This is a genomic window from Amycolatopsis sp. TNS106, assembly GCF_019330265.1.
In the GTDB taxonomy this organism is placed as follows: Bacteria; Actinomycetota; Actinomycetes; order Mycobacteriales; family Pseudonocardiaceae; genus Amycolatopsis; species Amycolatopsis lurida.
In genome coordinates this window covers 6677566-6732368 of the sequence record NZ_CP024972.1, presented here as the reverse complement: position 1 = coordinate 6732368, position 54803 = coordinate 6677566, and the positions used below count along the sequence as shown (strand labels likewise).

The 54803-nt window shown below is 68.8% G+C and carries 61 protein-coding genes (2 of these 61 only partly in view); 28 read left to right on the top strand and 33 right to left on the bottom strand.

Annotation, left to right across the window (positions count from 1 at the left end; all coding sequences use genetic code 11):
- The 3 genes from CVV72_RS30920 to CVV72_RS30910 form a co-directional block, all read left to right on the top strand.
- On the top strand, window positions 1-272 hold the final stretch of the coding sequence (locus tag CVV72_RS30920) for a biotin-dependent carboxyltransferase family protein (protein WP_219147296.1). Its footprint begins 601 nt before the window's first position; the window shows 272 of its 873 coding nt (coding positions 602-873); the start codon falls outside the window, past its left edge; its stop codon occupies window positions 270-272.
- Window positions 260-673 carry a hypothetical protein gene (locus tag CVV72_RS30915; RefSeq protein ID WP_219147294.1) on the top strand — a complete coding sequence of 138 codons (414 nt, stop codon included), beginning with the start codon at window positions 260-262 and terminating at the stop codon, window positions 671-673. The genes CVV72_RS30920 and CVV72_RS30915 overlap by 13 nt, the downstream gene beginning before the upstream one ends.
- Before the next feature lie 137 nt (window positions 674-810).
- Window positions 811-1104, top strand: coding sequence for a hypothetical protein (locus CVV72_RS30910; protein WP_255632312.1), 294 nt, complete (start codon window positions 811-813; stop codon window positions 1102-1104).
- On the opposite strand, the gene CVV72_RS30905 is transcribed toward CVV72_RS30910, so the two are convergent.
- Entirely contained in the window at window positions 1097-1951 is an 855-nt protein-coding gene (locus CVV72_RS30905) for an aminodeoxychorismate lyase (RefSeq protein ID WP_219147292.1), read from the bottom strand. The genes CVV72_RS30910 and CVV72_RS30905 overlap by 8 nt on opposite strands.
- A 30-nt stretch (window positions 1952-1981) precedes the next feature.
- On the opposite strand from CVV72_RS30905, the gene CVV72_RS30900 reads away from it, so the two are divergent.
- The 3 genes from CVV72_RS30900 to CVV72_RS30890 all read left to right on the top strand — a co-directional run bounded on the left by CVV72_RS30900 (window position 1982) and on the right by CVV72_RS30890 (window position 5115).
- Window positions 1982-3109 (top strand): folate-binding protein YgfZ, encoded by a 1128-nt coding sequence (locus CVV72_RS30900; protein ID WP_219147290.1) that lies wholly within the window; start codon window positions 1982-1984, stop codon window positions 3107-3109.
- Between the two features lie 498 nt (window positions 3110-3607).
- Window positions 3608-4171 carry an aerial mycelium formation protein gene (locus CVV72_RS30895; RefSeq protein WP_219147288.1) on the top strand — a complete coding sequence of 188 codons (564 nt, stop codon included), beginning with the start codon at window positions 3608-3610 and terminating at the stop codon, window positions 4169-4171.
- Window positions 4168-5115, top strand: coding sequence for an asparaginase (locus tag CVV72_RS30890; protein WP_219147286.1), 948 nt, complete (start codon window positions 4168-4170; stop codon window positions 5113-5115). The genes CVV72_RS30895 and CVV72_RS30890 overlap by 4 nt, the downstream gene beginning before the upstream one ends.
- Here CVV72_RS30890 and CVV72_RS30885 read toward each other — a convergent pair.
- Window positions 5112-6011, bottom strand: coding sequence for a hypothetical protein (locus CVV72_RS30885; RefSeq protein WP_219147284.1), 900 nt, complete (start codon window positions 6009-6011; stop codon window positions 5112-5114). The two genes, CVV72_RS30890 and CVV72_RS30885, sit on opposite strands and share 4 nt — an antisense overlap.
- Before the next feature lie 207 nt (window positions 6012-6218).
- Between CVV72_RS30885 and CVV72_RS30880 the strand changes: the two genes are divergently transcribed.
- Together CVV72_RS30880 and CVV72_RS30875 are read left to right on the top strand one after the other, a co-directional pair.
- A complete protein-coding gene (locus CVV72_RS30880) occupies window positions 6219-6404 on the top strand; it encodes a DUF3073 domain-containing protein (RefSeq protein WP_007032561.1) in 186 nt (61 codons plus the stop codon).
- Window positions 6405-6494: 90 nt separating this feature from the next.
- Window positions 6495-7355, top strand: a complete 861-nt coding sequence (locus CVV72_RS30875; RefSeq protein ID WP_219147282.1) for a 3-hydroxybutyryl-CoA dehydrogenase — start codon at window positions 6495-6497, stop codon at window positions 7353-7355.
- On the opposite strand, the gene CVV72_RS30870 is transcribed toward CVV72_RS30875, so the two are convergent.
- Window positions 7346-7918 (bottom strand): PIN domain-containing protein, encoded by a 573-nt coding sequence (locus tag CVV72_RS30870; RefSeq protein WP_219147280.1) that lies wholly within the window; start codon window positions 7916-7918, stop codon window positions 7346-7348. The genes CVV72_RS30875 and CVV72_RS30870 overlap by 10 nt on opposite strands.
- A 3-nt stretch (window positions 7919-7921) precedes the next feature.
- Entirely contained in the window at window positions 7922-8377 is a 456-nt protein-coding gene (locus CVV72_RS30865) for a helix-turn-helix domain-containing protein (RefSeq protein ID WP_219147278.1), read from the bottom strand.
- 122 nt (window positions 8378-8499) lie between these two features.
- On the opposite strand from CVV72_RS30865, the gene CVV72_RS30860 reads away from it, so the two are divergent.
- From CVV72_RS30860 to CVV72_RS30850, 3 genes are all read left to right on the top strand, one after another.
- Complete coding sequence (locus CVV72_RS30860; RefSeq protein ID WP_219147276.1) at window positions 8500-9399, top strand: Gfo/Idh/MocA family protein; 900 nt, start codon at window positions 8500-8502, stop codon at window positions 9397-9399.
- Between the two features lie 222 nt (window positions 9400-9621).
- On the top strand, window positions 9622-10272 hold the full coding sequence (locus CVV72_RS30855) for a VanZ family protein (protein ID WP_219147274.1): 651 nt from the start codon (window positions 9622-9624) through the stop codon (window positions 10270-10272).
- Window positions 10273-10449: 177 nt separating this feature from the next.
- The gene (locus CVV72_RS30850) at window positions 10450-11208 is read left to right on the top strand and encodes a GNAT family N-acetyltransferase (RefSeq protein ID WP_219147272.1); all 759 of its coding nucleotides are present in this window, start codon (window positions 10450-10452) and stop codon (window positions 11206-11208) included.
- A 5-nt stretch (window positions 11209-11213) separates the two neighbouring features.
- On the opposite strand, the gene arfB is transcribed toward CVV72_RS30850, so the two are convergent.
- The 6 genes from arfB to CVV72_RS30820 form a co-directional block, all read right to left on the bottom strand.
- Window positions 11214-11645 carry an alternative ribosome rescue aminoacyl-tRNA hydrolase ArfB gene (arfB, locus tag CVV72_RS30845; protein ID WP_255632311.1) on the bottom strand — a complete coding sequence of 144 codons (432 nt, stop codon included), beginning with the start codon at window positions 11643-11645 and terminating at the stop codon, window positions 11214-11216.
- A gap of 153 nt (window positions 11646-11798) precedes the next feature.
- Window positions 11799-12869, bottom strand: coding sequence for a phosphoribosylformylglycinamidine cyclo-ligase (gene purM / locus CVV72_RS30840; RefSeq protein WP_219147270.1), 1071 nt, complete (start codon window positions 12867-12869; stop codon window positions 11799-11801).
- A gap of 31 nt (window positions 12870-12900) precedes the next feature.
- On the bottom strand, window positions 12901-14439 hold the full coding sequence (purF, locus tag CVV72_RS30835) for an amidophosphoribosyltransferase (RefSeq protein ID WP_007032554.1): 1539 nt from the start codon (window positions 14437-14439) through the stop codon (window positions 12901-12903).
- Between the two features lie 267 nt (window positions 14440-14706).
- Entirely contained in the window at window positions 14707-15108 is a 402-nt protein-coding gene (locus CVV72_RS30830) for a hypothetical protein (protein WP_219147268.1), read from the bottom strand.
- The gene (locus CVV72_RS30825; RefSeq protein WP_005152616.1) at window positions 15092-15331 is read right to left on the bottom strand and encodes a DUF397 domain-containing protein; all 240 of its coding nucleotides are present in this window, start codon (window positions 15329-15331) and stop codon (window positions 15092-15094) included. The genes CVV72_RS30830 and CVV72_RS30825 overlap by 17 nt, the downstream gene beginning before the upstream one ends.
- Before the next feature lie 325 nt (window positions 15332-15656).
- On the bottom strand, window positions 15657-16535 hold the full coding sequence (locus CVV72_RS30820) for a helix-turn-helix transcriptional regulator (protein ID WP_219147266.1): 879 nt from the start codon (window positions 16533-16535) through the stop codon (window positions 15657-15659).
- 201 nt (window positions 16536-16736) lie between these two features.
- Between CVV72_RS30820 and CVV72_RS30815 the strand changes: the two genes are divergently transcribed.
- Window positions 16737-17534, top strand: a complete 798-nt coding sequence (locus CVV72_RS30815; RefSeq protein ID WP_219154235.1) for an SAM-dependent methyltransferase — start codon at window positions 16737-16739, stop codon at window positions 17532-17534.
- 82 nt (window positions 17535-17616) lie between these two features.
- On the opposite strand, the gene CVV72_RS30810 is transcribed toward CVV72_RS30815, so the two are convergent.
- Window positions 17617-17997, bottom strand: coding sequence for a sterol carrier family protein (locus tag CVV72_RS30810; protein WP_034312575.1), 381 nt, complete (start codon window positions 17995-17997; stop codon window positions 17617-17619).
- Window positions 17998-18050: 53 nt separating this feature from the next.
- Here CVV72_RS30810 and CVV72_RS30805 point away from each other — a divergent pair, with 53 nt between their 5' ends.
- The 6 genes from CVV72_RS30805 to CVV72_RS30780 all read left to right on the top strand — a co-directional run bounded on the left by CVV72_RS30805 (window position 18051) and on the right by CVV72_RS30780 (window position 23577).
- Entirely contained in the window at window positions 18051-18677 is a 627-nt protein-coding gene (locus CVV72_RS30805) for a type VII secretion system-associated protein (protein ID WP_034312573.1), read from the top strand.
- 104 nt (window positions 18678-18781) lie between these two features.
- Window positions 18782-19597: a lysozyme gene (locus CVV72_RS30800; RefSeq protein ID WP_219154233.1), complete on the top strand. Its 816-nt coding sequence runs from the start codon at window positions 18782-18784 to the stop codon at window positions 19595-19597.
- Between the two features lie 191 nt (window positions 19598-19788).
- Window positions 19789-20634: a lysozyme gene (locus tag CVV72_RS30795; protein ID WP_219147265.1), complete on the top strand. Its 846-nt coding sequence runs from the start codon at window positions 19789-19791 to the stop codon at window positions 20632-20634.
- A 186-nt stretch (window positions 20635-20820) separates the two neighbouring features.
- Window positions 20821-21630: a Twin-arginine translocation protein TatA gene (locus tag CVV72_RS30790; RefSeq protein WP_219147264.1), complete on the top strand. Its 810-nt coding sequence runs from the start codon at window positions 20821-20823 to the stop codon at window positions 21628-21630.
- A 4-nt stretch (window positions 21631-21634) separates the two neighbouring features.
- Entirely contained in the window at window positions 21635-22744 is a 1110-nt protein-coding gene (locus tag CVV72_RS30785; protein WP_219147263.1) for a pentapeptide repeat-containing protein, read from the top strand.
- Entirely contained in the window at window positions 22741-23577 is an 837-nt protein-coding gene (locus CVV72_RS30780; protein ID WP_219147262.1) for a hypothetical protein, read from the top strand. Before CVV72_RS30785 ends, CVV72_RS30780 begins: the two co-directional genes overlap by 4 nt.
- A gap of 44 nt (window positions 23578-23621) precedes the next feature.
- On the opposite strand, the gene purL is transcribed toward CVV72_RS30780, so the two are convergent.
- A complete protein-coding gene (purL, locus tag CVV72_RS30775) occupies window positions 23622-25904 on the bottom strand; it encodes a phosphoribosylformylglycinamidine synthase subunit PurL (protein ID WP_091599944.1) in 2283 nt (760 codons plus the stop codon).
- Between the two features lie 119 nt (window positions 25905-26023).
- On the opposite strand from purL, the gene CVV72_RS30770 reads away from it, so the two are divergent.
- Both CVV72_RS30770 and CVV72_RS30765 read left to right on the top strand, forming a co-directional pair.
- Window positions 26024-27649: an ABC transporter ATP-binding protein gene (locus tag CVV72_RS30770; protein ID WP_219147261.1), complete on the top strand. Its 1626-nt coding sequence runs from the start codon at window positions 26024-26026 to the stop codon at window positions 27647-27649.
- A gap of 143 nt (window positions 27650-27792) precedes the next feature.
- The gene (locus CVV72_RS30765) at window positions 27793-29520 is read left to right on the top strand and encodes an ABC transporter ATP-binding protein (RefSeq protein WP_219147260.1); all 1728 of its coding nucleotides are present in this window, start codon (window positions 27793-27795) and stop codon (window positions 29518-29520) included.
- A gap of 53 nt (window positions 29521-29573) precedes the next feature.
- On the opposite strand, the gene purQ is transcribed toward CVV72_RS30765, so the two are convergent.
- Both purQ and purS read right to left on the bottom strand, forming a co-directional pair.
- A complete protein-coding gene (gene purQ, locus CVV72_RS30760) occupies window positions 29574-30251 on the bottom strand; it encodes a phosphoribosylformylglycinamidine synthase subunit PurQ (protein WP_007032539.1) in 678 nt (225 codons plus the stop codon).
- Complete coding sequence (gene purS / locus CVV72_RS30755; protein ID WP_005152565.1) at window positions 30248-30487, bottom strand: phosphoribosylformylglycinamidine synthase subunit PurS; 240 nt, start codon at window positions 30485-30487, stop codon at window positions 30248-30250. The genes purQ and purS overlap by 4 nt, the downstream gene beginning before the upstream one ends.
- A gap of 66 nt (window positions 30488-30553) precedes the next feature.
- On the opposite strand from purS, the gene CVV72_RS30750 reads away from it, so the two are divergent.
- Window positions 30554-31327 carry a hypothetical protein gene (locus CVV72_RS30750; protein WP_219147259.1) on the top strand — a complete coding sequence of 258 codons (774 nt, stop codon included), beginning with the start codon at window positions 30554-30556 and terminating at the stop codon, window positions 31325-31327.
- A 102-nt stretch (window positions 31328-31429) separates the two neighbouring features.
- Window positions 31430-33010: a GMC family oxidoreductase gene (locus tag CVV72_RS30745; RefSeq protein ID WP_219147258.1), complete on the top strand. Its 1581-nt coding sequence runs from the start codon at window positions 31430-31432 to the stop codon at window positions 33008-33010.
- 52 nt (window positions 33011-33062) lie between these two features.
- Here the strand turns inward: CVV72_RS30745 and CVV72_RS30740 are convergent, their stop codons facing one another.
- The gene (locus CVV72_RS30740; protein WP_219147257.1) at window positions 33063-34565 is read right to left on the bottom strand and encodes an aldehyde dehydrogenase family protein; all 1503 of its coding nucleotides are present in this window, start codon (window positions 34563-34565) and stop codon (window positions 33063-33065) included.
- A 33-nt stretch (window positions 34566-34598) separates the two neighbouring features.
- A complete protein-coding gene (locus CVV72_RS30735) occupies window positions 34599-35741 on the bottom strand; it encodes an MFS transporter (protein WP_219147256.1) in 1143 nt (380 codons plus the stop codon).
- Between the two features lie 61 nt (window positions 35742-35802).
- Between CVV72_RS30735 and CVV72_RS30730 the strand changes: the two genes are divergently transcribed.
- Window positions 35803-36747, top strand: coding sequence for a DUF5937 family protein (locus tag CVV72_RS30730; protein WP_219147255.1), 945 nt, complete (start codon window positions 35803-35805; stop codon window positions 36745-36747).
- A 33-nt stretch (window positions 36748-36780) separates the two neighbouring features.
- Window positions 36781-37416, top strand: coding sequence for an MBL fold metallo-hydrolase (locus CVV72_RS30725; RefSeq protein WP_219147254.1), 636 nt, complete (start codon window positions 36781-36783; stop codon window positions 37414-37416).
- On the opposite strand, the gene CVV72_RS30720 is transcribed toward CVV72_RS30725, so the two are convergent.
- The 4 genes from CVV72_RS30720 to CVV72_RS30705 all read right to left on the bottom strand — a co-directional run bounded on the left by CVV72_RS30720 (window position 37413) and on the right by CVV72_RS30705 (window position 40999).
- Complete coding sequence (locus CVV72_RS30720) at window positions 37413-38552, bottom strand: DUF418 domain-containing protein (RefSeq protein WP_219147253.1); 1140 nt, start codon at window positions 38550-38552, stop codon at window positions 37413-37415. The genes CVV72_RS30725 and CVV72_RS30720 overlap by 4 nt on opposite strands.
- Before the next feature lie 71 nt (window positions 38553-38623).
- On the bottom strand, window positions 38624-39355 hold the full coding sequence (locus CVV72_RS30715) for a TetR/AcrR family transcriptional regulator (RefSeq protein WP_219147252.1): 732 nt from the start codon (window positions 39353-39355) through the stop codon (window positions 38624-38626).
- Window positions 39352-40047 (bottom strand): DUF2334 domain-containing protein, encoded by a 696-nt coding sequence (locus tag CVV72_RS30710; RefSeq protein ID WP_219154231.1) that lies wholly within the window; start codon window positions 40045-40047, stop codon window positions 39352-39354. The genes CVV72_RS30715 and CVV72_RS30710 overlap by 4 nt, the downstream gene beginning before the upstream one ends.
- Window positions 40048-40117: 70 nt before the next feature.
- A complete protein-coding gene (locus CVV72_RS30705; RefSeq protein ID WP_219147251.1) occupies window positions 40118-40999 on the bottom strand; it encodes a phosphoribosylaminoimidazolesuccinocarboxamide synthase in 882 nt (293 codons plus the stop codon).
- A 35-nt stretch (window positions 41000-41034) separates the two neighbouring features.
- On the opposite strand from CVV72_RS30705, the gene CVV72_RS30700 reads away from it, so the two are divergent.
- Window positions 41035-41841, top strand: a complete 807-nt coding sequence (locus tag CVV72_RS30700; protein WP_219147250.1) for an S-adenosyl-l-methionine hydroxide adenosyltransferase family protein — start codon at window positions 41035-41037, stop codon at window positions 41839-41841.
- Here CVV72_RS30700 and CVV72_RS30695 read toward each other — a convergent pair.
- The 10 genes from CVV72_RS30695 to CVV72_RS30650 all read right to left on the bottom strand — a co-directional run bounded on the left by CVV72_RS30695 (window position 41724) and on the right by CVV72_RS30650 (window position 50185).
- Window positions 41724-42611, bottom strand: coding sequence for an MOSC domain-containing protein (locus tag CVV72_RS30695; RefSeq protein WP_219147249.1), 888 nt, complete (start codon window positions 42609-42611; stop codon window positions 41724-41726). The two genes, CVV72_RS30700 and CVV72_RS30695, sit on opposite strands and share 118 nt — an antisense overlap.
- Window positions 42612-42721: 110 nt before the next feature.
- The gene (locus CVV72_RS30690; RefSeq protein WP_034312531.1) at window positions 42722-43462 is read right to left on the bottom strand and encodes an amino acid ABC transporter ATP-binding protein; all 741 of its coding nucleotides are present in this window, start codon (window positions 43460-43462) and stop codon (window positions 42722-42724) included.
- Window positions 43459-44217: an amino acid ABC transporter permease gene (locus CVV72_RS30685; protein WP_219147248.1), complete on the bottom strand. Its 759-nt coding sequence runs from the start codon at window positions 44215-44217 to the stop codon at window positions 43459-43461. The genes CVV72_RS30690 and CVV72_RS30685 overlap by 4 nt, the downstream gene beginning before the upstream one ends.
- On the bottom strand, window positions 44218-45000 hold the full coding sequence (locus CVV72_RS30680; RefSeq protein WP_219147247.1) for an ABC transporter substrate-binding protein: 783 nt from the start codon (window positions 44998-45000) through the stop codon (window positions 44218-44220).
- Between the two features lie 8 nt (window positions 45001-45008).
- Window positions 45009-45782: an ABC transporter substrate-binding protein gene (locus tag CVV72_RS30675; RefSeq protein ID WP_219147246.1), complete on the bottom strand. Its 774-nt coding sequence runs from the start codon at window positions 45780-45782 to the stop codon at window positions 45009-45011.
- 4 nt (window positions 45783-45786) lie between these two features.
- Complete coding sequence (locus CVV72_RS30670) at window positions 45787-46614, bottom strand: ABC transporter substrate-binding protein (RefSeq protein WP_219147245.1); 828 nt, start codon at window positions 46612-46614, stop codon at window positions 45787-45789.
- A gap of 219 nt (window positions 46615-46833) precedes the next feature.
- A complete protein-coding gene (purB, locus tag CVV72_RS30665) occupies window positions 46834-48264 on the bottom strand; it encodes an adenylosuccinate lyase (RefSeq protein ID WP_219147244.1) in 1431 nt (476 codons plus the stop codon).
- A gap of 84 nt (window positions 48265-48348) precedes the next feature.
- A complete protein-coding gene (locus CVV72_RS30660) occupies window positions 48349-48951 on the bottom strand; it encodes a TetR/AcrR family transcriptional regulator (protein ID WP_219147243.1) in 603 nt (200 codons plus the stop codon).
- A gap of 24 nt (window positions 48952-48975) precedes the next feature.
- Entirely contained in the window at window positions 48976-49680 is a 705-nt protein-coding gene (locus CVV72_RS30655; RefSeq protein ID WP_219147241.1) for a hypothetical protein, read from the bottom strand.
- Window positions 49667-50185 carry a SigE family RNA polymerase sigma factor gene (locus CVV72_RS30650; RefSeq protein WP_005152531.1) on the bottom strand — a complete coding sequence of 173 codons (519 nt, stop codon included), beginning with the start codon at window positions 50183-50185 and terminating at the stop codon, window positions 49667-49669. The genes CVV72_RS30655 and CVV72_RS30650 overlap by 14 nt, the downstream gene beginning before the upstream one ends.
- Before the next feature lie 135 nt (window positions 50186-50320).
- Between CVV72_RS30650 and CVV72_RS30645 the strand changes: the two genes are divergently transcribed.
- From CVV72_RS30645 to CVV72_RS30635, 3 genes are all read left to right on the top strand, one after another.
- Window positions 50321-51349 (top strand): low specificity L-threonine aldolase, encoded by a 1029-nt coding sequence (locus CVV72_RS30645; RefSeq protein WP_219147239.1) that lies wholly within the window; start codon window positions 50321-50323, stop codon window positions 51347-51349.
- A 2-nt stretch (window positions 51350-51351) separates the two neighbouring features.
- Window positions 51352-51942: an HAD family phosphatase gene (locus tag CVV72_RS30640; RefSeq protein WP_219147237.1), complete on the top strand. Its 591-nt coding sequence runs from the start codon at window positions 51352-51354 to the stop codon at window positions 51940-51942.
- A gap of 89 nt (window positions 51943-52031) precedes the next feature.
- Window positions 52032-52853: an SAM-dependent methyltransferase gene (locus tag CVV72_RS30635; protein WP_219147234.1), complete on the top strand. Its 822-nt coding sequence runs from the start codon at window positions 52032-52034 to the stop codon at window positions 52851-52853.
- Here the strand turns inward: CVV72_RS30635 and CVV72_RS30630 are convergent.
- The 3 genes from CVV72_RS30630 to CVV72_RS30620 form a co-directional block, all read right to left on the bottom strand.
- Entirely contained in the window at window positions 52850-53035 is a 186-nt protein-coding gene (locus CVV72_RS30630) for a hypothetical protein (protein WP_007032516.1), read from the bottom strand. The genes CVV72_RS30635 and CVV72_RS30630 overlap by 4 nt on opposite strands.
- Before the next feature lie 85 nt (window positions 53036-53120).
- Window positions 53121-54311: a pyridoxal phosphate-dependent aminotransferase gene (locus CVV72_RS30625; protein WP_219147232.1), complete on the bottom strand. Its 1191-nt coding sequence runs from the start codon at window positions 54309-54311 to the stop codon at window positions 53121-53123.
- Window positions 54312-54321: 10 nt separating this feature from the next.
- Window positions 54322-54803, bottom strand: the 3' portion of a protein-coding gene (locus CVV72_RS30620; protein WP_219147230.1) for a TetR/AcrR family transcriptional regulator C-terminal domain-containing protein. Its footprint extends 421 nt past the window's final position; the window shows 482 of its 903 coding nt (coding positions 422-903); the start codon falls outside the window, past its right edge — the gene reads right to left on this strand; the stop codon is at window positions 54322-54324.

Genomic DNA, 54803 nt, shown 5'->3' with positions numbered 1-54803 from the left:
AATCGAACCGCGTCGGCCTCCGGCTCGACGGACCCGCCCTGACTCGCGCGGCCGAATACGCGGAGCGGGAACTGCCGAGCGAAGGCCTGCTGACGGGCGCCGTCCAGGTGCCGCCGAACGGGTTGCCGGTGGTGTTCTTGGCGGATCATCCAACTACCGGTGGTTATCCGGTGGCGGCCGTGGTGAGACAGGCGTCACTCCCGGCCCTCGCACAGGCCCGACCCGGAACCCTTCTCCGCTTTCACTCGTCCACGAGGGTGTGGAACAGGTAAAGGTCGACGGTGGCACGGGTGTCATCGACACGAATTCGGTCCCCACCCAACCAGAGCTTCCGCAGTCGCTGCGGATCGCGCTGGCCACCGGGCAGATGCGGCGCCCGCTCGGCGATACGCTCCGCCCGCTTCTCGACCTCTTCGCCGACGGCGAATACCAGGTCGCCGGACCCGAGCGGCTGGCCGAGGACCGCTACCTGACCCCGAGCGCCGACTGGCCGCCCGCCGACGTGTCGCGCGTCGGGTACTACCGGACCGCGATCAAGAGCGGGCACCGGCCGGTCGCCATCGTGCTGGAGACCACCGACGCGGCGGTGATCCTCGACGGGCACCACAAGATCGCGGCCTACCGCGAAGAAGCGATCCTGCCGCATCTGCTGATCATCAGCCCGCTCAACTGAGGGACGTCCCGCGGTTCCGTGATCCGCAGGCCAGGATCGAGGATCTCGCGGACGAGCCGATCCTCGTCGTCTGCCCGCGCTGTGCCGGCCAGGCCTCGGTCACACCCGGACGGCTGACCTGCGCAGGCTGCGCGCTGGTGCGCGTTCCTCCGGCTCCCGACCACCGCGCGTGGAATCGTCCGGTCGACCCGTTCTTCCGCGAACCCCTGTGGCTGCGCGCCGACTGCTGCGGCGGGCACACCCTCTGGGCGTTCCACGCCCGGCACCTCGACCTGATCGAGCGGTCCGTCGGGGCGAAGCTGCGCGAACGCGGGCTCGGGGATCGTCCCGGCATGACCTTGGTCGCGAGGCTGCCCGCATGGATGACGACGGCCCAGCACCGGGACGAGGTCCTTCGGACCATCGCCAAGCTGCGCGCGACGCTCAGCTGATCGCGTACTCGCTCTCGTACGCGGCGGCCAGCTCGGCGTGGATCGCGCTGGAGTCGGTGAGCGCGGCGCCGTCGAGCGTGTGCACCCTGGTCAGCTTGCGGACCGACGACGCGAGGAACAGCCCTTCGCCCTCGGTGAGGTCCGCGACCTTGAGCGGCTCGACCTTGACCGACCAGCCCGCCCGCTCGGCGCCGCGGAACAGCGCCGCCTGCGTCGTTCCCGGCAGGATGCCGATGGTCGCCGGCGGCGTGTAGAGCGTCTTGTCCCGCGCGAGGACGACCGTCGAGGTCGGCCCTTCGAAGACCGTGCCGTCGGCGGCGGTGAAAATCACATCACTGGCGCCCCGGCGGCCCGCCTCACGAAGCGCGGCCATGTTGACGCCGTACGAGATCGACTTCGCACCCAGCAGCAGCCACGGCGCGCGCTCGGCGAGGTCGGGCTCGATACCGCGTTCGAGGGTGATCGCCGCGACGCCTTCGACACGGGCCCGCTGGACCTTCTCGTCGATCTCCACGCCGAGCGCGAACCCGAACGGCTTCGCCTCCGGATCGCCGTCGATTCCCCTGGTGTACACCAGTTTCAGCGCGATCTCGGCCGGGCCGGACCAGTTGTCGATGACGACCTGCGCGGCGCGCTCCCAAGCGGCGAGGTCCGGCTCCGGCAGGTCGAGCATGGCCGCGGAACGGGCCAGCCGCTCGAGGTGCGGGCGGAGCTCGCGGGGCCGTCCGTCGACGACGAGGATCGTCTCGAACACGCCGTCGCCGCGAAGCAACCCGAGGTCGTCTACTCGCAGGTGGGCGGCTTCGGGGTCGGCCAGGGTCCCGTCGAGGAAGGCAAGCACGCGCATGGGGACACGGTACTCACTAGCATGGGTTTCATGCCCTACCGCTCCCCCCTGCTCGACCTTCCCGGACCGATCGCGGCACCCGACGGGCATCCGGAAGAGGGTGTCCCGTGGCATTGGGGTGACCCCTTCGCCGAGCAACGGACGGCCGCGCGCGGCGCGGTCGTGATCGACCGTTCGCACCGCCAAATCCTGGCCGTGACCGGGGAAGAACGGTTGTCCTGGCTGCATTTGGTGATCTCGCAGCATGTCACCGGGCTCGCCGAAGGAACCGGCACCGAGGCGCTCGTGCTGGACAGCCAAGGCCGCGTCGACACGCACATGGTCGTCGCGCACGCGGCCGGCACGGTGTGGCTGGACAGCGACAGGGGCGCGGTGGCCTCCAGCGCACTGCCGTCCGGGGGCAAGCAACCGCTGCGCGAGTACCTCGAAGCGATGAAGTTCTGGTCCAAAGTGGACATCCGCGACGTCTCGGATGAGCTGGCGCTGCTGACCGTTCTCGGCCCCGACGCGGACCGTGTGCTGTCCGCCGTGGATGTCTCCCTGGGCTCGGATCCGTACTCGGTCGTGCCGATTCCCGGCGGTTTCGCGCGGCGGATGCCGTGGCCGGGGCGGCACAGCGTCGACCTGGCCGTCCCCCGCGCCGAACTCGCCGACTGGTGGCGCCGCCTGACCGACGCGGGCGCGCGACCGGCCGGCAGCTGGGCGTTCGACGCGCTGCGGGTCGAGTCGCTGCGGCCGCGGTTGGGTCTCGACACCGACGAGCGCACGATCCCGCACGAGGTGAACTGGGTCGACTCGGCGGCCCACGTCGCGAAGGGCTGCTACCGAGGGCAGGAGACCGTCGCGAAGGTCCACAACGTCGGGCGCCCGCCGCGCTACATGGCACTGTTGCACTTGGACGGTTCGCCGGAGATCACGCCGGAGACCGGCGATCCGGTGATGCTGGGCGAGCGGACGGTCGGCCGCGTCGGCAGCGTGGTGCAGCACCACGAACTCGGACCGATCGCGCTGGCGCTGGTCAAACGCTCGACGCAGCCGGGCGCGGAACTGCTGGTGGGTGCCGAGGATCGCGTCGTGCAGGCGGCCATCGACCCGGACTCGGTGCCCGGTGAGGCTCCGGCTCCTGGCCGGGAGGCGGCTCAGCGGCTGCGAGGTTGAGGCGGTTTCTCTCTGCGGCTGCGCCGTTCCGTGAAGGCCTCCTCGCCTACCTTGAAGGCCCCCTCGCTACCTGACGTCTTTGGCGGCATGGTCCGTGAAGGCCTCCTTGAGGGACTCTGGGTCCCTCAAGGAGGCCTTCACTACCTGCGGGCACGTCACTTTCGCCTCGCTGGTCACAGCGGCTGCGCGTGAAGACCCCTTCCCTCGGCTGAGCGCTGGAAACTCGCCCTTCACACAAGATCCAAGTACATGCGCCCACCACAGTCATCCACAGGTTGTCCACAACGCTGCCCGCCTGTGGACAACTCCGCCGACCAGCACTTTTCCCACCCCACCCCCGGTAGACTGGACCAGGGGCCGCCCCCGGGACGGGTGGGGGGCGGGCTCTGGAAGGAACCGAAAGACCGGCAGTGTGGCGGAGGGTGTCGTCAGGGGCGGAGATCTTTGTGGTATCGCTCCCTGCGGAACATTTTCGCTGGAGCGCGATAAGCTACGCGGGTGATCGAAGTCCGGCCCGGTGGTCGCCGTCGTATCGACCGCGTGCTCGGCCCTGGGTATCTCAGCGACCTCGGCGAGCTGACCCTTTCCGTGCTGCGCGAGCGCCGCGACGAGGCCGCGCAGGAGGAGACCGACCTGTCGTACCTGCGGCGTCTGCTGCACGCGCGGATCGACATCGTGCGGGCCGAGCAGGAGCGCAGGAGTTCGGGCGGCGAGAGCAGTGTCGTCGAGCGGCTGGCCGCGATCCTGGCGGACAACGCGATCGGCCCGGCCACCGGTTCGGGCAGGCACCAGCGGCTGGAGCCGTCGCGCGCGGGTGAGCACCGCCGGTTCGCCGAGGCGCTCATCGGCGACACGGACCTTTCCGATGTCAGCGCGCTATCGGACGAGAAGCTGATCAACGCCCTCAACCGCTACGCCGACGAAGAGGTTTCGGTCTCCTCGTACCGTCGCGAGGTCCAGAGCGTCATGGACACCATCAACGCCGAGATCGCGACCCGCTACCGCAAGGGCACGGCGTCGGTCGACGATCTGCTCGACACCGAACGCGGCGGATCCGAGTGACGAACCCGGTCCTGGTCGAGGTCGTCCGATCCGGTTTCGTGGAGAGCGTGCACCGCGGCGCCCTCGTGATCACCGCCCCGGACGGCTCGGTGCGGTTCTCCGCAGGCGACATCGAGCGGCCGGTCTACCCGCGTTCGTCCAACAAACCCCTGCAAGCGGTCGGGATGCTCCGCGCCGGTCTCACGATCGGCGACGAAGAGCTCGCGCTGGGGTGCGGATCGCACAACGGCGAACCCGGCCACGTCGAGGGCGCCTTGGCCATGCTTTCCCGCGCGGGGCTGACCGAGGACGAACTGGCCTGCCCACCCGCCTTCCCGCTGCACGAGTCCAGCATGCTGGCCGTGGCCTCGGCCGGGAAACGCCGGGCCGCCATGAACTGCTCCGGCAAGCACGCCGCGATGCTGATGACCTGCGCGCAACTCGGCTGGCCGACCAAGGACTACGAGTCAGAGATCCATCCGCTGCAGAAGATCGTCCAGGCCACCGTCGCCGACCTCACCAGCGAGACGATCGAGGCGGTCGGCGTCGACGGCTGCGGCGCGCCACTGTTCGCGTTCTCCCTCACCGGCCTCGCCCGCTCCTTCGGCAGGCTGGTCACGGCCATGGGCGGGCCGGAACGCAGGGTCGCCGACGCGGTCCGCGCGCATCCGTGGCAGGTCGCGGGCACCGGCCGCGAGGACACGGTGCTGATGCTGAACATCGACGGCCTGCTCTCGAAGGGCGGCGCCGAGGGAGTGCACGCGTTCGCCCTCCCGGACGGCACGGCGCTGGCACTGAAGATCGACGACGGCGCGGCCAGGGCCCGCATCCCGCTGCTGCTCGCGACGCTGCGTCACCTCGGCATCGACCCTGGTGACGAAGCCTGCGGCCTAGGGCGTGACGCGGTACTGGGCGGCGGGAAACCGGTCGGCGAACTGCGGGTCGCCGAAGGCCTCTACGGCTAGTTCGCGCGTTCCCGCGCGGCCAGGTCGCCCCAGAAGTCCCGCAGGTCGGCGAACAGTTCCGCCAGCTCGTCGACATTGCCGGTGCGGAGCGCGTCGAGGATGTCGTGCACCTCTTCGGCGGTCGTGTCGGCCTGGAGGATCGAGTCGGCGAAGAGCTGCACGAGACCGCCGTAGTCGAGCTCGACCGCGGAGCCGGGGTGGAAGCTGTCGAGCCAGCGTCGCGTTTCGAGCAGCACCCGGCCCGGCCCCGAGTCGCCGAAGGTCGCTTCGAGCAGGTCGCCGACCTCGCGGGCGCGATGCCGCGCGTCGGCGATGGAGGCCCGCCACGACACCTCGCGTTCGGGGTCGTCGCGGCCCTTGCCGAGTTTGACCCGGCGCATTCCGGGATCGAACAGCACGAACCACGGCAGCGGGACGGTCCACGTCGTCGACAGCGTGTGCGAAGCCGAGGCGGACAGATCGCCGATGGCGGACTTCGCCCGCGAGCGGATCGTGTCGAGTGACGCGCCCCCGGCGTCGAGCACCGCGTTCTTCAGCGCCGGGTGCGCGTCGCCGAGGAAGGTCACCAGTGCCGCGGCGGAACGCGCGCGGATCTCCATCGGGCAGATCAGCGGCCCTGGGCCGGCGTCGCCGTGCTCACCCTCCGGCACGTCTTCGGGATCCAGGACGAGGACGTCGGTGACGAGGCTGGGCGCGGCCCTGCCGTCCGCGAGTTCGGCGGGCAGCAATCGCCCCACATGCTGTGACTTGAGCCACAATGCCTGCTCGCGCAGCCCCGCGGCCGAACGATCGAGCCGGGCCGCTTCGACGGCCTCGAGCAGGCGTTCGTCCGGTGGATCCCCCAGCGCGAGCAGGGGCTCATAGACGCGGAGATAAGCCGCGAACGGACGGGGCACACGAGCATCGTGGCACGCCGACCTGCGACTATCGCCACCGACCGGCCGGTAACCGGCGTTCCGTGAACACTGTCGCCACCGGCACACCGTGCCACGTCGCATCCAACCCCCCGGACACGGTACGGTGTCAGCAGGAAAGAATTGTCGAGACGATGCGGGGCCGCCGATTCCCCCGGCCGCCCCGCCCCTGTGCGAGGGGGTCGAGCCATGGGGCGCGGCCGGGCTAAGGCCAAGCAGACGAAGGTGGCGCGCGAGCTCAAGTACAGCTCGCACGAAACCGACTTCGATGCTTTGCAGCGCGAGCTGTCCAGTAGTTCCTCGGAAGACAGGCACGAGGACGACAAGCGGTATGACGACGACCCGTACGACGGGTACGACGAATACCGCCGCTGAGCAACGCGTGACACGCGAGGGTGGGATCCGGGCTTGTCCCGGTAGACCACCCTCGCGTGTCGCGTGCTGCCCAAAATACGAGGAGGTGCCATGTCTGACGTAGCGCGAGTAGGTGTCGTCGGGGCCGGGCTCATGGGCTCGGGCATCGCCGAGGTGCACGCGCGGGCCGGGCTGGACGTGATCGTCACCGAGGTCAATCAGCCGGCGCTGGACTCCGGGCGGGCGCGGATCGAGAAGTCGCTGCAACGCGGCGTCAAGAACGGGAAGCTCTCGCAGGAAGACGCCGACGCGGCGCTCGGACGGCTCCGCTTCACCACCGAGATCGGCGAGTTCGCCGACCGCGACCTCGTCATCGAGGCCATCCTGGAGCAGGAGCAGGCCAAGGTCGAGGTGTTCCGGTCGCTGGACAAGATCGTCGAGCGTGAGGACGCGCTGTTCGCGTCCAACACCTCCTCGATCCCGATCATGAAGCTCGGGATGGCCACCGGCCGTCCGCAGCAGGTGATCGGCATCCACTTCTTCAACCCGGTCCCGGTGCTGCCGCTCGTCGAGCTGGTGCCTTCGCTGCTGACCAGCGACGACACCGCCCGCCGTGCCGAGGAGCACGCGACGACGGCGTTGAGCAAGACGGTGATCCGGTCGCAGGACCGCGCCGGGTTCATCGTGAACTCGCTGCTCGTGCCGTACCTGCTTTCGGCGATCCGGATGATCGAGTCGGGTTTCGCGTCCGCCGAGGACATCGACCGCGGTATGGAGCTGGGCACCGCGCACCCGATGGGCCCGCTGCGGCTGTCGGACCTGATCGGCCTGGACACCATCAAGGCGATCGCGGACTCGATGTACGCCGAGTTCAAGGAGCCGCTGTACTCCTCGCCGCCGCTGCTGCTGCGCATGGTCGACGCCGGCCTGCTCGGCAAGAAGACCGGCCGCGGGTTCTACAGCTACTCCTGATCTCCTTCTTCACAGCGACGGAGCGCTGCGACCGACTTGCGCAGGCCGCAGCGCTCCAAAGCATCGAGAACCTCGGCGACGCCGGTAGGCGGAGCGCGGCGCGCGTCGACGATGCGCCGCACCGCCTCCACGACCACACGCTCACTGAGCTCGATCCGGTCGAGGACGAAGTCGTCGGCGCTCTGGGCTTCGACGTTCCAGCGGCCGAGCACCTGTTCGGGGAAATCCCGCAAGTTCGCGGTCACGATGACGCGCGCCTGTGCCTTGATGGCCGCGGCGAGCACGTGCCGATCGTCCGGGTCTGGCAGTTCGAGCGTGGTGACGAGCGGTTCATAGCCCTTGACCAGGCAGTCCCGGACAGCGGCGTTCATCAGGCTCCGCGTCCTGTCGAGTTTGAGCGGATCGAGATCGGGCCGGTTCTTCCGGAGATTCCGGAAGACTTCGTCGAGGATCTCGTCCGTCCACTTCGCCTGCACGAACCCGCTCTGCGCGATCCGGAGCAGGAGATCACGCAGAACGTTGGGGTGCAGCACGTTGGCGTCGAAAAGGACGACGAAGGCCACTTGCTACGTCAGCCCCATCTCCTGATCCAGGGCGGAAAGTTCGTCCGCGGCGTCGCGGCGTCGCCGGTCGTCTTCTCGCAGGTAGTCGTGGAGGGAACCGGCCTTCACGCGACGATGCTTGCCGACCGTGCGGTACTCGATCCGGCCCGCTTCCAGCAGCCCGATGAGGAACGGCCGGGAAACGTTGAGCAGGTCGGCCGCCTGCTGTGTGGTCAGTTCCGCGTGTGACGGGACGATGGACACACTCTCGCCTGCCGCCACCAGCGCCAGCACCCGGGCCATCAGATCGACGACTCCCCGCGGCACGACCACGGACTCTTCGTTCTCATCGACGACGACGCGCACGGTGTCCCGTTCATGACGCCTGGCCAGATAGGCCTCGACGTGCGGAAGTGCCTCGAGTGCCACGTCGATGTCGTGGCGTCCCGGGACGATCTGGTCGATGGTCAACGCAGTCATCGCTGCTCCCGTGTTCAACGTGGACCCAGTATCGGCTCTCAACGAATTATTCGCAACAAACGCAATAAACGCAACTCGATGGTGCGTTCAGCTTGCGTGGTGGCACACCTAGACTCGGGGGCGTGGGACAGGGACAGCTGCGCGTAGGTCTGGTCGGTGCCGGTCCGTGGGCGAAGACGGTGCACGCGCCAGGTCTCGCCGATCACCCCGGAATGACGTTGCGCGCGGTCTGGGCCAGGCGTCCCGAGGCCGCGAAGGAGCTGGCCGAGGCCCATGGCGCCCAAGCCGTCGACGATTTCGACGAGTTGCTCGACCAGGTGGACGCGGTCGCGTTCGCGGTGCCGCCCGCCGTCCAGGCGGAGCTGGCGGTCAAGGCGGCCGAAGCGGGCAAGCATCTGATCCTGGAGAAGCCGATCGCCGCCGATCTCGACGGCGCGCTCCGCCTCGCGGACGCCGTGGAGGCCGCCGGCGTCGCGGCTCTCGTGGTCCTCATCCTGCGGTTTTCGCCGATGACCCGCGAGTGGCTCGACGGCATCAAGGAAGCAGGCGGCTGGCGCGGCGGCGGGGCGCGCTGGCTGTCGGGCGCGCTGCTCGGCGGCCAGTACCGGTCCTCGGCGTGGCGGCACGACTCCGGCGCGCTCGCCGACATCGGCCCGCACGCCCTCGATCTGCTGGACGCGGCTCTCGGTGAGATCACCGGCGTACTCGCCGCGAACCGGACCGATGACGATCTGTGGCAGCTGCTGTTAGCCCACGAGGGTGGCGCGACCAGTACGGCGACACTGTCGCTGCGGCTGCCGATCCAGCCGACGGTCGTCGAAGTGGCCGTTTACGGCGAGCACGGCTACCGCACCTTGGGCCGCAAGCCGGGCTCGGCGGGCGAGTCGTACACCGCGCTCCTGGACGATTTCGCCGCCATGGCCGCGAGCGGGACGACCTCGCATCCGTGTGACGTGCGCCGCGGACTGCACCTCCAGAAGCTGCTCGAACACGCGCGGGAGCTCGCCGGACACGGCAAGTAGTACACAGGTCACCCACAAGGCTTTTCCTTACGCGATAAGGCCTTCTTCCGAAGAGTTCGCGGTCATCCACAGGTTTGTCCACAGGTTCCTTTGTGGACGGTCGCCAGCATGGGAAAACCTTTTCCGCCACCGGAAAAGATCACCTCTTAGTGCGCCGACTCCGCCGTGCCGAGTCGATCTTGTGATGCGAAGGTGATCTTGGGCGCTCCGGAAAGGAAGGCCATGGGTGAGCTGCTCCGCGCTTTCGGCGGGATGATCCCGTTGACGATCATCGCGATTCCGTACGCGTTGCTCGGGTGGCCGCTCCTCGCGGCGCATCGGCGGCGAAGACGTGCCGACCCCTTCTCCGCGTCGGCGACGGCCGCTGTCGACATGACGCTCGCATTGGCCTGTTTCCTGGTGTTGTGCCTGGTCACGATGCCGGTGACCGGCGCGCAGGGCAGCAGGCTGAACCTCGAACCCGGTACCGACCTGCGGCTCGCCCTGACCGACAGCGCCAATCTCTGGCAAGCGCTGGGCAACGTCCTCATGCTGAGCCCGCTCGGTGCCCTGCTCCCGGTGCGGTCCCGCCGTCTTCGGTCACTGGGCCGGATCGCGCTGGGCGCGCTGGCCGTCTCGGTGCTGGTGGAAGGTACGCAATATCTGATCCAGGCGGGCAGGGTGACCTCGGCCGACGACATCCTGCTGAACACGGTGGGTGCCGTGGCGGGTGCCGCGCTGAGCAGACGTCTGTGGCACCGGCTGGACGTCCGGCCTCCGGCGCGGATCCCGGTCCAGTTCCGGCGGGTGTGCGACGCCCCCGTCCGGCTGCGGGTCCCGAGGTCGGTGTGGGAGGACCGGTATTCGAGCATCGCGCATCCGCAGCGGAGGTAAATCGGTTGACCGTCGTGCGAAAGTGATCGCGAAAGCCCTGCGAATCAAGAAAGAGGGATGCCTCATGCCTGACGCCTTCGGTGGCGTCGGCACGAGCTAGCCGGCGCACACGCCAGCTCCACACGCATGCGGATCCTCCCGTGCGTCTCTTTCTTCTGCCCGAAAGGCTTTCCACCAGTGCTTTCCGAGACGATTCGTGCTTTGCAGTCCTACCTTCGCCTCACCGCGGCGAAGTTCCGGGAGACCGAGCGGATCGGGCCGTTCCTGGCCACGTACTACCTCGAGGCCGACAGCCCCTTCCTCAACTACGCGATCCCCGATGACGGCGCCGTCCCCACCGAGGGCGACGTCGCCGCACTCACCGAGGCGTTCCGCGAGCGCGGGCTCGTGCCGCGTCTGGAGTTCCTCACCGAAGCGGTTCCGGCCGCCGAGGCCGTGCTCGTCGAATGCGGTTACACGCTGGAGCGGCGGGTTCCGCTGATGATCTGCTACCCAGGGCAGGTCGCCGGGCAACCGGGACCGGCCGGGGTCAGCCTGGTCACCCCGAAGACCGAGGGCGAGCTCCGGCGGATGATCCGGGCCCAGAACGTGGCGTTCGGGGAGGAGGATCCCGATCGGCACCTCGACCCGTCACCGGATCAGCTGAGCGGCGAGACCCTGTCGGTGATGGCCGTGGCCGGGACCGGCGAGGTCGTCGGTGGCGGTGTCGCGACGCCGATCCTCGACGGGGCGACCGAGATCGCCGGGATCGGGGTGATCGACGAGTACCGGAGCCGCGGGATCGCCGCGGCGATGACGGAGTACCTGACGCGGGAAGCCCACGCGCGCGGCGGCCGGTCGGTGTTCCTGACGCCGGGTGCCGGGCAGGCGGAACGCGTCTACGGCCGGGTCGGTTTCAAGACCGCGGCCGAGTGCGTGCACCTGTCAATCGTCTGAGTCTGTCATTCTTCGGAAAAGCGGCCTCGGCGTGACTTCTTGACCTCGCCGCGACGCTTCTTCGATGCCAGGCGGCGTTCCTTCGAACCTCGCGAGGGTTTGGTGGGACGCCGCTTGGCGGCCGGAGGCGCCGACGCGTCCAGCAGCAACATCACCAGCCGCGCCCGCGCGGCTTCCCGGTTCATCAGCTGGGAGCGGTGTTCGGAGGCGGTGATCGTGACGACCCCGTCGACCAGCCGCGACGAAAGCCGGTCCAGCATCCGCGCCCGGAGATGCTCCGGGACGGAGGCCGAACCGGCCACGTCGAAGGAAAGTTCGACCCGCGAGTCGGTGGTGTTCACGCCCTGCCCACCCGGACCCGAAGACCGGGAGAACCGTTCGCTCAATTCGGCACCAGGGATCACGAACCGGGTGCCGACCACCACGTCATCAGCCACGGACCCAGTGTTCCACCAGGGCCAAGAGAATATTCAGTGCCTGCCCCGCCCTCGCTATCGCGGTGGCATTGCACCCTGATCACCCACCGGAACGGGATGTACCAGGTCGCGCCCTGCCGACGTCGATCGCGGCGCGGGTTCACCAACAGACATTCAGAAGCGCGGGTGGTCGCCCGACAGCACGGCGCGCGGACCGTCCGGGTCTTCCGCGGGCTGCACGTCGCCGAGGATCCACGCCGGCACGTGCCGCGCGGTCAGCATCGCCAGCGCCCGGTCGACGTCGTCGGCGCCGACGATCGCGACCATGCCGACGCCCATGTTGAACGTCTTCTCCAGCTCGGCACGTTCGACCTTGCCGCGGTGGCCGATCAGCGCGAACACCGGCGCCGGGGTCCAGGTGCCGCGTTCGAGCCGGGCGACCAGTCCGCGCGGCATGACGCGCGCGAGGTTCTGCTCCAGGCCGCCGCCGGTGATGTGCGCGAACGTGCGGACGTCGGCCTCGGCAGCCAGCGCGAGGCAATCCTTCGCGTAGATCCTGGTCGGCTCCAGCATCTCCTCGCCCAGCGAGCGGCCGAACTCCTCGACGTGCCCGTCGAGCGGCATGCGCGCGATGTCCAGCAGCACGTGCCGGGCGAGCGAATAGCCGTTGGAGTGCAGGCCGGATGAGCCGAGCGCCAGGACGACGTCACCGGGGCGGACCCGCTCCGGGCCGAGCACCTTCGACGCCTCGACGACGCCGATGCCGGTGCCCGAAAGGTCGTAGTCGTGCTCGCCCATCAGGCCGGGGTGCTCCGCGGTCTCGCCGCCGAGCAGCGCGCAACCCGCCCGGACACAGCCCTCGGCGATACCGCCGACCAGCGCCGCGATCTTCTCCGGCACGACCTTGCCGACGGCGATGTAGTCCTGCATGAACAGCGGCTCGGCACCGGTGACGACCAGATCGTCGACGACCATCGCGACCAGGTCGATGCCGACCGTGTCGTGCTTGTCGAGCGCCTGCGCGACGGCGATCTTGGTGCCGACCCCGTCGGTCGACGAGGCCAGCACCGGCTCTTTCCACTTGTCCAGCTTCAGGGAGAACAGCCCGGCGAAACCGCCGACCCCGCCCATCACCTCGGGCCGCGTGGCCCTCTCGGCGTGCGGTTTGAGCAACTCGACGGCTTTGTCACCGGCGTCGATGCTGACGCCGGCGGCGGCGTACGTGGCGCTCGTGGACTCGCTCACGGAAGCGGACTCCAACTCTGGAAGTGAAGGTCTAGGGACGCCGGATGGCGTCCTCAGCACCGTACCCGGCAGGGCTGACGGGCTTCGCCGCGCCATTGACCGAGTCCAGGCTCTCCAGCAGGTGCTTCCCGATCAGCGCGTCTTCGGGCAGCGCGATCGGGTACTCGCCGGAGAAGCACGCGGTGCACAACCGCGACTTCGGCTGTTCCGAAGCCGCGACGAGCCCGTCCAGGGAGATGTAGCCCAGGGTGTCCGCGCCGATGGAGCGGCGGATGCCGTCGAGGTCGACGCCGTTGGCCACCAGTTCGGCGCGCGAGGCGAAGTCGATGCCGTAGAAACACGGCCAGCGGACGGGCGGCGACGCGATCCGGACGTGCACCTCGAGCGCGCCCGCCTCCCGCAGCATGCGGACCAGGGCGCGCTGGGTGTTGCCGCGGACGATGGAGTCGTCGACGACGACGAGCCGTTTGCCGCGGATGACGTCGCGCAGCGGATTCAGCTTGAGCCGGATGCCCAGCTGGCGGATGGTCTGCGACGGCTGGATGAAGGTGCGGCCGACGTAGGCGTTCTTCACCAGGCCGGTGCCGTAGGGAATGCCGGAGCCCTGCGCGTAGCCGATGGCGGCCGGGGTGCCGGATTCGGGCACCGGCATGACCAGGTCGGCGTCGGCCGGGTGCTCGGCGGCGAGTTTGCGGCCGATCTCGACCCTGGTGGCGTGCACGCTGCGGCCGGCGATCGAGGTGTCGGGCCGCGCGAGGTACACGTACTCGAAGACGCAGCCCTTGGGCTCGGGGTTCGCGAACCGCGAGGAGCGCAGGCCCTCGGCGTCGATCGCGATGAGCTCACCGGGCTCGACCTCGCGGACGAACGACGCGCCGCAGATGTCCAGCGCGGCCGTCTCGCTCGCGACGACCCAGCCTCGTTCGAGCCTGCCGAGCACCAGCGGGTGCACACCGTGCGGGTCGCGCGCGGCGTACAGGGTGGACTCGTCGGCGAAGACCAGGCAGAAGGCGCCCTTGAGGGTGGGCAGCAGTTCCAGCGCGGCGGCTTCGATGCCCTTGTCGGCGGCGTTGGCCGCGAGCAGGCCGCACACCAGGTCGGAGTCGCTGGACGAACCGGTCAGGCCCGCGTGCGGTTTGAGCCCGGCTTCGACCGTGCGATCCCGCAGTTCGGCGGTGTTGACGAGGTTCCCGTTGTGCGCGAAGGACAACCCGCTGCCGGTGGCGGTGGTCCGGAAGATCGGCTGCGCGTTCTCCCAGATGGTCGCGCCGGTGGTCGAGTAGCGGCAGTGGCCGACGGCGATATGTCCTTGCAGCGACTGCAGGACCTGCTCGTCGAACACCTGGCTGACCAGACCGAGATCCTTGAAGACGACGATCTGCGAACCGTCGGAGACCGAGATACCGGCCGCTTCCTGGCCGCGGTGCTGAAGTGCGTAGAGCCCGTAGTAGGTCAGCTTCGCGACCTCTTCTCCGGGCGCCCAGACACCGAAGACGCCGCATTCCTCGCGGGGTTCCGGATCGGGCTGGTCGGTCACGGGCTGTCCGGCGAGGGACGGGTCGGAAACCACCGAGGTGCTCCCAGGGAGAAAGAGGGCAGGCCGCCACCAGTGTAAACGGTGAGCAGGAGATCAACGCGCCGCACGAAGTGGCACTGGACACGCTTCGAGCTGTAACTCTGAGTGAAACCGCGAACATCTCGAAGACACAGTGGGTTCCCTGTGACCGTGAGTGACGGGCGGGTGTCAAGGCCCGGCACTCACGACCCCCGACCAGCCGACCGCTCCCCCTCGACAGAGGCGGTCGACTGTGCTTAGGAGGCGATCAGCCTGTCGCTTTCAACCAGCAGCCAGCCATTTGGACGTGCCGCCGCGGCCGGGGACCCAGCAGCCCTTGGCCACGGTCTCCGGGACGTACAGCGAGCCGGGGGTCCGCTCGTCCGGAAGCGCGAGCAGTGCCGTCAGCACCGTCGCCGCGTCGCCGGCGAACCGCCACAGCCAGACCTCGGGCTCGAGGATGTCCTCCTCGGTCCCGGGCATGCGGGTGGCGACGACGTCGTCCTCGGCGTTGAGCCGGACCACGTCGACCACATTGTGGTGGACTCGTACGCCGACCACGGCCAGGACCTCGCCGTTCGCGTCGCACGGGTGCACGAATTGGTACCCGCGGTGGATCAGTTCCTGCAAGCCGCTTTCGATGTCGGTGATCTCCGCGGTGATGGTGTCACCCGAGGACGTCATCGAATTCGCCGTCCTTGGCACCCGCGAGGAACGCGGCCATCTCGGCCTGGGTGTAGATCAGGGCAGGCCCGGTCGGAAAGCGCGAGTTGCGCATCGCGATCTCGCCGGAAGCGAGCGGCGCCACCTCGACACAGTTGCCGATCGCGTTGCTGTAACTGGCTTTGCGCCATTGGGCGCCGGTAAGACGATCGGCCGGGATGCCGTTGTCGAACTGTTCAGCCATGGTCCCCACCTTCCCCGACAGAAGACTTCGGGCGATGCATCTGCATGTGCATTTGCCTGTGATCCCAAAGTTAGCACGTGTGACTGCAGCGGTAAATGCACGTGCAGAAGTTTCTGCAGAATTCGCGTGCAGTGATGACTTAAGTCCTCGACCGTCCCACTAAAGCGTGACGAGCGCAGCCCCCAACGGGTGAACAACTACCTGTCGTGGCCGAATTTTCGGGGACACGCAAGGAAACCTCGGCCGCTCCGGAGACGGCCGGCAGCACCACAACGGTGAGTGGCTCAGATTGGAGACGGCCGGCAGCACCACAACGGTGAGTGGCTCAGATTTCGGCGCGGCGCTTCAGCAGCATCTGACGGCTGCGGTCCGGCGTCTCCGCGTCGACCGCGAGCATGTCCAGCGCCCGGCTGTACCGCTCGATCTCGTCGCGCTTGTCGATGTAGTGCGCGCCGGTCAGGTACTCGGTGTAGGCGATGTTCGGCAATTCCTCTTCCGCGAACCTGAGCAGCGAGAACGCGCTGTCGGCGGAGTAGCCGCTCCGGTCGTACGGGAGGACCTGCACCGAGATGTTCGGCTGCTGGATCATCTCCAGCAGGTGGTCGATCTGGCCCTTCAGCACCTCGCGGTCGCCGATCGGCCGGTAGAGCACCGACTCGTCGAGCACCAGCCACAACCGCGGCGCGTCCGGGCGCGACAGCATCTTCTGCCGCCGCATCCGCAGCGCGACCCGGCGGTCGACCTGCTCGTTGACCATGTCCTTGCGGCCGTGGCTCATGATCGCCCGCGCATAGTCCTCGGTCTGCAGCAGACCCGTGACGTACAGCGGCTCCCACACCCGGATGCGGGCCGCGGCCTCCTCGAGCCCGACGAGGTCGTTGAACCAGCTCGGCATCAGGTCGCCGTAGCGGCGCCACCAGCCCGGCTCGTTCGACTCCTTGACCATGTCGAGGAACTGCTGCCGCTCGCCGGGATCGGTCATCCCGTACATGGTCAGCAGATCGGCGACGTCGCGTTCCTTGAAGCCGACGCGGCCCAGCTCGAGACGGCTGATCTTCGACTCGGAACCCCGGATGCTGTAGCCGGCCTCCTGGCGCGTGATGCCCGCGTCCTCGCGCATCCGGCGGAGCTGAGAGCCGAGGATCATCCGCCGCGCGGTGGGACCCAGGGACTGCTCACCGCCAGGCGGGGTGACCGCGTTCATCGACCGGGACCTTTCGCAAGACGACACTCACAGGAGAACAAGCCGATTACTGAAAGTACACGTTTGGACCTCGACACGACAGGGATGGCTCGGTTTACCGGTCGCGTACGTGGTTCTACTCTACGTAGAGCCCGAGACTTCCGACACAGTTTTGTGAGGTTCAAGATGCCCGACGCCCCGACCCGGACGGAACGAGTGCCCGTGGGTGTCGACCCGACCCGGGCCAGCATCGCCCGGGTGTACGACGCCTTCCTGCTCGGCAAGGACAACTACGAGATCGACCGGGAGGTGCTGCGCAAGGTCCAGCAGGCGGCCCCCGAGGCGCAGGACCTGGCGACCGAGAACCGCGGCTTCCTGATCCGCGCGTGCCGGTTCCTCGCCAGCCAGACGGGCATCACCCAGTTCCTCGACCTCGGATCCGGCCTGCCCACGGCCGAGAACACGCACCAGGTCGTGCAGCGGATCAACCCGGAGATCAAGGTCGTCTACGTTGACAACGACCCGGTCGTGCTCGCCCACGGGCGCGCGCTGCTCGAAGAGAACGAGAACACGCACTTCGTCTCGGACGACATCTTCGAGCCGGAGCGGATCATGGAGAACCCGGACATCCGGCGGCACATCGACTTCTCGCAGCCGATCGCGTTGCTGCAGCTCGGGACCCTGCACCACTACAACGGGCCGCACGACGAGCCCGCCAAGATCATGAAGAAGTACATCGACGCGCTGCCGTCGGGTTCGTACGTGGCGATCTCGCACTTCTCCGACCCGGAGGACGAGCTGTCCGAGGTCGCCCGCAAGATGGAGGAGTTCTTCATCCACAGCCCGATGGGCTCGGGCACCTTCCGTACCAAGGCCGAGATCGAGGAGCTGTTCCACGACCTCGAGATGGTCGAGCCCGGTGTCCGGCTGTGCGCCGACTGGTGGCCGGACGGCCCGCGGATCAAGGAGCTGAACACGGCTCAGCGGACGATCTCGGGTGGCATCGGCCGCAAGGTCTGAGACCGCCTTCCGGCTGCTGTGAACGGGCCGTTCCTTGCGAATTTCGCAAGGAACGGCCCGTTCATAGCACGCCGGGGCGGGTTCAGAGGCGGACCAGCGGCAGCCAGCGGGCCAGATCGGCCCTGCTCCCGGAGGCGGTGACCCGCCCCGACTCGACGGCGTCGGCCCAGCCGAGCAGCCCGGTCGCCAGTTCCAGCCACGTGCGCGGATCCGTTTCGACGACATTCGGCGGCGTCCCGCGGGTATGGCGCAATCCTTCGACACACTGCACAGCCGCGAACGGCGGCACCCGCACTTCGACACTCTTCCCCGGGGCGTCCCCGGCCAGCGTCCGCAGGCTCAGCCGCACCGCCGCGGCCAGCTCCGGACGGGCCGGTTCCGGACCGGATCCGCTCAACCAGGGGGAAATCGCCGCGATCGCGGCTCGTAACTCAGCGGGGTCGACCGAACGCGAAGAGGCCATGGGAGAACAGTAGAGTGAGCGCGAACAAACCTTCAGGCACCCGGAACGTGGGGATGGCGATGGCGCAGCGGGACGAGGCGGATCGATTGGCGTCGAGCCCGGCGGGCAAGCGGAAACAGGCCAAGCCGAAGATCACCGAAGAGATGCGCGCCAACGCCAAGGCCAACCCCAACAGCTGGCTGTACGTCATCGACGAGGCCTTCGACCCCGACGGCCCGGTGCCGTCCTGGGCGGTCGTCGGCGCGTACCCGGTGAACGGCGGAGGCGAGATCGTCGAGGACTTCCACCCCAACGACCGCTACCGTCCCTCGCCCAAGGCGCTCGGTTTCCCCGAGCCGCGCAACGAACTCGAGCAGCTGCTCCAGCTGGTGCGCACGAACCACCGTCCGGCCGCCGACCTGCCGCGGGTCATCCTCGACTCCACGCTGTTCGTCTACGCCCTTTCGCCCGTGCAGCGCACGGTGATCGGCTTCCACAACACCGACGGCAAGGTGCTAGTTCCCGCGTACACGGCGAAATCCCTGGTGCCGCGCGAGTGGCCGCACGCCAGGGCGGTGCTGGGCCGGGACATGGTCCCGCTGCTCGCCGGGCACCCCGTGACGATCAACCCCCACGACCGGCTCACCGCGATCATCCCCTCGGAGCACCTCGACAAAGCCCTTATGGACGAGCGTCGTTAGGGTCCGATTAACCCACTCGGCCCAATTTATTCAGGCCGAAAGCAACTCTTTCGGGTGATGTTCGAGTCGCTGATTCCCTTTCCGCGGGGGATCGTGGCGACGTGATGAGTCGCAGAGTGTGTTCAAAAGGCTGGGGGGCCGTCCTCGCGGCGGGGGTTCTGCTGCTCGCGCAGACCCCCGCCGTCGCACGGGAAAGCGGGCCCCGTTACGACGGGGCCGAGGAGCACTACGCCGGTTCACAGATCGCGCTGCACGAAGGCGTCAATGTGTCGGTAGGGCCGCTGTACGGCGGCGAAGCCCAGACGCTCGGCCACGACGTCAGCGGTCATCAGGGCGAGGTCGACTGGCCCGCCGCGGCCAGGACCGGCGCGAAGTTCGTCTATGTGAAAGCGACCGAGGGCACCGGTTTCGTCAATCCGCGGTTCGCCCAGCAGTACAACGGTTCCTACGGCGTCGGCCTGATCCGCGGCGCGTATCACTTCGCCCGTCCCGACATCTCGGACGGCGCCGCGCAGGCGCACTACTTCGTCGACCACGGCGGCGGCTGGTCCAAGGACGGCAAGACGCTGCCGGGCGCGCTCGACGTCGAGTACAACCCGTACGGCGAAACCTGTTACGGCAAGACGCCGGCGCAGATGGTCGCGTGGATGAGGTCGTTCGCCGAGACCTACCTGTCGCGGACCGGACGGCATCCGACGATCTACACCTCGACGAGCTGGTGGAAACGCTGCACCGGCAACAGCAACGTGTTCTGGCAGAACCCGCTGTGGCTCGCGCGCTACAACACGGAGATCGGCGAGCTGCCCGCGAGCTGGAAGACCCACACCATCTGGCAGTTCTCGAACAAGGGCAGCCTGCCCGGCGATCAGAACTGGTTCAACGGCACGGCCGATCGCGTGCACGCGCTGTCCCTCGGCTGAACGCTCACCCGAGTGGGCGTTACAAGATCACATAACCCAACCTACTTGGAAATGAAAATCACCCACGCGTAGTACCAATTTCACGGAAGTTAGTGACAAACCCGGCACTCGTCGTCAACAATCGTGCCCGGACGGCTACCACCTGCAAGGTCACCGTCCTCAGCGAGGGTTATCGTGAAGGGATTGTCGTAATGCGCACTTCCCGAAGAATCGCCATCGCCGTCGGCTCCGCGCTGCTCCTGCTCGGCAGCACGGTCCCGGCGTCGGCCGCCCCGTCCCCCGAGATCATGTCGATCGAACAGGATCTCCAGGCGAACGACCACACGATCGGATCCCAGATCCGGCGCGTGGAAGGCGACACCTCCACCCCGGAGTCCAAGGCCAAAGCCGCGCAGCCGCAGCCTGAGGCCGGGGTGCTCGCGACGGTCGCGGGCATGGACGTGGCCAGCTATCAGAAGAACGTCGACTGGGCCTACTGGTGGGGTCAGGGCAAACGCTTCGTGTGGACGAAGGCCACCGAAGGCACGAGCTACAAGAACCCGTACTTCGCCCAGCAGTACAACGGTTCCTACAACCAGGGCTTCATCCGCGGCGCGTACCACTTCGCCCTGCCGAACGTCTCGAGCGGCTCGGCGCAGGCCGACTTCTTCATCGACAACGGCGGCGGCTGGTCCAAGGACGGCAAGACCCTGCCGGGCGCGCTGGACATGGAGTACAACCCGTACGGCGCCACCTGCTACGGCCTGAGCCAGTCCGCCATGGGCTCGTGGATCCGGGCGTTCCACGACCGCTACAAGGCACGCACCGGCCGCTGGCCCGTCATCTACACCTCGACGAGCTGGTGGAGCACCTGCGTCGGCACGACGCAGAACTTCGGTGGCACGGTCCCGCTGTGGATCGCGCGGTACGCGTCCACCGTGGGTGCGCTGCCCTACGGCTGGGGCTTTTACACCGTGTGGCAGTACACCTCCAGCCCGCTCGACCAGAACACCTTCAACGGCGCTTACGACCGCTTGCAGGCACTGGCCAACGGCTGAGCTGCGCATTCCGTGAAGAAGCGGCTCCCGGCCACGGCCGGGAGCCGCTTTCGCGCGCCGCTTTCACCGCAGGTACCTTCCGAGCAGAATGCCACTGAAACCCCTGGCACGAGCGGATCCGGAACCAGCGCTGACCGCCGGTCGTCTGATCTGAAGCCTCAGGCCCCAGTACGGAAGGCGAGACCGATGACCTACCCACCCCAGCCAGGCCAGCCCTACGGCCAGGACCCCCAGGGACAGCAGCCGCAGCAGGGTTGGGACCAGACCCAGCAGTACGGTCAGCCGCAACAGTACGGACAGCAGCAGGGCTGGGACCAGACGCAGCAATACCAGCAGCAGCCGCAGCAGGGCTGGGACCAGACGCAGCAGTATCCGCAGCAGCCCCAGCAGGGCTGGGACCCGAACAACCAGGGCTACCAGCAGGGTTTCGGGGGCCCGCCCGCTCCGCCGTCGAAGAGCAAGACCGGTTTGATCATCGGGATCGTGATCGGCCTCGTCGTACTGATCGCCTTCGGTGTCACCGGGTTCGTCGCGCCGGGCTTCCTGCTCGGCAAGGACGAGGGGAACAACACGGCCGCGCCGCCGCCCGCGTCGTCGTCCGAGCAGGCGCCGACCTCCGCGCCGAAGAGCAGCCCGAAGTCGAGCTCCCCCAAGAGCAGCCCGAGGAGCACCGAAAGCGGTGGCACGGGCTCCGAAGGCAACCCGAAGGGCATCCAGAACCTGAAGGACTTCCTGGCCAAGGTGAGTGCCGGGGACAAGGCCGGCGCGCTGGCGCTGGTGTGCCAGGACATGAAGGCGACCATGGGCGACTCGATCGACATCATGGCGCCGGCGCCGGCGCAGCTGGAGGTCACCTCGACCGCGGGCATCGGCGACGGGTTCATCACCGGTGACATCGAGGGCACGGTCAAGGGCAAGAAGGTGAGCGGCTCGGGGATCTCCTCGGACGACAACCCGGACAAGTCCTTCTGCGTCCGCAACTTCTTCGTATTCTGAGCGGATGAAGCGGTTTCTCCGCTCCCCACTGCTCTGGACCTTCGTCGTCTCGCTCGTCCTGCTGCTCGCGGTCGGCGGCTGGTTGCTGACGGATCCGGCGACCAGCCGCAGCGAGGCGCTCAAGACCGGCGGCATCGCCGGGGGCGCCATCGTCGCGCTGTACGCGTTGTGGCTCAACGACAGGCGGCGCCGGGTCGAGGAGCGACGGCAGGAGGTCGAACGGCAGCGGCAGGAGCTCGAGCTGCGCCGGGCCGACCAGGACCGGGACCGGATCTCGGACGAACGGTTCGCCAAGGCCGTCGAACTGCTCGGGCACGAGGCCGACCAGGTGCGGGTGGGGGCCCTGCACGCGCTGGCGGGGCTGGCCCGCGGCCGCGAGATCTACAAGCAGACCGTGCTGGACATCCTGTGCTCGTACCTGCGACGGCCGTTCGAGCATCCGCGGTACCAGGACACGGCGAAACGGGACGGGAACACCGCACCGGAAGAGGGCTCCGCGGAGGAGGACCAAGAACTCCAAGTGCGGCAGACCGCGCAACGGCTGATCGGGGAACTGCTCCCGGCCGCGGACTCCGAGGGCACGCCGGGCTACGACCTCGACCTGACCGGCGCGGTACTGGAGTACTTCGATCTTTCGGAGCGGAAGATCGGCAAGCTGTTGCTCCGCTACGCGGGTTTGTACAGCAGCACCAACCTGTCCGGCTGTGTGTTCCTCGGGCCCGTGTACCTGACGGGCGCGGGAACCAAAGAGAAAAAGCGCATCGGCTTCTTCCGGTGCAGTGACGCCAAGTTCGAGCAGCGGGCGTGGTTCAGCGGGGTCCGGTTCTCCGAAGACGTCGAGTTCCGCGACACCGTGTTCGCGGGCGAGACCTCCTTCAAGGACAGCGTCTTCGCGAAGGATGCCGTCTTCGCGGACGCCGAGTTCAAGGGGACGCTCGATCTGCGCCGCGCGCGGTTCGAGGGCTTCGGGGATCTGAGCTTCCGCGAGCCGCCGGGCACGGTGTCGCTCTACAACACGTCGGTGGAACCGGCGAGGGACCACGAACTCCCGTCTGGCTGGTCCGTCGAGACCCTGCCGGACGGCCGCGCCCGGCTCACGGTGAAGGACTTATGAGGCGCCTGCTCAAATCGCCGCTGCTGTGGACGTTGCTGTCCTCGGTCGCGGTGCTCGTCGGGGTCACCGCCTGGCTGCTCATGGATCGCGCGACCAGCCGCGGTGACGCGCTCAAGACCGGCGCGCTGGCGGGCGGGGCGATCGCCGCGCTCTACGGGCTCTGGCTCAACGACCGGCGGAGGCGTACCGAAGAGGACCGGCACGAGATCGAACGCAGCCGGATCTCCGACGAGCGCTTCGCCAAGTCGATCGAACTGCTGGGCAACGAAGCCGATCAGGTCCGGGTCGGGGCGATGCATTCCCTCGCCGGGCTCGCCAGGACACGTCCCGAGTACCGGCAGACCGTGCTCGACGTGTTGTGCGCCTACCTGCGGCGGCCGTTCGACCACCCGAAGTTCCCGAGTGACACCGAGTGGGACAAGGAGAACCGGGCCGAGGCCGAGCGCGAACGGCTGGTCCGGCGCGCGGCCGAGCGGTTGATCCGCGACATCCTTCCCCACGCCGGGACCACCGGGCCGACGCTGGGGCTCAACCTCAGTGACGCCCGGCTCGACAAACTCGAACTGCTCGGCAGGCGGGTGGGCTGGTTCGGCGCGGACCGCAGTGAGGTGCTGCACCATATCGACCTCACCGACGCCGAACTCGCCGGGAAATTCTCGCTCAGGGGCGTGACCATCCAGGGCAGGTTCGAGGTCACCAGGGCGACCTTCAAGCGGAAGGTGCTGATGGACAACACAGTCGTCGGGAAGCCCGTGGACTTCAGCGTGGCCACCTTCGCGGAGGCGCCGTCGGTGGAGGGCGCGAAGTTCGCGGAGGGTTCAAAGATGTCGTGAGTGGTAAGGACGGTTAGAACCGTCCTTACCACTCACGACAGTCTTCAGCCGAACAGTGCCGGGAGCGTCTTCTCCCAGGTTTCCCGAAGCTCGTCCAGCGTGAACTCCGTGATGTCCTGAAGTTCGAGCGAGCCCGATTCCGGGTCCACCACACCGGTCTTGCGCCACGGCAGGCCGCGCGCGGTGAGCATCTCGGTGAACCGCAGTTCCTCGGTGCGCGGCACGGCGACCAGCACCCGGCCCGCGGATTCGGAGAACAGCTGCACGAACGGGTCCTGCTCCGCGTCGAGGAAGACACGGGCACCGCACTGTCCGATGAGGACGGTCTCGACGAGGGTCTGGATCAGGCCACCGTCGGAGATGTCGTGCGCGGCGGAGATCATGCCGTCGCGGGAACCGGCGATGAGGATGTCCGCGAGCAGCTTCTCGCGCGCCAGATCCACGCGAGGCGGGCGGCCGCCGAGGTGGCCGTGCAGTTCGCGCGCCCAGGCCGAACCGTCCAGCTCGTCGTGGGTCTCGCCGAGCAGCAGCAGGGCTTCGCCCGCCTCGGCGCCGATTCCGGTGGGGATGCGGCGGGTGACGTCGTCGATCACGCCGAGCACGCCGACCACCGGGGTCGGCAGGATGGCCGTGTCACCGGTCTGGTTGAAGAAGCTGACGTTGCCCCCGGTGACCGGGATGCCGAGTTCGACGCAGCCGTCGGCCAGGCCGTGCACGGCCTGCTCGAACTGCCACATCACCCCCGGATCGGTCGGCGCGCCGAAGTTCAGGCAGTCCGACACCGCGACCGGCTTCGCGCCACTGGTGGCGACGTTGCGGTACGCCTCGGCCAGCGCGAGCTTCGCGCCCTCGTACGGGTCGAGGTAGACGAACTTGCTGTTGCAGTCGGTCGAAACGGCGACCCCGCGGCCGGTCGACTCGTCGATCCGGATGACGCCCGAGTCCGACGGCTGCGCGGACACGGTGTTGCCGCGCACGTAGCGGTCGTACTGGGAGGTCACCCATTCCTTCGACGCCTGGTTCGGCGACGAGATCAGCTTGAGGATGTCGGCACGCAGTTCGTCCGAAGTGGACGGACGCGGCAGCTTGGCCGAGGTGTCGGCCTGCAGGGCGTCCTGTGTGGACGGACGCTGGATCGGGCGGTCGTACACCGGGCCCTGGTGCGCCACGGTGTGCGCCGGCACGTCGACGACGACCTCGTCGTTCCAGGTGATGACCAGGTGCTCGCCGTCGGTGACCTCACCGATGTCGGTGGCGATGACGTCCCACTTCTCGCAGACCTTCATGAACGCCTCGACGTTCTCCGGCGAGACGACCGCGCACATCCGCTCCTGCGACTCGCTGGAGAGCACCTCCGCCGGGGTCATCCCGGTGGCGCGCAACGGAACCCGGTCGAGGTAGATGTGCATGCCGCCGTCACCGGCCGCTGCCAGTTCCGACGTCGCACAGGAGAGCCCGGCGCCGCCGAGGTCCTGGATGCCGACGACGAGCTTCTGGGCGAACAGTTCGAGGCAGCACTCGATGAGCACCTTCTCGGTGAACGGGTCGCCGACCTGGACGCTCGGGAGCTTCTTGCGGCCGCCCGAGCTTTCGTCGCCCGAGAAGGTGTCGCTGGCGAGGACGGACACGCCGCCGATGCCGTCGAGGCCGGTACGCGCGCCGAACAGGATGATCTTGTTGCCCTTGCCCGAGGCGAACGCCAGGTGCAGGTCCTCGACGCGCATCGCGCCGACGCACAGGGCGTTGACCAGCGGGTTGCCGGAGTAGCTCGGGTCGAACACCAGCTCGCCGCCGATGTTCGGCAGGCCGAGGCAGTTGCCGTAGCCGCCGACGCCGGCGACCACGCCGGGCAGCACGCGCCGGGTGTCGGGGGCGTCCGCCGGGCCGAAGCGCAGCGCGTCCGCGACCGCGAGCGGACGCGCGCCCATCGCCATGATGTCGCGCACGATGCCGCCGACGCCGGTCGCGGCGCCCTGATACGGCTCCACGTAGGACGGGTGGTTGTGGCTCTCGACCTTGAAGGTGACCGCCCAGCCCTCGCCGATGTCGACGACGCCCGCGTTCTCGCCGATGCCGGCGAGCATCTTCTCCTTCATCTCGGGAGTGGCGGTCTCGCCGAAGTAGCGCAGGTGCTTCTTCGAGGACTTGTACGAGCAGTGCTCGCTCCACATCACCGAATACATCGCCAGTTCGGCGTCGGTCGGACGGCGGCCGAGGATCTCCCGGATCCGGGCGTACTCGTCGTCGGCGAGGCCGAGCTCGACGTACGGCTGGGTCAGTTCGGGGGTCGCCTCGGCGCGCTGAGTGGTGTCAACGGTGCTGGTCACGGTGTCCGCATCAGGGTTCGCCACGGCCTTGAGAATAGGCGAGGGGGTTGTTCACCCTGCCGTCGCCCACGCATAAATCGGTCGCGCCCGCGACGGTGATCCGCTTAACGTCGGTAATCGTGCTTTCCGCCACATATCCGCTTCCCCGGCTCCGACTGCCCGCCAAGCCGACCGCCTGGCGGTACCTGGTCAGGATGATGCTCGCGCGCCCGGGGCTGCTCGCCGTCTCGGCGATCAGCGGTGCACTGTGGTCGCTGCCGATCGCCCTGCTGCCGGTCGCGATCGGCCGGGGTATCGACGCCATCGGCCGCGGCGACGGCGATTCCGTCTGGCTGTGGGGTCTCGCGGCCGCCGGGCTCGGGATCGCGCAGACGATCGCGGGCACGGTGCAGCACTTCGCGTCCTACGGCTGCTGGATCCACGGCGCCGGGGTGACACAGCGCCTCGCCACCGAACACGCGGCGAAGCTGGGCGCGAACCTGCGGGACACGACCACCACCGGTGACGTGGTCGCGATCACCACCAGCGACATCAACCCGATCGGTGATTCGTTCGAGGTGCTCGGGCGGGCGTTCGGTTCGCTCATCGCGTTCATCGTGTGCGCGACGGCGTTGCTGACGACGTCCCCGCTGCTCGGCGTGGTCGCGCTGATCGGTGTCCCGCTGGCGGTGGTGGGCATCGGACCGCTGCTGAAGCCGCTGGAGAAGCGCCAGACGAAGCAGCGCGAGGAGAAGACCGAGGTCAACGCGCTGGCCGCGGACATCGTCTCCGGCCTGCGAATCCTTCGCGGGGTCGGCGGCGAGAAGCAGTTCCTGGATCGCTTCCGCCGCTCCAGCCAGAAAGTCCGCGCGGCCGGTGTCCAGGTCGGACGTAGCGAGGCGTGGCTGGCGGCCGCGGAGATCGCGCTGCCGGGCCTGGTCACGGTGGCCATCACCTGGTTGGGTGCGCAGGCGACGATGAACGGCACCATCCGCGTCGGCGAGCTGATCACCTTCTACGGCATCTCGGTGTTCCTGGTGATCCCGGTGACGACGGCGACGGAGTTCGCGGGCGTGCTGAGTGCCGCACTGGTTTCGGCGCGGAAGGTGTGCAAACTGCTGTCCACCGAACGCACGCTCGCCGAGCCCGAGCATCCGGTGTCATTGCCGGAAGGCCCGCTGGACCTGTACGACGAGCTGTCGGGGATCAAGGTCGAGGCAGGGAAGCTCACTGTCATCGACGTCGGGGCCGACGCCGAAGCGGTGGCTTCGCGAATGGCGCGGTTCACCGATCCGGATGAACCTGCGCTCGTCGGCGGGGTTCCGGTGGACCAGGTCGCCCTCGGGGAGCTGCGGCGGCGGGTCGTGTTCGCGCACAACCAGGACATCTGGTTCTCCGGCGTGCTGCGCGAACAGGTCACCCCCGCCGAGCCCGGCGACGTCGAGATCACCGAAGCGCTGTACGCGGCGGACGCCGACGACATCGTGGACGCGCTGCCCAACGGCGTCGACGAGGTGATCGGCGAACGCGGACGTGAGGTCTCCGGGGGTCAGCGGCAGCGGCTGAACCTGGCCCGGGCGCTGGCGACCGACGCCGACGTCCTGCTGCTCGACGAGCCGACCTCGGCCGTCGACGCGCACACCGAAGCCCGCATAACCGAACGCGTCGCGAAGCTGCGGCGCGGCAAGACCACCGTCGTGTTCAGCCAGAGTCCACTGTGGACTCACGTGGCCGACGTGGTCGTGAGTACGAAAGTGGTCGCCTGAAGACGGAGCCGGAACCTGCCCGGTTCAGGCCGAAGGCCTCGCGAACCCGTTGTCGGGCCGCCGGCCGTTTCGCGCCCACCCGCCTAGGCCAAGGCCCGCCGGCGGGTTCGCGACCACCACCTCGGGGGTAAGGGAATGACAGCATGAAGAAGCTGCCGCTGGCAGACAAGAAGGACGTAAGACGATGGATCAAGGAGACCGCGCGGGCCAACAAACGCGAGTTCTCCGTGATGCTCGGCCTGTTCTGCGTCGCGACCGCGATCGGGCTCGCCGGGCCGAGGCTGCTGGGCGCGCTGGTGGACGAGGTCGTCGACGGCACGACGATCACCACGATCACCTGGCTCGCGGTCGCGTTCGTGGTCGTGCTGGGCGCACAGGCCTGGTTCAAAGGTCTGGCCCGGCTTCGCGCGCGGGTGTTCGGTGAGCGGATCCTGGCGCGCAACCGCGAGGAGTTCGTCGGGAACGCGCTGAACCTGCCGCTCGGCACGGTCGAGGCCGCGGGCACCGGTGATCTGCTCAGCCGGGCGACCACCGACGTCAGCCGCATCGACCACGCGGTGCGCTTCGGCGCGCCGGAGATCCTGATCGCCGCCGTGACGGTGGTGTTCACGGTGGTGGCGATGGTGATCACGTCGCCGTTCCTGGCGCTGGGCCTGCTGGTCGCGCTGCCGCTGCTGGTGCCGGTGAACATCTGGTACCAGCGGCGGATCCCCGACGTGATGCGGCGCATGCTCGACAAGTGGTCCGAGTTGCAGTCCACCACGCACGAGACCGCGGAGGGCGCGCGGACGGCGGAGGCGCTGAGCCTGACCGGCCGCCGGATCAGGACCGGGCACGACGGCCTCGACGCGTCGATGCTGGGCGAGCGCAAGATCCGGGCGCTGCAGATGCGGTGGATCCCGTCGCTGGAGATCAGCTACGTGCTGCCGGTGCCGGTGATGCTCGGGCTGGGCCTGCTCGCCTACTCGAACGGTTGGGAAGGGCTCGGCACGATCACCGCGATGCTCCTGTACTCGCAGGTCATGACCGGCCCGCTGAACGAGGCGCTGTTCTGGCTCGCGGACATCCAGGTCGCCGGGGCCTCGCTGCGGCGGCTGCTGGGTGTGCGGCCCGCTCCGTCTTCGGAGGCGGCTTCGGAGACTCCGCGCGGTCAGGACATCGAGGTCCGCGACGTGCGCTTCGGCTACAACGCTGACCGCGAAGTGCTGCACGGGATCGACCTGCGGGTGCCCGCCGGTGAACGGCTGGCGATCGTCGGGCCGTCCGGTGCCGGCAAGTCGACCCTGGGACGGCTGCTGGCCGGGATGTCGGCGCCGACGTCGGGTTCGGTGCGGATCGGTGGCGCCGAGGTGTCGACGCTGCCGGACGACGTCCTGCGCGGCGAGGTCCTGCTGCTGACGCAGGAGCAGCACGTCTTCGCCGGGACGCTGCGGGACAATCTCACGCTGCCCGCCGGGGACTGGACCGACGACCGGCTGCTGGCCGCGCTGGCCTCGGTCGGCGCCGCGGAGTGGGTGGCGAGTCTGCCGGACGGGCTGGACACGAAGGTCGGGGCCGGGGCGGTCGCCGTTCCGGCGGCGATGGCGCAGCAGCTCGCGCTGGCTCGGGTGGTGCTGGCCGACCCGCACACGCTGGTGCTGGACGAGGCGACATCGCTGCTGGACACGGGTTCGGCCCGGGAGCTGGAGCGGTCGCTGAGCGCGGTGCTCGAAGGGCGCACGGTGATCGCGATCGCGCACCGGCTGCACACCGCGGCCGCGGCGGACCGGGTCGCCGTCATCGAGGGCGGCCGGGTGACCGAGCTGGGTTCGCACGCGGACCTGCTGGCGGCCGGTGGCCCCTACGCCGCCTTGGTCGCCGCCGCCTCCTGACGCATTTCGTCCTCTGAATGCGAACGCATTCAGAGGACGAAATGCGGAGGGTGTCAAGCGGAGACGAGGGCGTCCACGGCGCTGTAGAACATGCCGAGACCGTCGTCCGAAGGCCCGGTGAGGGCGTCGATGGCGTGCTCCGGGTGCGGCATGAGCCCGACGACGCGGCCGTTCTCGCTGCGGATCCCGGCGATGTCGTTGCGCGAGCCGTTCGGGTTGCCGCCGACGTAGCGGAACACCACGCGGCCCTCGCCCTCGAGTTCGTCGAGGGTGGCCTGCTCGGCGACGAAGCAGCCGTCGATGTTCTTCATCGGGATGAGGATCTCGGCGTCCTTGTCGTACCGGGTGGTCCACGCGGTGTCGTTGTTCTCGACGCGCAGCCACTGGTCACGGCAGATGAAGTGCAGGCCCGCGTTGCGGATCATCGCGCCCGGCAGCAGCCCGGCCTCGCACAGGATCTGGAAGCCGTTGCAGATGCCCAGCACCGGCATGCCCTTGTGGGCGGCCTCGATCACCGACGACATCACCGGCGCGAACCGGGCGATGACGCCGGCGCGCAGGTAGTCGCCGTACGAGAAGCCACCGGGGACGACGACGGCGTCGACGCCCTTCAGGTCCTCGTCCGCGTGCCACAGCGGCACGGCTTCGGCGTCGGCGTAGCGGACCGCGCGGGCCGCGTCGCCGTCGTCGAGCGTGCCGGGGAAGGTGATGACCCCGATGCGGGCGCTCACGCGTCAACCCGCTTGATGGTCCACTGCTCGATCACGGGGTTCGCGAGGAAGCCCTCGGCGATCTTTTCGAGCGTCGCGTCGTCGACGGAGTCGTCGACCTCGATCTCGAAGTGCTTGCCCTGACGGATCCCGGTGATCCCGGTGAAGCCGAGACGGCCGGCGGCGCCGAGCGCGGCTTGGCCCTGCGGGTCGAGGATTTCGGGCTTGGGCATGACGTCGACGACGACTCGGGCCACGGCAGGCTGCTCCTTATTCACGCAGGTCGTGGGTACCGCCAGAGCCTACTTCACTACGGTTGCCGCATGACCTACGGGCAGTACACACCGCCGAAGAAGTCGAAGGCCTGGCTCTGGATCACGCTGACGCTGGTCTTCGTCCTGATCGCGGGCGGTGTCGCGTTCACCGGCTTCGTGACGCCGGGGTTCTTCAAGGCCAAGGCCGACACCACCTCGCGCGCGACGCCGGAGCAGCTGAGCCGGTCTTTCGTGAACGGTGTCGGCGAAAGTCGCCTCAGCTCGCTCTGGTGCCCGATCCGCTCGAAGCGGTCCTACACCTCCGAGCAGGTCATGGCCGTCTCCGACGGCGCACAACTCAGCACGCCCGCGCACCAGCGTGCGCCGCAAGAGTATTCGGCCGCGCTGGCCGCCGGCGGCCAGACCGTCGGGATCGCGATGATCCCCGGCGAGGGCGGCTGGTGCGTGCGCGACGCCAAGATCGGCGGCGAGCCCGAGCCACTGCCGGGCATCGAGACGAAGCCGTCGCCGCGGCCCGACGTCAAGACGGGGGAAGAGGCGGGGAACAAGTTCGTCGACGCGATCAACGCGCGCGACATCCCGGCGGCGCTGTCCGTGCTGTGCGAGAAGGTGCCCGACACGACCCGCGACGGCGTGCAGCAGATCATCCACGGCGAGGGGCGGTACACCGTGGACACCGCCGACGTGCTGACCACCGTGAAGCAGACGATCCTGCACCTCACCGGTGATGTCGACGGCGTCCGGAACCCCGGCCGGATCGAGACCGAGGACGACGCCGAGGGTGGTCCCTGCGTGGCTTCTTTTTCACCCGACTCCGACTGAGCTCGCACCGATCCTTCGTCTGGGGGATGCTCGGAGCGCGGCGCTGGGCCAAGATGAGCCCATTGGCGGGGCGTCAACACCGGGCGAGCAGCAGGAGGCACCGTGGCCGATCAGGACTCCTTCGACTACGTGATCGTCGGCGCGGGCAGCGCGGGATGCGTACTGGCGAACCGGCTGAGCGAGGATCCGTCGGCGCGGGTGCTCCTGCTCGAAGCGGGCGGCGAGGACGACGCCGACGAGATCCACATCCCCGCCGCGTTCCCCGGCCTGTTCAAGACCAAATGGGACTGGAACTACGAGACGGTCGAGCAGAAGCACACCGGCAAGACGCTGTACTGGCCGCGCGGCAAGACACTCGGCGGCTGTTCGTCGATCAACGCGATGATCTACATCCGCGGCAACCGCGCGGACTACGACGGCTGGCGCGACGGGCACGGCGCCGAGGGCTGGGGTTTCGACGACGTCCTGCCGTACTTCAAACGGGCGGAGGGGAACCAGCGGCTCGGCGGACCCCTGCACGGCACCGACGGCCCGTTGAACGTCGAGGACCGTCGCTTCACGCACGAGCTGTCCCTCGCCTGGGTGGACTCCGCGGTCGCCTGGGGCCTCAAACGCACCGACGACTTCAACGGCGAGTCACAGGAAGGCGCCGGCGTCTACCAGGTGACGTGCAAGAAGGGCCGCCGCTGGTCGACGGCCGACGCGTACCTGCGGCCCGCCCTGTCGCGGCCGAACCTCACCGTGCGGACCAACGCGCAAGCCACCCGCGTCGTCTTCGAAGGCACACGCGCCGTCGGTGTGTCCTATTTGGACAAAGGCGTCGAGACGACGGTGCGCGCGTCGACGGAGGTCCTGCTGAGCGGCGGCGCGGTGAACTCGCCGCAACTGCTGATGTTGTCCGGCGTCGGCCCGGCGGAGCACCTTCGCGAGCACGGAATCGACGTCGTGGCCGCGCTTCCCGGTGTCGGCGACAACCTCCACGACCACCCCGCCTGCGGGATCATCTGGTCGACCCGCGGCACCACCGACCTCGTGGACGCGGCGACGCCGGCCGGTCTGGTGCGTTACCAGCTCACCAAACGTGGCCCGCTGGCCTCGAACATCGGCGAGGCGGGCGCGTTCTTCCCCGCCGCGGACGGCGCCTCGCCGCCGGACATGCAGATCCACGTCGCGCCGACGTTGTTCTACGACAACGGAATGCGCGAGCCGACGGTGCCGGGCTTCACTTCGGCGGCGACCCTGGTGGACGTCGCGAGCCGGGGCCGCCTGCGGCTGAAGTCGTCGAATCCGATGTGGAAGCCGGAAATCGACCCGGCCTACTACGCCGAGTCCGTGGACATGGAGAAGATGCTCGCCGGGATGCGCGCCCTGGTGGAGATCGGGAAGTCCGGCCCGCTGGCGCGGTATCTGGACAAGCCGTTCCTGCCGGAGCGCCACGACCTGACCGACGGCGAACTGGCCGACTACGTGCGCGAGAAGACGCAGACGCTGTACCACCCGGTCGGGACCTGCTCGATGGGGACGGGCGAGAACGCCGTCGTCGACCCGTCGCTGAAGGTGCGCGGGGTGGACGGGCTGCGGGTGGTGGACGCGTCGGTGATGCCCGTGGTGCCGCGCGGGAACACGAACGCGCCGACGATCATGGTGGCGGAGAAGGCCGCGGACCTGATCCAGGGCAAGTAGCGCTCGTGAGTGGTAAGGACGGTTCTAACCGTCCTTACCACTCACGAGGGTCTCAGCGCTTTCCGTGCAGCACCGTAATGAGCTTCGCCACCAGGGCGTCGGTCTTTTCCTTGCGGGAGAACGAGGTCAGCACGATCGGCGCGGTGAAGCGCTGGCGCGCGACGGCCTTCGGGCGGGCGAACTCGCGCAGGCCTTCCGGGCCGTGGATCCGGCCGAAGCCCGAGTCGCCGACGCCGCCGAAGGGCAGCGAAGCGATACCGGCGAAGGAAAGCGGCGCGTTGATCGACGTCATGCCGGTGCGCAGCCGTCCGGCGAGTTCGAGGCCGCGCGACTTCGAGAACACCGTCGAACCGAGGCCGTACTTCGTGTCGTTGGCCTTCTCGACGGCCTCGTCCATGTCTCGGACCTTGGCGATGGTGACGGTCGGGCCGAACGTCTCCTCCTGGACCGCCACGGAGTCCTCGGGCACATCGACGAGCACCGTCGGCTGAACGTAGCGGTCTCCGACCGCGTCGACGCCACCGACCAGCGCCTTACCGCCGCGTTCGATGGCGTCGGCGATGTGGCGCTTGATCACCGAGAGCTGCGAAGGCATCGTCACCGGGCCGTACTGCGCGGCAGCGTCCGAGCCGGCCCGCACGTCCTTCGCCTTGTCGACGACCTTCGCGACGAACTCGTCGTGCACGCGCTCGTGGACGTACACGCGCTCGACGCCGATGCAGGTCTGGCCCGAGTTGGAGAACGCGCCCCAGACGGTCGCGTCGGCGGCGGCTTCGAGGTCGGCGTCCGCGTCGACCAGGACGGCGTCCTTGCCACCCGCCTCGATGATGACCGGGGTCAGCGTCTCGGCGGCCGCGGCCATGATCTTCTTGCCCGTACCGGTCGAACCGGTGAAGGCGATCTTGTCGACGCCTCCCGTGACGAGCGAAGCGCCGGTCTCGCCGAAGCCGGTGATCAGCTGCAGCACCGGCCACTCCGGGACGACCTCGGTGAAGGCGTCGACCAGCCATTTCCCGACGCCGGGCGTGTACTCGCTCGGCTTGAAGACGACGGTGTTGCCGGCGGCGAGGGCGTACGCGATGGAGCCGAGCGGCGTGAAGACGGGGTAGTTCCACGGGCCGATCACGCCCACGACGCCGAGCGGCTGGTACTCGACCGTCGCCGCCTGGTTCGACATCATCAGCCCGGCCGCGCGGCGCTGCTTGCCGAGGATCTTGCGCGCGTGCTTGCCCGCCCACGCGATGTGCTCGATGGCGAGAACGCTCTCCAGTTGCGCGTCGGCGATCGGCTTCCCGGTCTCGTCGCGCACGACCTGGCACAGCTGCGGCAGCCTGCGGGTGATGACGCCCTTCCAGCGGCGCAGGCGTTCGGCGCGGCCGTCGTAGCCGAGCCCGGCCCACCATTCGGCGGCGTCCTTCGCGCGGGCGATGGCGGCGCGGACATCCTCCCTGGTGTGCACCGGGTAGGTGCCGACGACCTCGTCGGTCGCCGGGCTGAGGGAATCGAAGGTCTCCCCCACGCTGTGCGCGGTCGGCTTCGGCTGGACTGCGGTCATCGACTTCTCCCGTGTCTCGGCTCAAAGCCCAGGCTACGACGTTACTGACGGCGTGCCAATAGCTCGCCTGGGGCGTGCCACCAGCATCGCACAGGAGACGAGGGCCGCAAGGACGCCGAGAAGCGGGGCCAGCCAGACCGGCAGGACCCCGATCGCCAGCGAACCAAGCCCGAAGCCCGACGCCTGCACGGTGAAGGCCAGCGAGAACCCCTCCGACCGGCGGCGTTCCGGCAGCAGCTTCTGCAGGTTGACCGACGAGACGGCCATCAGCGGGCCGGTGCAGAGCCCGATCAGCGCGACCCCGCCGAGCAGCCCGGCCCAGCCGAAACCCGCCGAAACCACTATCCCACCGAGCACGAAACCGGCGAGGAACAGCCGCGGATCGCCGGCCTTCCCCCGCGCCGCGTAGAGCACGCTCCCGGCGAGGCTGGCCCCGCACAGCACCACGATGACGATGGCCGTCGCCGATTCGGGCGCGCCGAGACGCAGGACGAGCGGCAGCAGCCCGACCTCGATGGTCGACAGCAGGAGCCCGACGGTGAACAACCCCGCGAGCCAGGGCACACACGCGGCGAACGGGATCGGCTGGCGTTCGACCGTCCTTTGTGGATCTGGCTGAACGGTCCGTCGCGGTACGAGCAGCGCCGCGAGCAGGGCGACGACGGCCATCGCGAGAATCGGGACGACCGGGCCGGACGTCGCCAAGAGCGCCACCAGCAGCGGCCCGCCGACGATGACGCCTTCGAGGATCATCGCGTCCACCGAAACGGCCCTCGGCAGTTCGTCCTCGGTCACCGTCGCGGCGAGCAACGTCCGGAAGCCGCCGTTCAGCCCGCCCGCGACCAGCCCCGGCGGGATCGCCAGCGCGAGCAGCACCCAGTCCGGCGCTCCGGCCGAAGCGACCGCGGCCAGCAGGAACAGTCCGGCGGCGACCAGCGGAAGCAGCACGACGAGCCCGCGCGCGGGGCCGACGCGGTCGAGCAGCCGTCCCGTCGGTACGGCGCCGACCATCTCGGCGGCGACGAAAACGGCCATCATGATCCCGCCGAGCCGGTACGAACCGGTCGTCGCGGTGGTCAGCACGGTGAAGGCCAGCGGCGCCATCATGCCGGGCAACCGGTTCAGCTGCACCCCCGCCGACCAGCGCCAATACCCGGAATTTCGCAGCAACGTCATGTCACGAACACTGCCGAACCCGGGCTGGCGAGGACCATTGATTAGGGCATAGCCTAATCCGATGATCGAGCTGGTCCTGACCGCCGAGAGCGCGAATCGCGTCCGCTTCGGCATCTCCCCGCTCGACGAGACCATGGGCGCGATGCAGACGCTGCTCGGACGGCGCGGGCACCCGAGCCACCTGCCGTGGCTGCGCGAGGCCGCCGCGAAACTGCCGGACCTGCCCATCGACGGCTTCGCGAAGGTGATGAGCGCGCGGCACTACATCACCGATTTCCTCAGCCCGCCGCCGAGCGGCCCGGAGACCACCGCGTCCGCCCAGCTCGCCGAAATCCGTCGCACGGCACCGGAGCAGGTCGCACACGAGCTGTCCAAAGTGGACGCCGAGCTGAGCGGTCTGCCGAAAGACCCAGCCGAGGCGAGGGATCTGCTGGCGAGCCAGATGGAGATCGCCTGGACCGAACTGGTCGAACCGCATTGGCCTCGGATGCGCCGCTTCCTCGTCGCCGACATCGAGGAACGCTCACGACGCCTCGCCGCCGGCGGTATCGCGCTGGTACTGGAAGACATCCACCCGCGCGTTCGGCTCGTCGACGACGTCCTGGTGATCGAAATGAAGGAACGCGGCCGCGTCCACCTCGACCGACGCGGACTGCTGCTGATCCCCGGCGTCTTCGCGTGGCCCTCGGTCGGGGTGATCACGATGGAGCCGTGGCAGCCTTCGCTGCTGTACCCGGCTCGCGGGGTGGCCGAACTCTGGTCGGATCCCGAATGTCCGCCCGACGCGCTCGCGGGAGTACTCGGCAGGACGAAGGCCGCGCTGCTCACGACGCTCAACGAACCCGCGAGCACGACCGAACTGGCGCGCAGGCTGGGCTTCTCCGCGCCGACGGTCTCGCAGCATCTGACCGCGATGCGCGCGGCGGGCCTGCTCGACACGCGGCGCCGCGGCCGCGAAGTGCGCTACCTGCGCACCGAACTTGGCGACGCCCTGCTCCGGGCCTAGGCTGGAATCGAGCTACCGCGAAGGAGAACACCGATGCGTATTGTCCACTTTGGACACGCTTGCACCCTTCTGGAGACCGAGGGCGCGCGGATCCTGATCGACCCCGGCACCTTCTCGGCGGGCTTCGAAGGCGAGCGTGAGCTGGACGCCATCCTGATCACCCATCAGCATTTCGACCACCTCGACATGGAAAGGCTGCCCGCGCTGCTGGCGGCGAACCCCGGCGTGCGGCTGATCGTCGATCCGGGTTCCGCCGAAGCGGTGGGGAAGATCGGCGCCGAGTTCCAGATCGCGAACCCCGGCGACGCCCTCGAAATCGGGTCCAGCGCCGTCAACGTCGTCGGCGGTGAGCACGCGGTGATCCACGAGGAGATCCCGGTGATCCCGAACGTCGGCTACCTCGTCGACCACGGCGCGTTCTACCACCCCGGCGACTCGTTCTTCGTGCCGGAACAGGAGATCGACGTCCTCGGCCTGCCCACCGGCGCCCCGTGGCTCAAGGCAGGCGAGGCCGTCGACTACCTGCGTGCGGTGTCGCCGCGCCTCGCCGTGCCGATCCACGAAGCCGTCCTCGCGCGGCCGCAGATGCACTACGGGCTGTTCGCGAATCTCGCCCCGGAGGGCACCGAGGTGAAGGTGCTCGATGTCGGGGAGCCGGTGAAGCTTTAGCTCCGGTAAGCCAGTTTTCGCACCAGGATCTCCGCCGGCCCCCGATAGGACCTGCGGTGCATCAAGTACGCGACGACGACCGTCAGCAGCCACACGCCGAGCCCGCACGCCGCCGCCACGAACGTCTTCCCGCTCAACCCCAGCATGAACGGTGGCGCCAGGATCAGCCACGCCACCGACTGGAGCAGGTACGCGCTCAGCGTGCGCTGGCCGAGGGCGGAGATCGCGGTGACCACGACGCCGCGGCGCTTCTTGCCGACCGCCATACCGACGAGGCCGAACAGGCTGATGTAACCGATCGCGCCGAACAGACCGGCTCCCTCGTACATCAGCTTGGCGAGCCCGGCGGTCCCCTCGTCGAAGCCGACGTAATCACCGGCGAACAAGCCCATCGGCAACGCACCCGCGATCGCGACGCCGAAGCCGCCGAACAGGCCGACGAGGAGAACCTTTCGGTTCGGCTCCTCCAGCACGCGTTTCTTCGCGGCCCAGGCGCCGACCCAGACGAAGAGGATCGACGACAGCAGGATCGCCGTGCTCATCGGCCATTCGGTGAGGCGCTCGCGCACGGCGTCGCCGTACGTCGGCGCCAGTGACGACACGTCCTCGACGGACGGGACCGGCGCGCTCCCTGAGTTCCCGGTGAACACCAGGTACATCAGCACGGCGAGGTAGCAGACGCCGAACCCGAGGTACAGCACCGGAATCCGGTAGAAACCCTTACCACGCCGCAGAAGCAGCAGAGTGAACACCACGCCGAGCACGCCGTACGCGCCGAGCACGTCACCGGAGAAGAACAGCACCCCGTCGACAGCACCGAAGACCAGCAGCCACGCGTGACGGCGAAGCAGAATGCCACGCGTCCGCGGCCACGGCTGCCCCAGCGCTTCCTGGCGGTCGGTGAACTGCACCATTCCGTAGCCGAGCATCATGCCGAACAGCGGCAGCGCGCACGCGTGGACGAACACGAACAGCAGCACGAAGTACGGCCGTTCCAGGCCTTGCGGCGTCTGGTCCACGCCCGGCGTGTTCCCGAGGAAGATGCTCGCGGTATGCGCCAGCGCGACGAGCAGGAGCGCGAAACCCCTGGCCAGATCCGGTGCGAGCACACGCTCGCTTATCGGTGTCGATGTCATGGATCCCCCTTTAGTATCCAACGTACACTAACTAGTGTCCGACGGATACTAAAGGCGAAGGGGATGCTTTGTCAGCTCGCCTCGACGAGAGCGGCGATGCCGTCGAGCACGACGCCGAGACCGAAGTCGAAATCGGAGTTCTGTTCGGAGCCACCGAGTCCCGAGGTCAGGAAGCCCGCGGCATCGGGGAAACGCTCGGGGTCGATCAGCGCGGCAAGGCCTTTGCCGTAGGCCTGCTCGGCCTGCGCCTGGCTCAACCCGCTGCCCTTCCTTCCCTCGGCGAGCTGGATGGCCTGCGCGCAAGCGAGGCGGACATAGCCGCCGACCAGCACCAGGATCCCGCCCTTGGTGCCCCAGTCGAGACCGGTGTCGCGCAGCGTGCGCAGGATCGCGTCCATCCAGGCGACCGCGTGCGGTCCAGCCGGAGGACCGGCCAGCGGCAGCTCGACCAGCCACGGGTGCTTCATCAGGACATCGCGGTTGGCCTCGGCCAACGTGGTCAGCTCGGCCCGCCACTCGCCGGTGGACTCCACCCGCGGCGGATCACCGATGGCGAAGTCGGCCATCAGCTCCAGCAGCTCCGCCTTCGAACCGATGTGGCGGTACAGGGACATCTTCGTGACGCCCAGGTCCGTCGCCACGCTCGCCAGCGTCACGTTCGCGACGCCTTCGCGATCGGCGAGGTCCACCGCGGCCGCCACGACACTGTCGATGTCGAGAACGGACGGCCTGCCGCGCGTCGGGCGCTCCGCCCGTCGCCAGAGCCGCATCAGCGTCGCCGGTGCGTCCCCCTCGTCGGTCATCCCGACAATTTAACCCGCGTTCGAGAGAGCGAGCCGTAGGTGGTTCCGAAAGCGCGGTTCTCCAGCGAGACGTCGACGGCGTCGAGGAACGCCTGCCGCAGCCCCGGCCGGGCGAGATCCGCGGCGTCGATGCCGAGCCGGACGAGCCCACCGCGGCGCGCGGCCCTGGCGGCGGCCAGCACCAGCGCGAAACAGCGGACGGTCTCCGTCCGGTGCGAGGGCCCGCCGAACTCCTGCACCCTGGCGCGCCGCACCTCACCGGACACCAGGTCCCGTACCGAGACCAGGTCCGCGCACAGCCTGAACCCGTGCTCGCGCAGAGCCTGGAGGGTGCCCTCGGAAGCGATCCAGCGCGGTGGCGCGAAACCGTCGACGGCCATGCCGTTGGCGTCGAGCGCCGCCTTCGCCGCGATGAGCCGCAGCCGCGCCTCGTGCGCGGGAAGCGCCGCGAACTCGGCACGTTTACCCAGGTAGACGGCACGATGGGTGGGCGGTACCTGGTGGTCGTAACCGTGCAGGAGGACGGAGTCGCCCTGGGTGCGGCGCGTCCTGACCCACTCGGTCACGGGGCCCTCGCCGGTGCGAGCGGCGTAGAGCACGGACAACGGGACCCTGCGCCGGTCGAGTTCGGCCGCGAGATCGGCACAGCGGTGCAAGGTCCGGGTGGTCACGCCGGACAGGGAAACCAGCAAACGTGCATCCACCCCACCAGTGAGCCAGCCGGGGCTTTCGCTCGCCTGACGTCGGAGTGAACTCCGCAGGTCAGGCGGGCCAATCCTGCAGCGACCGGCCGGTGATGCGTTCGTACGACTCGATGTACCTCGCCCGCGTGGCGGCGACGATGTCCTCGGGCAGGGGTGGTGACCCCGGTCTGTCCCGGCGATGCCAGCCGGACGCGGGACTGGTGAGCCAATCCCGCAGCGGCTGCTTGTCGAACGACGGCTGCGGGCTGTCCGGCGCGTAGCCACCGGCCGGCCAGTAACGCGAGGAATCCGGGGTCAGGACCTCGTCGGCGAGCACGAGGTTCCCCTCGCGGTCGATGCCGAATTCGAGTTTCGTGTCCGCGAGCAGGATGCCGCGTTCGGCGGCGAACTCCGCGCCGCGGCGGTACACCGCCAGCGTCGCGTCGCGGACCTCCTCGGCCCGTTCGCGGCCGAGTTGCCCGACGACGTCGGAGAAGGCGATGTTCTGGTCGTGCGAGCCGCGGTCGGCCTTCGTCGCGGGGGTGAAGATCGGTTCGGGGAGCCGGGACGACTCGGTCAGGCCCGGGGGAAGTTCGACCCCGCAAACCCTGCCGCACGCGCGATAATCGACGAAACCGGTACCGGTGAGGTAACCGCGGGCGACGGCTTCGAGCGGCAGCATCGCCAGCCGCCGCACCAGCAGCGCGCGGCCGCGGACCTCGGCGGGGATGCGTTCGTCTTCGTAGGAGACCAGGTGGTTGGGGAGGACATCGGAGAGCAGGGAGAACCAGAACACGCTCATCGCGGTGAGCACCCGCCCCTTGTCCGGGATGGGCGTGTCGAAGACGACGTCGCAGGCGGAGATCCGATCCGAAGTGACGAGCAGCAGATGCTCGTCATCGACGGCGTAGAGCTCTCGGACCTTGCCGGCGGCGATCTTCGGGTATTCGAGCGTCGTCACGGCTGCACCCTAGCGATCAAGGATGATGGCTGATCATGCCGATCCACTGCGTTTCGTTCACGACCGACTACGGGCTGAGAGACGGTTTCGTGGCCGCGTGCCACGGCGTGATCGCACGGATCGCGCCGTCCGTACGGGTGATCGACGTGAGCCACGAGATCCCTCCACAGCAGGTCAGGACCGGCGCCGAGGTACTCGCCCAGACCGTGCCGTACCTGCCGGAGTCGGTCCATCTCGCCGTCGTGGACCCCGGCGTCGGCACGGCGCGGCGCGGCGTCGTGGTGGTCACCGGGCGCGGAATGCTCGTCGGCCCGGACAACGGACTCCTCATTCCCGCCGCCGAAACACTCAGCGGGGTGATAGCCGCGTACGAACTCGCGGCCCCGGAGTACCGCCTTCCGGTGACTTCGTCGACGTTCCACGGACGTGACGTCTTCGCCCCCGCGGCGGCGCATCTCGCGCTCGGTGTCGCCCCCGAGGAGTTCGGGCCGCGCGTCGACGACCTCGTGCGCCTGCCGGACCCGTTCGTGGCGGTGTTCCCCGGCAAGCTGGTGGCCGAGGTGCTCACGGTCGACCACTTCGGCAACGTCCAGCTCGCCGCGAGCCCCGCCGACCTCGAACTGGCCGGACTGTCCGGCACGGTTTCCGTCAGCAGCGAACACGTCCTGGTGAAAGCGCTGGTCGGCGACACCTTCGGCACGGTGCCGCCGGGCCGGAACGTGCTCTACACCGATTCGGCGGGACGGCTCGCGGTCGCCGTGAACGGCGGTTCGGCCTCGGACGTGCTCGGGCTGGGGCCCGCCCAGGAGTGCACGATCACCTCGTCGCCGACGGACACCTGACCCGGGCCGGTCACCGCCATCTTGATCCCGAACGAGACACCGCCCTCGGGCTCGCGGCGGTAGTCGGCGAGCGAACGAATCGGCTCGGGACCGGCCTTCTCGCCGGTCTCCTGATCGACCATCGGCACCGTGCAGCGGATGCAGACCTTGGCGTACCCCAGTTCGAGGCCGCCGGCGGTGAGCGAGCGGACGTCGTCCTCGCGGTGTGCCTCCGGCCAGCCCGCGACGACGATGTTGGGCCGGAAGCGGTCCATCGGCACGGCCTCGGCACCCCGCGACGCGATCCGTTCGTTCAGACCGTCCAAAGAGGACTCGGAGGTCAGCAGGATCGCGTGCGCGTCGGCGAAGGCCGCGGTGCCCGGGATCTCGCCGTTGGTGACGCGTTCGTGCTCGGGAGCGAGCCCGACGAACACCGACGGCAGGCCGAGGACGGCGGAGAACCACTCGGCGGCCTCGTCACCCTGGTGGACGCCCTTGCCCTGCCAGGTGAACGTGGCCGCGGGATGCCGCGGCCCGTCCGTGACCGTCTCGACCAGCAGATCCTCGACGCCGGGAGCGGCGAGCCGCAGACGGGCGCCGTCGTCCAGGACCGCTGGCCGGATCGAGGCCATCACCGGATGCTTCCGCTGGCTGCGGAACTCGCCGTCCGGGGAGACGACCATCCAGGCACGGTCGAACCTCAGCCCCGCCGGGGTGACGTCGGCCGTTTCGACCGACGTCCCGGCGCAGCCCTTGACCGGGTAATAGACCAGCTTCGCCACTCTCGCCATAGCCGCAGGTTAACGAGTCAGGTCTCGTGAGTGGTAGGGACGGTTAGAACCGTCCTTACCACTCACGAGACGTGCCCCACCACGCCACCGCCGCCCTTTGCTCGCCGCCCTCACAACACCTGCGACAGGAACCGCTGAAGCCGCTCGCTCCGCGGAGCGTCGAAGATCGCCTCCGGAGCACCTTGTTCGACGATCTTCCCGTCGTCCATGAACGCGACCTCGTCGGCGACGCCGCGCGCGAAACCCATCTCGTGGGTGACCACGAGCAGCGTCAGGCCGCGCTCGGCCAGCCCAGCCATCAGGGTGAGGACGCCCTTGACCAGCTCCGGGTCCAGCGCGCTGGTCGCCTCGTCGAACAGCATGACCTCGGGCTCCATGGCGAGCGCCCGCGCGATCGCGACCCGCTGCTGCTGCCCGCCCGAGAGCGCGCTCGGCCGGTACGGCGCCTTGTCGGCGAGGCCGACCTCGGCGAGCCGGGCGTGCGCGATCTCGGCGGCCTCCGCCTTGCCGAGCTTCCGGACGCTGCGCAGCGGCAGCGTGATGTTGTCCAGCACGCTGCGGTGCCCGAACAGGTTGAAGTGCTGGAACACCATCCCGACCCGCTGCCGCAGCGCGTCCGGGTCGGACGAGATGACGCTCTCGCCGCCCAGCAGCAGGTCACCCGAGTCGGGCTCCTGGAGGCGGTTCACACAGCGCAGCAACGTCGACTTGCCGGAGCCGGACGGGCCGATGATGCAGGTCGTGCGCCCCTTCTCGACCTTGAGGTTCACGCCCTTCAGCACTTCGAGGGTGCCGAAGGAGACGTGGATGTCGCGGAGTTCGACGCTGGAGGAACGTACGGCGGTCGTCATGACATCGGCACCTTTCCGGCGTTCAGCAGTTCCGTCTGGCCGCCGTCGTCGTCGACCCGGATCTTCTTGCCGGTGCGCAGCTTCTTGTCGATGTAGTTGACCAGATGCGTCAGCGGCACGGTGATCACCAGGTACACCGCGCCCGCCGCGACCAGCGGCGACAGGTTCCCGGTGTTCGCCGCGAGGTCCTGCCCGATGCGGAACAGGTCGCGCTGCTCGGCGAGGAAGCCGAGGAAGTACACCAGGCTGGAGTCCTTGACCAGCGCGATGAACTGGTTCACCAGCGCGGGCAGCACCCGCCGCACACCCTGCGGGATGACGACGAGCGTCATCGCCTTGGTGTAGCTCATCCCCAGCGCGCGGCTGGCCTCCATCTGCCCTTTTTCGACACTCTGGATACCGGCGCGGAAGATCTCGCCGATGTACGCGGCGGCGATCAGGCTCAGCGCCAGAATGCCCAGCGGGTACGGATTCCGGGACAGCGACGGGATCAGGATCCCGCCGCCCTGTCCGATCACCAGGATGGTCAGGATCGCGGGCAGGCCGCGGAAGACGTCCGTGTACACCCGGGCGGGCCAGCGCAGCCACGCCTTGCTGGACAGGCCCATGGTGGCCAGCAGCATGCCGAGCACGGTGCCGATCAGCGCTGAGAACACCGACAGGATCAGGGTGTTCAGCAGGCCGGTCCCGAGGAGGTCCGGGAAGACCTCCCAGATGTACTCCCAGTTCAGGAAGGTGTTGAGGAAGTCGTCCACTTACTTCTGCCCGGCCTTGAACTCCGCGGGCACCGGCGCGTTCGGCTCGAACCGCTGGTGCACCTTTTCCCATGTCCCGTCGGCGATGACCGCCTTGAGCCCGGCGTTGATCTTGCCTGCCAGCTCGGTGTTGCCCTTCTTGACCGCGAAGCCGTGCGGGATGGTCGTGGTGATCGCCTTGATCACCTTGAGCTTCGCGTCCGGGTTCTTCGCCGCGTAGTCCTCGGCGGTCGCCTGGTCGAAGATCGCGCCGTCGATCGCGCCCGACTTGAGCGCGGCGAGGGTCGCGGCGTCCTGCGGGAACTTGACGGCCTGCGCGGTGGGCGCGTTCGCCGCCAGCCAGCTGTCCGACACCGTGCCCTGCACGACCCCGATCCGCTTGCCCGCCAAGGAGTTCTCGTCGGTGATACCGGTGCCCTCGCGGGCCTCGATGCCGAGCGACTGGTAGTTGTACGGCGCCGAGAAGTCGACGGTCTTGCGGCGTTCGTCGGTCTGTGAGATCCCCGAGCTGCCGATGTCGAACTTGCCGTTGGCGACCTGGCTCAGCAGCGTCGAGAACTCGGTGGAGACGAATTCGAGCTTCAGGTTCTGGTGCGCGGCGATGGCCTTCAGCAGCTCGTTGTCGAACCCGGTGAACACGCCGTTTTCCTGATAGGCGTTGGGTTTCGAGTCGCTGAGCGTGCCGACGCGCAAGGTGCCGGCAGTGGCGCTCTCACCGCCGCCGCACGCCGCCAGCACCGCCACGAGGACGGCGCCGACAGCGGCGGCGAGTGACTTCTTCATCGTGATCCTCACGCCTTGAACTGGTCCGGGACCGGGGCCGTCGGCAGGAACTTCTCGTGGAGCTTGACCCAGGTGCCGTCGGCGATGACCTGCTTGAGGCCCTCGTTGATCTTGGTGAGCAGCTCGCTGTTGCCCTTCTTCACCGCGAAGCCGTGGGGCACGTCGGTGGTGAAGGACTTGACGACCTTGAGCTTCGCGTCGGTGCTCTCCTTGACGTTCGTCTCGGCGATCGCCTGGTCGAGGATGTAGGCGTCGACGGCGCCGCTCTTGAGCGCGGCCAGCGCCGGGGCGTACCCGGGGAAGCGCACGGCCTGCGCGTCGGGCACCGTCGAGGTGAGCCACTTGTCGCCGACGGTCGCCTGGATGACCGCGACCCGCTTGCCGGACAGGCCCTTCTCCTCGGTGATCGGCGAGCCGTCCTTGGTCTGGATGCTCATGACCTCGAAGTTGTACGGGCTGGAGAAGTCGACGTTCTTCTTGCGCTCGTCGGTCTGCGCGATGGCCGAGCTGCCGATGTCGAACTGGTTGTTCGCGACCTGGCCCAGCAGCGAGGAGAAGTCCGTCGAGGCGAACTCGAGCTTCAGGTTCTGCTTGGCGGCGATGGCCTTCAGCAGCTCGTTGTCGAAGCCGGTGTAGTTGCCGTTCTCGACGTAGATGTTCGGCGGCGCGTCGCTCAGCGTCCCGACGCGCAACGTCTTCTCGGCGGCGGACTCGCCGCCACCGCAGGCGGCGAGCACGGCGACGAGGCCGGCGGCCAGCGTGGCGAGCAAGGTTTTCTTCATGGTTTCAGACCCCCGCGTTCTGGACGGGCAGGCCGGGGCCGCCCTGTTCGAGTTCCTTGGGCAGCGGCTCGGTCTTGAAGAACTGAGCGTGCAGGCGGGCGACGGTGCCGTCCGCCACGGCCTTCGCGAGGCCGTCGTTGAGCTTCTTCAGCAGTTCCTTGTTGTCCTTGCGGACGGCGAACGCGGACGGCGTGTCCTTGGTCTCGACGGTGTAGCCGAACTCCAGCTGCAGATCCGGGTTCTGGTCGATGTACTTCTGCCCGATGTCCTTCGGCACGACCCAGCCGTCGAGGCTGCCGCCCTTCAGCTGCGCGAAACCGGCGTTGTAGTCGGGGAAGCGGACGACGTTGGCGCCGGGCACCTTGCCGGTCGCGAAGTCGTCCTGCACCGACGCCTGCACGACGCCGAGCCGCTTGCCGGTGAAGGCGCCAACGTCCTTGAGGCCCGCGCCCTTCTTGGTGATGATCGAGGTGAACCCGGTGCTGTAGCCGTTGCTGAACGCGACGGTCTTCTTGCGGGCCTCGGTGGTGGAGATCGTGGAGCTGCCGATGTCGAACTTGTTGGTGGCGACGGCGGCGAGCAGACCGGCGAATTCGGTGCCGACGAACTCGACCTCGAAGCCTTCGCGCTTCGCGATGTCGCGCAGCAGTTCGTTGTCGTAGCCGGTGAAGGTGCCGTTCTCCAGATAGATGGACGGCGGCGCGTCGGTCAGGGTGCCGACCCGCAGCTTCTGGCCGCTCGCGCCCGCGTCACCGGAGCCGCAGGCGGCGAGGGCGAGGGTGGCCGCTCCGGCCGTGACGACGGCGACGAATTTCGACAGCGTGGATCTCATCGCTTCTTCCGTGGGTTCGGCGCGCAAGGCGCGATACAAACACGCCAGGCCGCCTCATGGGCGGCCTGGCGCTCCGGGTTCAGCGATCGAGATTAGGCATTTCGCCCGATCGAGTAACTTCGTCTCACTCTGTGAACACCCCCGGGTGGGGCTGCTCACAACGCGCGTGAAGGCCCCCTTCCCTCGGCTCAGCCGAGGGAAGGGGGCCTTCACGCGCGGTCAGAGAATCGGCGCCGGCGAGTAGTTGGCCGCCTCCGGGAAACGCTCCAGGATGCCCTCGACGCGGGACGCGATCGCCGCCACCTGACGGGGCGCGACACCGGTGAACGAGATCCGATCCGCGAGGAGTTTGTCCAGCTCACCACGGTCGAGCGGGATGCGCTCGTCGGCGGCGAGCCGGTCGAGGAGGTCGTTCTCCGCCAGCCCCTGCTCCCGCATCGCGAGCGCGACGCCGACGGCGTTCTCCTTGATCGCCTCGTGAGCGGTTTCACGCCCGACACCCGCGCGGACCGAGGCCATGAGCACCTTCGTGGTGGCGAGGAACGGCAGATAGCGATCGAGCTCACGTCCGATGACCGCCGGGAAGGCGCCGAACTCGGCCAGCACCGTGAGGAAGGTCTCCAGCAGGCCGTCGAGCGCGAAGAACGCGTCGGGCAGCGCGACCCGGCGGACGACGGAGTCGGACACGTCGCCTTCGTTCCACTGGTCGCCGGCGAGTTCGCCGATCATCGACAGGTAGCCGCGCAGGACCACGGCGAGGCCGTTGACGCGCTCGCACGAACGGGTGTTCATCTTGTGCGGCATGGCCGACGAGCCGACCTGCCCGGGCTTGAAGCCCTCGGTGACCAGCTCGTGGCCCGCCATCAGGCGGATGGTCTTCGCGAGGCTCGACGGGGCGGCCGCGAGCTGGACGACGGTGGACAGCACGTCGAAGTCCAGCGAGCGCGGGTACACCTGGCCGACGCTGGTGAACACGTTCTCGAAGCCGAGGTGGGCCGCGACCCGCGACTCCAGTTCGTCCAAAGTGGACTCATCACCGAGGAGGTCGAGCATGTCCTGCGCGGTGCCGACCGGACCCTTGATCCCGCGCAGCGGGTAACGGCCGATGAGGTTTTCGAGCCGGTCGAAGGCGACCAGCAGTTCGTCCGCGGCGGTGGCGAAGCGCTTGCCCAGGGTCGTCGCCTGCGCGGCGACGTTGTGCGAACGGCCCGCCATCACCGTGTCGGCGTGTTCGACCGCGATCGCGGTGAGCCGGGCGAGCACCGCGCCAACGCGGCCGCGGACCAGCTCCAGCGAACGCAGCACCTGCAGCTGCTCGACGTTCTCGGTGAGGTCCCGCGACGTCATGCCCTTGTGGACGTGCTCGTGCCCGGCGAGCGCGTTGAACTCCTCGATGCGGGCCTTCACGTCGTGCCGGGTGACCCGCTCGCGCGCGGCGATCGAGTCGAGGTCGACCTGCTCCAGCACGCGTTCGTAGTCGGCGACGACACCGTCCGGCACCTCGACGCCGAGGTCGGCTTGCGCGCGAAGCACGGCGAGCCAGAGCTCACGCTCCAGCACGACCTTGCGTTCCGGGGACCACAGTTCGACCAGCTCAGGCGAGGCGTAGCGGCCGGCGAGCACGTTGGGGATGCGGGGCTTGTCCGTCACGCGGCCAGACTAACCCCCCGCAATTCGTCACCTACTTGCGCCACAAGCGCGCCGTGACACCTCGCCCTGACTGCAAGTAGGTGACTAATCGCGGGGGTCGAGGGCGCGTTGGAGCATGCGCGAGGCGGCGGCGCGCGGCTCCGGGTCGACCTCGATCAGCGCGTTGACCACGGCACCGTCGACCAGGGCGACCAGCCGCTCCAGTTCGGTGCCGTCCACAGGCGTGCCGGAGCGCGCGAAGATCTCGTGGAGCAGCTCGTACAGCTGCGCGGACAGCGTCCGCATCAGGGGCCGAAGATACGGACGGCGACCTGTCCCGACGAGGCGTTCGTAGCGCAGGAGAACCGCTTCGGCGTCGGCCTCGCGATCCGGGCGGAGCGGGCCCAGGAGCATGTCCAGCACCAGGTCGACGGTGGCCTCGACACCGCGGTTGCGGGTCGCCAGCTCGTCGAGGCGCTGCCGCCCGGTCTCCAATTCGACCTTCGCGTGATGTTCCACAGCCGCGGTGACCAGCTCTTCGAGCGAGTCGAAGTAGTACGTCGTCGAGGCCAGCGGCAGCCCCGCGCGTTCGGCGACCGCACGATGCCGCACGGCGTCGAACCCGCCCTCGGCGAGCAGCGACGCGGCGGCCTCGATGAGCTCGGCCCGGCGTCGCTCGCCCTTCGGCGTGGTCGCTGCGGCGGTCATGGCGGGCTATTTTGCCAGGCGCGCTCAGTAGCGGGCGGCGAGCACACCGGCCAGCCTGTCGACGTCGGACTCGGGGAGGGCGGGCCTGCCCGAGCCGTCGCCGAGGCTCACCACGACCACCAGCGATCCCTTGGCGGTGGTCCGGCGCGCTTCAGCCGCCCCAGTGGGCACCGACGGGACGGCCGAACCGGCCGGGAAGACCGCGACGGAGACCGTGCCGCCCGGCACCGGGAACCCCGCGGACCTCGCTCCCGTCGTACAGAGGTCGCCGGGCGTCGATGTGGCGACATCCACGGGGACCGGGAGCTCGCCAGCGAGGGCGGTGGCGAGCTCCCGGTCCACCTGGTCGCACCCGTAGGTGCCTTCGGCCGTCTTCTGGCCGGTCCTCTCTGGCCCGTCGCCCCCCTGCTGAGGCGGCGGGTTCGAGAAGTTCGAGGGGTCCCCGCTGTCAAGAGGACGTACGGACTCCGCACCAGGTTGCCCCGCGGAGGCCGCTTCGTTTTCGGATTTGACCGCGCTCCCCATCTGGAGCTCGGTTCCGCCGAGCACGCCGAACATGCCCACTCCGGCCAAGACCAAAACCACCGCACTACAGGCCACCGCGATACCGTTTCGGCGTCGAGCGGTGGCGCGTTTCGAGGCGCGGACCACGTCGGCGGTGTCGAAGGTCGGCGACGGCGCGTCGCCGGGGGCGTCACGGAACAACGCCTTCAGGTCATTCTCGTCCATCCCGTGCCACCTCCTCCTTCTCCATGACCTGCCTGAGGTTCGCCAGCCCTCGCGCGGTCTGGCTCTTCACGTTTCCTTCGCTGCACCCGAGCGCCTTCGCCGCCGCACCGACGTCCAGCCCTTCGAAGAACCTGAGCACCAGCACGGCCCGCTGCTTCGGGGGTACTTCGCGCAACGCGGCCAGCAGGTCTTCCCTGGTGACGACCTGCTCGCCGAGGTCGAAGCCGTCCTGCGGCGGTTCGGGCAGCTCCTCGGTCTGCCACTCCCGCCGCCACGGCCGCCTCGACTCGTCGATGGCCGCCCTGACCAGCGTCTTCCGCACGTAGGCGTCGGTCGCCGCCCGTTCTCTGATCTTCTTCCACCTCCGGTGCAGCGCGACGAACGCCGTCTGCGCGAGGTCGTCCGCACGATGCCAGTCACCGCAGAGCATGTACGCGGTCCTGCGCACGGAGTCCCGCTTCGCGGCGAAGTACTCCGCGAACTCTTGTTCGTCGCGCTGGTTCACGCGGTTTTTGTCTCCGCTCTTGCCTCGTCGGTGGGTAGGACGGAACCGGGGGCGTCCACGGTTGCATGAGCGGGCGTGGCGGACCAGCCGGGGAGGAGATTCACCGCAGGCCCGTCGATGTGATGTGATCGTACCGTGACCTCGCGCTCTCTCCCGCAGATCGATTTCCGCTCCGACACCGTCACCCGGCCGGACGACGTCATGCGCCAGGCCATGGCGAAGGCCGAGGTCGGCGACAACGTCCTCGACGGCGATCCGACCGTCGGCGCGCTGGAACAGCGCGCCGCGAAGCTGCTCGGCATGCCCGCCGCGCTCTGGACGCCGACCGGGACCATGGCGAACCTGATCGCGCTGAGCATTCATCTCCAGCGTGGCGACCGGTTCCTCGCGCCGCGCGGCTCGCACGTGATCACCGACGAGCTCGGGTCCGCCGCCTGGCTCGCGGGCGGCATGCCGGAACCGCTGGAGCACGACGCCGGACCGGGGCGGCCGACGCCGGAAACGCTTTCGGCCGCGATCGGCGTCCCCCGCGGGCCGTACTACGCGCTGCGCACGCCGCTGCTGTGCCTGGAGAACACGCACAACACGGCCGGTGGCGCGGTGACCCCGCCCGACGAGCACGCCCAGCTGGTCGCGGTGGCGAAGGAGGCCGGGCTGACCGTGCACCTCGACGGCGCCCGCATCTGGCACGCGTCGGTCGCGCTGGGGATCCCGCCCGCGGCGCTCACGGTCGGCGTCGACACCGTTTCCGCCTGCTTCTCCAAGGGGCTCGGGGCGCCCGTCGGCTCGGTGGTGGCGGGCAGCGCCGAGTTCGTCGAGAAGGCCCGCCGGATGCGCCAGATGCTCGGCGGCGGCATCCGCCAGGGCGGTGTGCTGGCCGCGGCCTGCCTGGTCGCGCTCGACCGCATCGGGGACCTCGCCGAGACGCACGAGAACGCGACACGGCTCGCGGCCGGGCTCGCGGAGCACGGCTGGGAGGTCAACACTCCCGAAACCAACATCGTGCAGGTGGCCGCTCCCGACCTCGAAGGCAGGCTGGCGTGGCTGGCCGGGCTCGGGATCCTGACGCTGCCCAGCTCCGGCCGGATCCGGTTCGTGGCGCACCGGGACCTTTCGGCGGCGGACATCGAAGAAACCCTTCAACGCATCAAGACCGGGGGCTGAACGTGAGCTGGATCGTCTTCGACTACGGCGACGTCATCAGCGCACACACCGACGCGCTGCCGACCCTGGCCAAGGCCTTCGGCCTCGAAGTCGCCGACTTCGAACCGCACTACTGGGCCGAACGGGTCCGGTACGACTCCGGCGGCACGGACCTCGAGTACTGGCAGAGCATCGGCCGTGCGCTGGACGTCCCGGTGGACAAGGCGTTCTCCGACGAACTGACCTCCATCGACGTCACCGGCTGGACACACGTCGAGCCCGACGTGCTCGAACTGCTGGAGGGGCTGCACGAAGCGGGCGCGGCGCTCGCGCTGCTCTCGAACGCGTCGTCCACCTTCGGGCGCTGGGTGCGCGAGCAGGAGTGGGCGAAGCTGTTCCGCGTGAAGCTCTTCTCCGGTGACCTCGGCTGTATGAAGCCCGACGCGAAGATCTACCGGATCCTGCTCGCCGAACTCGGCGCCGAACCGGCCGATTGCCTGTTCTTCGACGACCGGCAGTCCAATGTGGACGGTGCGCGGGCGGTCGGGATGCGCGCGGAACGCTGGGTCGGCGTGACCGCGGCGAAATCCGGCTTCGGCTCTTCGGAGGAATAATTCACCCTCGTCGCTCATCCGCTTACGCGCGGTGAAGCGGATGACCTACGCTGAACCAGTCCAAACCGATTCACCCCCGGTAGGTGCCCATGTCCGCGGACCAACGCCCGTTCGTGCCCGTCGATTTCGACCGGCCGAGCATCGCGCGGGTCTTCGACGCACTGATGGGCGGCCAGGACAACTACGAGGCCGACCGGGTGGCGCTGCGCCAGATCCTGGAGATCTCGCCGGATGCGCGGGCCATGGCCAAGGAGGTCCGGCACTGGCTGGTCCGGACCGTGCGCTACCTGACCGACCGGGAAGGCATCGACCAGTTCCTCGACCTCGGCTCCGGCTTCCCGACCATGGACAACACGCACCAGGTCGCGCAGCGGTACAACCCCGAGGCCCAGGTCGTCTACGTCGACCGGGATCCGGTGGTGCAGGCGCACGGCCGCGCGCTGCTCGCGGCGAACGACTTCGCGCATATGACGGCCGCCGACCTGACCGAACCGGCCGAGGTCATCGAGGGGCTCGCCCGCACCCACCGGCTGGAGTTCGACCGGCCGGTCGGGCTGATCCTGTGCGCGATCGTCCACCATATCCAGGATCTCGACGAGGCGCGGAAGATCGTCCGTGCCTACGTCGACGCGCTGGCTCCGGGCTCGTTCGTCGCGCTGCTGCATCAGCACAACCCCGCCGACGGCACCGAAGCGGCCGACGTCGCGACGTCGCTCGAGAAGCGCTTCAACGGCACAGGGCTGGACACGCTGTACCGGACGCGCGAGGAGATCGCGTCCTTCTTCGAGGGACTCGATCTCATGGAGCCCGGCCTGACGTATCCGCACCTGTGGTGGCCGGACGGGCCGCGCTTCACCCCGCTTTCGCCCGTGAACTTCACGTCGCTCGGCGGGGTGGCGCGTAAGCCCTAGCGGCGGAGCTGCTTCGGGGTGCCCTTGCCCTTGATGGCGCCGTACGCGGCCGTGCCGAGGAAGACCGCGCCGCCGATGACGGCGATCCAAAAGACGGCCTTCACCAGGAAACCGAGCACGGATCCGAGCACCATGAAGGCCACCCAAGCCAGGATCAGCCCGCCGACGATCTTCCAGAACATGGCATCCTCCGATTGCCTCACCGTGCCCATGCGGGCCCGGTGAGTCCAGGTTGTCAGGCGGAGCTCGAGATCGCCTTCGTTCTGCCTAACGTTCAGGGTGATTTCCGGGTTCCCCCTGAGAGCGGGCGAGCCAGTCGCCGAGCCTGCGGACCCCTTCGTCGATGTGCTCGCGCGAGCCCGCGAAGGAGAACCTCACGAAGCGCCCGCCGTCGACTGGGTCGAAGTCGATCCCGGGAGCGATCGCGACACCAGTGTCGGCGAGGAGCCGCTGGCACCAGCTGAGGCTGTCGTTCGTGTACGCGGAGACGTCGGCGTAGGCGTAGAAGGCGCCTTCGGCCGGTGCGAGCTTGTCGATGCCGATGCTCTTGAGGCCGGTGAAGAGCACGTCACGGTTGACCCGGTAGCGCTCGACGTGGCCGTTGGCCTCCGCGTACGCCTCCGGGGTGAACGCGGCGACCGCGGCGTGCTGGGAGACCGCGGGCGGGCAGATGGTGAAGTTGCCGGTCAGGACGTCGATCGCGCGATGCAGCCGCTGGGGCGCGAGCATCCAGCCGAGCCGCCAGCCGGTCATGGCGAAGTACTTGGAGAACGAGCCGAGGACGAGCGCCTCGTCGCCGTACTGCCAGGCGCAATCGAGCCCGGCGCCGTAGGAGATCCCGTGGTAGATCTCGTCGCTGATCAGCTGCACGCCGTGGGACGCGCACCAGCCGCTGATCGCCGCCAGTTCACCCGGCGGCAGGACGGTGCCGGTGGGATTGCTCGGGCTGGCCACGATCAGCCCCTTGATCGGCCCCAGTTCGTCGAGCAGTGCGACGGTCGGCTGGAAGTTCGTTCCGGCGCCGGTGGCGAACTCGACGACCTCGCAACCGAGCACCTTCAACAGGTTGCGGTAGGCCGGATAGCCGGGACGCGCCATCGCGACCCGGTCGCCCGCCTCGAAGGCGCTGAGGAACGAGAGCAGGAAACCGCCGGAGGAACCGGTCGTCATGATGACGTCCTGCGGGCTCACGTCGACCGGGTAAGTGCGGTTGTAGTGCTCCGCGACGGCCTCGCGCAGTTCCGGGATGCCGAGTTGCTCGGTGTAGCCGAGGTTGTTGTCCTTCAGCGCCCGCTGGGCCGCTTCGAGGACAGGCTGCGGCGCCGGCGCGGACGGCTGCCCCGCGAGCAGCGGGACCAGGTCCCCGTGACTGCGCTGCCGCGCCTGCGCGGCCGAAAGGACGTCCATGACGTGGAACGGCGGGACGGCGGAACGTGCTGCGGGACCGGGGAAGGACATGCGGGTGAGGCTAACTTGCCTTCGCGATGAGAACAGAGAACCCGTCGAGGAGTCGTTGGAGGCCGAACTCGAAGAGCGTGTCGAGGTCGTAGTCGAACGGGGCGCGCGAGACGACGCCGGCGAAGTTCGGGAACCGACCGCCCGAGACCAGGTCCCAGAGGATCGGCTCGTGCTCCGCCAGCCAGGCGTCGGCCGAGACCGCCGTCCCGGATTCGGTGTCGGCTTCGGCCTCGAAGCTGAGGGCGATGCCGCGTACGTGGTTGAAGATCGTGATGTGCGCGTACATGATCGTCGACGGCGGGAGGCCGTGGCCGTCGAGTGCCCGGGTCGCCCAGTCCGCGTGGGCGAGCAGGTTCGGCAGTGGCTGCGGCCGGGTGATCGAGAGCGCCTGCGCGAGCCAGGGATGTCGCCGGAACAGCGCCCATTGCGCCCTCGCCATCAGCTCCAGCTGGGCCCGCCAGCCGGGCGGCGGCTCGGCCGGGAAGCGGATTT

Excerpts from the sequence above, each read along its gene's own strand:
- CVV72_RS30905 (WP_219147292.1), bottom strand. The coding sequence starts at position 1,951 with ATGCGCGTGCTTGCCTTCCTCGACGGGACCCTGGCCGACCCCGAAGCC.
- CVV72_RS30900 (WP_219147290.1), top strand. The coding sequence starts at position 1,982 with ATGCCCTACCGCTCCCCCCTGCTCGACCTTCCCGGACCGATCGCGGCA.
- CVV72_RS30880 (WP_007032561.1), top strand. The coding sequence starts at position 6,219 with ATGGGGCGCGGCCGGGCTAAGGCCAAGCAGACGAAGGTGGCGCGCGAG.
- CVV72_RS30875 (WP_219147282.1), top strand. The coding sequence starts at position 6,495 with ATGTCTGACGTAGCGCGAGTAGGTGTCGTCGGGGCCGGGCTCATGGGC.
- CVV72_RS30865 (WP_219147278.1), bottom strand. The coding sequence starts at position 8,377 with ATGACTGCGTTGACCATCGACCAGATCGTCCCGGGACGCCACGACATC.
- CVV72_RS30855 (WP_219147274.1), top strand. The coding sequence starts at position 9,622 with ATGGGTGAGCTGCTCCGCGCTTTCGGCGGGATGATCCCGTTGACGATC.
- CVV72_RS30830 (WP_219147268.1), bottom strand. The coding sequence starts at position 15,108 with ATGACGTCCTCGGGTGACACCATCACCGCGGAGATCACCGACATCGAA.
- CVV72_RS30825 (WP_005152616.1), bottom strand. The coding sequence starts at position 15,331 with ATGGCTGAACAGTTCGACAACGGCATCCCGGCCGATCGTCTTACCGGC.
- CVV72_RS30820 (WP_219147266.1), bottom strand. The coding sequence starts at position 16,535 with ATGAACGCGGTCACCCCGCCTGGCGGTGAGCAGTCCCTGGGTCCCACC.
- CVV72_RS30810 (WP_034312575.1), bottom strand. The coding sequence starts at position 17,997 with ATGGCCTCTTCGCGTTCGGTCGACCCCGCTGAGTTACGAGCCGCGATC.
- CVV72_RS30805 (WP_034312573.1), top strand. The coding sequence starts at position 18,051 with ATGGCGATGGCGCAGCGGGACGAGGCGGATCGATTGGCGTCGAGCCCG.
- CVV72_RS30800 (WP_219154233.1), top strand. The coding sequence starts at position 18,782 with ATGAGTCGCAGAGTGTGTTCAAAAGGCTGGGGGGCCGTCCTCGCGGCG.
- CVV72_RS30795 (WP_219147265.1), top strand. The coding sequence starts at position 19,789 with ATGCGCACTTCCCGAAGAATCGCCATCGCCGTCGGCTCCGCGCTGCTC.
- CVV72_RS30790 (WP_219147264.1), top strand. The coding sequence starts at position 20,821 with ATGACCTACCCACCCCAGCCAGGCCAGCCCTACGGCCAGGACCCCCAG.
- CVV72_RS30785 (WP_219147263.1), top strand. The coding sequence starts at position 21,635 with ATGAAGCGGTTTCTCCGCTCCCCACTGCTCTGGACCTTCGTCGTCTCG.
- CVV72_RS30780 (WP_219147262.1), top strand. The coding sequence starts at position 22,741 with ATGAGGCGCCTGCTCAAATCGCCGCTGCTGTGGACGTTGCTGTCCTCG.
- CVV72_RS30765 (WP_219147260.1), top strand. The coding sequence starts at position 27,793 with ATGAAGAAGCTGCCGCTGGCAGACAAGAAGGACGTAAGACGATGGATC.
- CVV72_RS30750 (WP_219147259.1), top strand. The coding sequence starts at position 30,554 with ATGACCTACGGGCAGTACACACCGCCGAAGAAGTCGAAGGCCTGGCTC.
- CVV72_RS30740 (WP_219147257.1), bottom strand. The coding sequence starts at position 34,565 with ATGACCGCAGTCCAGCCGAAGCCGACCGCGCACAGCGTGGGGGAGACC.
- CVV72_RS30735 (WP_219147256.1), bottom strand. The coding sequence starts at position 35,741 with ATGACGTTGCTGCGAAATTCCGGGTATTGGCGCTGGTCGGCGGGGGTG.
- CVV72_RS30730 (WP_219147255.1), top strand. The coding sequence starts at position 35,803 with ATGATCGAGCTGGTCCTGACCGCCGAGAGCGCGAATCGCGTCCGCTTC.
- CVV72_RS30725 (WP_219147254.1), top strand. The coding sequence starts at position 36,781 with ATGCGTATTGTCCACTTTGGACACGCTTGCACCCTTCTGGAGACCGAG.
- CVV72_RS30720 (WP_219147253.1), bottom strand. The coding sequence starts at position 38,552 with ATGACATCGACACCGATAAGCGAGCGTGTGCTCGCACCGGATCTGGCC.
- CVV72_RS30715 (WP_219147252.1), bottom strand. The coding sequence starts at position 39,355 with ATGACCGACGAGGGGGACGCACCGGCGACGCTGATGCGGCTCTGGCGA.
- CVV72_RS30700 (WP_219147250.1), top strand. The coding sequence starts at position 41,035 with ATGCCGATCCACTGCGTTTCGTTCACGACCGACTACGGGCTGAGAGAC.
- CVV72_RS30695 (WP_219147249.1), bottom strand. The coding sequence starts at position 42,611 with ATGGCGAGAGTGGCGAAGCTGGTCTATTACCCGGTCAAGGGCTGCGCC.
- CVV72_RS30690 (WP_034312531.1), bottom strand. The coding sequence starts at position 43,462 with ATGACGACCGCCGTACGTTCCTCCAGCGTCGAACTCCGCGACATCCAC.
- CVV72_RS30680 (WP_219147247.1), bottom strand. The coding sequence starts at position 45,000 with ATGAAGAAGTCACTCGCCGCCGCTGTCGGCGCCGTCCTCGTGGCGGTG.
- CVV72_RS30675 (WP_219147246.1), bottom strand. The coding sequence starts at position 45,782 with ATGAAGAAAACCTTGCTCGCCACGCTGGCCGCCGGCCTCGTCGCCGTG.
- CVV72_RS30670 (WP_219147245.1), bottom strand. The coding sequence starts at position 46,614 with ATGAGATCCACGCTGTCGAAATTCGTCGCCGTCGTCACGGCCGGAGCG.
- CVV72_RS30660 (WP_219147243.1), bottom strand. The coding sequence starts at position 48,951 with ATGACCGCCGCAGCGACCACGCCGAAGGGCGAGCGACGCCGGGCCGAG.
- CVV72_RS30655 (WP_219147241.1), bottom strand. The coding sequence starts at position 49,680 with ATGGACGAGAATGACCTGAAGGCGTTGTTCCGTGACGCCCCCGGCGAC.
- CVV72_RS30635 (WP_219147234.1), top strand. The coding sequence starts at position 52,032 with ATGTCCGCGGACCAACGCCCGTTCGTGCCCGTCGATTTCGACCGGCCG.
- CVV72_RS30630 (WP_007032516.1), bottom strand. The coding sequence starts at position 53,035 with ATGTTCTGGAAGATCGTCGGCGGGCTGATCCTGGCTTGGGTGGCCTTC.
- CVV72_RS30625 (WP_219147232.1), bottom strand. The coding sequence starts at position 54,311 with ATGTCCTTCCCCGGTCCCGCAGCACGTTCCGCCGTCCCGCCGTTCCAC.